39 protein-coding genes and 10 pseudogenes (2 of these 49 only partly in view) are annotated in these 57,671 nt (G+C 54.6%); 26 read left to right on the top strand and 23 right to left on the bottom strand.

From position 1 onward, the window contains the following. On the bottom strand, positions 1 to 3,023 hold the 5' portion of the coding sequence (locus tag QPJ95_RS17910) for a M10 family metallopeptidase C-terminal domain-containing protein (protein ID WP_270920807.1). 58 nt of this gene lie to the left of the window's left edge; only the first 3,023 of its 3,081 coding nucleotides appear in the window; it begins with the start codon at positions 3,021 to 3,023; the stop codon falls past the left edge of the window. A gap of 297 nt (positions 3,024 to 3,320) precedes the next feature. On the opposite strand from QPJ95_RS17910, the gene QPJ95_RS17905 reads away from it, so the two are divergent. The 5 genes and pseudogenes from QPJ95_RS17905 (at position 3,321) to QPJ95_RS17885 (ending at position 8,721) form a co-directional block, all read left to right on the top strand. Beyond that, positions 3,321 to 3,512 carry a hypothetical protein gene (locus QPJ95_RS17905; RefSeq protein ID WP_270920808.1) on the top strand — a complete coding sequence of 64 codons (192 nt, stop codon included), beginning with the start codon at positions 3,321 to 3,323 and terminating at the stop codon, positions 3,510 to 3,512. Between the two features lie 168 nt (positions 3,513 to 3,680). Continuing rightward, positions 3,681 to 3,953: pseudogene (locus QPJ95_RS17900) on the top strand (DDE-type integrase/transposase/recombinase); the annotation flags it as partial. 385 nt (positions 3,954 to 4,338) lie between these two features. After that, complete coding sequence (locus QPJ95_RS17895) at positions 4,339 to 5,952, top strand: GMC family oxidoreductase (protein WP_270920809.1); 1,614 nt, start codon at positions 4,339 to 4,341, stop codon at positions 5,950 to 5,952. Further along, positions 5,949 to 7,121, top strand: a complete 1,173-nt coding sequence (locus QPJ95_RS17890; RefSeq protein WP_270920810.1) for a mandelate racemase/muconate lactonizing enzyme family protein — start codon at positions 5,949 to 5,951, stop codon at positions 7,119 to 7,121. The genes QPJ95_RS17895 and QPJ95_RS17890 overlap by 4 nt, the downstream gene beginning before the upstream one ends. Positions 7,122 to 7,523: 402 nt before the next feature. Next, positions 7,524 to 8,721, top strand: a pseudogene (locus QPJ95_RS17885) (IS30 family transposase). Between the two features lie 86 nt (positions 8,722 to 8,807). On the opposite strand, the pseudogene QPJ95_RS17880 reads toward QPJ95_RS17885, so the two are convergent. After that, a pseudogene (locus QPJ95_RS17880) lies at positions 8,808 to 9,603 on the bottom strand (IS5 family transposase). Positions 9,604 to 10,182: 579 nt separating this feature from the next. Here QPJ95_RS17880 and QPJ95_RS17875 point away from each other — a divergent pair. Next, positions 10,183 to 10,707, top strand: a complete 525-nt coding sequence (locus QPJ95_RS17875) for a DUF1269 domain-containing protein (protein WP_270921229.1) — start codon at positions 10,183 to 10,185, stop codon at positions 10,705 to 10,707. A gap of 203 nt (positions 10,708 to 10,910) precedes the next feature. Here the strand turns inward: QPJ95_RS17875 and QPJ95_RS17870 are convergent, their stop codons facing one another. Further along, positions 10,911 to 11,720: a DUF1254 domain-containing protein gene (locus QPJ95_RS17870; protein WP_270921228.1), complete on the bottom strand. Its 810-nt coding sequence runs from the start codon at positions 11,718 to 11,720 to the stop codon at positions 10,911 to 10,913. Between the two features lie 536 nt (positions 11,721 to 12,256). On the opposite strand from QPJ95_RS17870, the gene QPJ95_RS17865 reads away from it, so the two are divergent. The 3 genes and pseudogenes from QPJ95_RS17865 to QPJ95_RS17860 all read left to right on the top strand — a co-directional run. Continuing rightward, the gene (locus QPJ95_RS17865) at positions 12,257 to 13,078 is read left to right on the top strand and encodes a hypothetical protein (protein ID WP_286018171.1); all 822 of its coding nucleotides are present in this window, start codon (positions 12,257 to 12,259) and stop codon (positions 13,076 to 13,078) included. Between the two features lie 560 nt (positions 13,079 to 13,638). After that, a complete protein-coding gene (locus QPJ95_RS24325; protein ID WP_390922464.1) occupies positions 13,639 to 13,836 on the top strand; it encodes a DUF1254 domain-containing protein in 198 nt (65 codons plus the stop codon). After that, positions 13,803 to 14,273 (top strand): annotated as a pseudogene (locus QPJ95_RS17860) (IS30 family transposase); the annotation flags it as partial. The gene QPJ95_RS24325 and the pseudogene QPJ95_RS17860, both read left to right, overlap by 34 nt. 287 nt (positions 14,274 to 14,560) lie before the next feature. Here the strand turns inward: QPJ95_RS17860 and QPJ95_RS17855 are convergent. From QPJ95_RS17855 to QPJ95_RS17840, 3 genes and pseudogenes are all read right to left on the bottom strand, one after another. Further along, on the bottom strand, positions 14,561 to 17,593 hold the full coding sequence (locus tag QPJ95_RS17855) for an Ig-like domain-containing protein (protein ID WP_286018170.1): 3,033 nt from the start codon (positions 17,591 to 17,593) through the stop codon (positions 14,561 to 14,563). Between the two features lie 24 nt (positions 17,594 to 17,617). Then, positions 17,618 to 18,937, bottom strand: a pseudogene (locus QPJ95_RS24320) (calcium-binding protein); the annotation flags it as partial. A gap of 631 nt (positions 18,938 to 19,568) precedes the next feature. After that, complete coding sequence (locus tag QPJ95_RS17840; RefSeq protein WP_270920589.1) at positions 19,569 to 20,480, bottom strand: AraC family transcriptional regulator; 912 nt, start codon at positions 20,478 to 20,480, stop codon at positions 19,569 to 19,571. Between the two features lie 151 nt (positions 20,481 to 20,631). On the opposite strand from QPJ95_RS17840, the gene QPJ95_RS17835 reads away from it, so the two are divergent. Both QPJ95_RS17835 and QPJ95_RS17830 read left to right on the top strand, forming a co-directional pair. Further along, positions 20,632 to 21,096, top strand: a complete 465-nt coding sequence (locus tag QPJ95_RS17835; protein WP_270920590.1) for a (2Fe-2S)-binding protein — start codon at positions 20,632 to 20,634, stop codon at positions 21,094 to 21,096. A 3-nt stretch (positions 21,097 to 21,099) separates the two neighbouring features. Continuing rightward, complete coding sequence (locus QPJ95_RS17830; RefSeq protein WP_270920591.1) at positions 21,100 to 23,286, top strand: xanthine dehydrogenase family protein molybdopterin-binding subunit; 2,187 nt, start codon at positions 21,100 to 21,102, stop codon at positions 23,284 to 23,286. 359 nt (positions 23,287 to 23,645) lie between these two features. Here the strand turns inward: QPJ95_RS17830 and QPJ95_RS17825 are convergent, their stop codons facing one another. Together QPJ95_RS17825 and QPJ95_RS24315 are read right to left on the bottom strand one after the other, a co-directional pair. Beyond that, positions 23,646 to 23,786: a hypothetical protein gene (locus QPJ95_RS17825; RefSeq protein ID WP_270920592.1), complete on the bottom strand. Its 141-nt coding sequence runs from the start codon at positions 23,784 to 23,786 to the stop codon at positions 23,646 to 23,648. 480 nt (positions 23,787 to 24,266) lie between these two features. Next, positions 24,267 to 24,776, bottom strand: coding sequence for an invasion associated locus B family protein (locus QPJ95_RS24315; protein ID WP_270920593.1), 510 nt, complete (start codon positions 24,774 to 24,776; stop codon positions 24,267 to 24,269). Positions 24,777 to 25,187: 411 nt separating this feature from the next. Between QPJ95_RS24315 and QPJ95_RS17820 the strand changes: the two genes are divergently transcribed. The 5 genes from QPJ95_RS17820 (at position 25,188) to QPJ95_RS17800 (ending at position 33,878) form a co-directional block, all read left to right on the top strand. Continuing rightward, positions 25,188 to 28,352 (top strand): beta strand repeat-containing protein, encoded by a 3,165-nt coding sequence (locus tag QPJ95_RS17820; protein ID WP_270920594.1) that lies wholly within the window; start codon positions 25,188 to 25,190, stop codon positions 28,350 to 28,352. Between the two features lie 53 nt (positions 28,353 to 28,405). Beyond that, the gene (locus QPJ95_RS17815; protein ID WP_270920595.1) at positions 28,406 to 29,026 is read left to right on the top strand and encodes a hypothetical protein; all 621 of its coding nucleotides are present in this window, start codon (positions 28,406 to 28,408) and stop codon (positions 29,024 to 29,026) included. 837 nt (positions 29,027 to 29,863) lie between these two features. Beyond that, positions 29,864 to 31,078, top strand: a complete 1,215-nt coding sequence (locus tag QPJ95_RS17810; RefSeq protein WP_270920596.1) for a tyrosine-type recombinase/integrase — start codon at positions 29,864 to 29,866, stop codon at positions 31,076 to 31,078. Between the two features lie 566 nt (positions 31,079 to 31,644). Beyond that, entirely contained in the window at positions 31,645 to 33,084 is a 1,440-nt protein-coding gene (locus QPJ95_RS17805; protein ID WP_270920597.1) for an NfeD family protein, read from the top strand. A gap of 17 nt (positions 33,085 to 33,101) precedes the next feature. Beyond that, positions 33,102 to 33,878: a slipin family protein gene (locus QPJ95_RS17800; protein ID WP_270920598.1), complete on the top strand. Its 777-nt coding sequence runs from the start codon at positions 33,102 to 33,104 to the stop codon at positions 33,876 to 33,878. A 114-nt stretch (positions 33,879 to 33,992) separates the two neighbouring features. Here the strand turns inward: QPJ95_RS17800 and QPJ95_RS17795 are convergent. Then, a pseudogene (locus QPJ95_RS17795) lies at positions 33,993 to 34,582 on the bottom strand (IS5 family transposase); the annotation flags it as partial. A 275-nt stretch (positions 34,583 to 34,857) separates the two neighbouring features. Further along, positions 34,858 to 35,253 carry a hypothetical protein gene (locus tag QPJ95_RS17790; RefSeq protein ID WP_270920599.1) on the bottom strand — a complete coding sequence of 132 codons (396 nt, stop codon included), beginning with the start codon at positions 35,251 to 35,253 and terminating at the stop codon, positions 34,858 to 34,860. Between the two features lie 104 nt (positions 35,254 to 35,357). Here QPJ95_RS17790 and QPJ95_RS17785 point away from each other — a divergent pair. Next, positions 35,358 to 35,588 (top strand): annotated as a pseudogene (locus QPJ95_RS17785) (TSUP family transporter); the annotation flags it as partial. Positions 35,589 to 35,604: 16 nt separating this feature from the next. On the opposite strand, the gene QPJ95_RS17780 reads toward QPJ95_RS17785, so the two are convergent. Further along, positions 35,605 to 36,540 (bottom strand): aldo/keto reductase, encoded by a 936-nt coding sequence (locus QPJ95_RS17780; protein WP_270920600.1) that lies wholly within the window; start codon positions 36,538 to 36,540, stop codon positions 35,605 to 35,607. Positions 36,541 to 36,591: 51 nt separating this feature from the next. Then, positions 36,592 to 36,732: a hypothetical protein gene (locus QPJ95_RS17775; protein ID WP_270920601.1), complete on the bottom strand. Its 141-nt coding sequence runs from the start codon at positions 36,730 to 36,732 to the stop codon at positions 36,592 to 36,594. Positions 36,733 to 36,958: 226 nt separating this feature from the next. Here QPJ95_RS17775 and QPJ95_RS17770 point away from each other — a divergent pair, with 226 nt between their 5' ends. Further along, positions 36,959 to 37,525 (top strand): hypothetical protein, encoded by a 567-nt coding sequence (locus QPJ95_RS17770; protein WP_270920602.1) that lies wholly within the window; start codon positions 36,959 to 36,961, stop codon positions 37,523 to 37,525. A gap of 123 nt (positions 37,526 to 37,648) precedes the next feature. Here the strand turns inward: QPJ95_RS17770 and QPJ95_RS17765 are convergent, their stop codons facing one another. Beyond that, on the bottom strand, positions 37,649 to 38,710 hold the full coding sequence (locus QPJ95_RS17765) for an NAD(P)H-dependent flavin oxidoreductase (protein WP_270920603.1): 1,062 nt from the start codon (positions 38,708 to 38,710) through the stop codon (positions 37,649 to 37,651). A gap of 471 nt (positions 38,711 to 39,181) precedes the next feature. Continuing rightward, positions 39,182 to 39,856 carry an AfsR/SARP family transcriptional regulator gene (locus tag QPJ95_RS24100; RefSeq protein ID WP_313851685.1) on the bottom strand — a complete coding sequence of 225 codons (675 nt, stop codon included), beginning with the start codon at positions 39,854 to 39,856 and terminating at the stop codon, positions 39,182 to 39,184. A 967-nt stretch (positions 39,857 to 40,823) separates the two neighbouring features. Here QPJ95_RS24100 and QPJ95_RS17755 point away from each other — a divergent pair. From QPJ95_RS17755 to QPJ95_RS17745, 3 genes are all read left to right on the top strand, one after another. Continuing rightward, the gene (locus QPJ95_RS17755) at positions 40,824 to 43,679 is read left to right on the top strand and encodes a PAS domain S-box protein (RefSeq protein ID WP_270920604.1); all 2,856 of its coding nucleotides are present in this window, start codon (positions 40,824 to 40,826) and stop codon (positions 43,677 to 43,679) included. A 248-nt stretch (positions 43,680 to 43,927) separates the two neighbouring features. After that, the gene (locus QPJ95_RS17750) at positions 43,928 to 44,314 is read left to right on the top strand and encodes a hypothetical protein (protein WP_270920605.1); all 387 of its coding nucleotides are present in this window, start codon (positions 43,928 to 43,930) and stop codon (positions 44,312 to 44,314) included. A 15-nt stretch (positions 44,315 to 44,329) separates the two neighbouring features. After that, on the top strand, positions 44,330 to 44,596 hold the full coding sequence (locus QPJ95_RS17745) for a hypothetical protein (RefSeq protein ID WP_270920606.1): 267 nt from the start codon (positions 44,330 to 44,332) through the stop codon (positions 44,594 to 44,596). Positions 44,597 to 44,898: 302 nt separating this feature from the next. On the opposite strand, the gene QPJ95_RS17740 is transcribed toward QPJ95_RS17745, so the two are convergent. The 5 genes and pseudogenes from QPJ95_RS17740 to QPJ95_RS24310 form a co-directional block, all read right to left on the bottom strand. Next, complete coding sequence (locus QPJ95_RS17740; protein ID WP_270920607.1) at positions 44,899 to 45,501, bottom strand: acyl-homoserine-lactone synthase; 603 nt, start codon at positions 45,499 to 45,501, stop codon at positions 44,899 to 44,901. Between the two features lie 198 nt (positions 45,502 to 45,699). Next, positions 45,700 to 47,487, bottom strand: a complete 1,788-nt coding sequence (locus tag QPJ95_RS17735; RefSeq protein ID WP_270920608.1) for an ATP-binding protein — start codon at positions 47,485 to 47,487, stop codon at positions 45,700 to 45,702. Positions 47,488 to 47,914: 427 nt separating this feature from the next. Next, positions 47,915 to 49,002 (bottom strand): IS3 family transposase gene (locus QPJ95_RS17730; RefSeq protein ID WP_286018159.1). Its coding sequence is split into 2 segments (ribosomal slippage): positions 47,915 to 48,741 and positions 48,741 to 49,002, totalling 1,089 coding nucleotides; the frame shifts between segments, so codons are not numbered across the junction. Positions 49,003 to 49,170: 168 nt separating this feature from the next. Next, positions 49,171 to 49,506, bottom strand: a complete 336-nt coding sequence (locus QPJ95_RS17725; protein WP_286018167.1) for a hypothetical protein — start codon at positions 49,504 to 49,506, stop codon at positions 49,171 to 49,173. 15 nt (positions 49,507 to 49,521) lie between these two features. Beyond that, a pseudogene (locus QPJ95_RS24310) lies at positions 49,522 to 49,614 on the bottom strand (hypothetical protein); the annotation flags it as partial. A 127-nt stretch (positions 49,615 to 49,741) separates the two neighbouring features. On the opposite strand from QPJ95_RS24310, the gene QPJ95_RS17720 reads away from it, so the two are divergent. Continuing rightward, a complete protein-coding gene (locus QPJ95_RS17720) occupies positions 49,742 to 50,614 on the top strand; it encodes a tyrosine-type recombinase/integrase (RefSeq protein ID WP_286018166.1) in 873 nt (290 codons plus the stop codon). A 135-nt stretch (positions 50,615 to 50,749) separates the two neighbouring features. Continuing rightward, positions 50,750 to 51,690: pseudogene (locus QPJ95_RS24305) on the top strand (endonuclease/exonuclease/phosphatase family protein). Here QPJ95_RS24305 and QPJ95_RS17710 read toward each other — a convergent pair. Then, a complete protein-coding gene (locus QPJ95_RS17710; protein ID WP_270921219.1) occupies positions 51,625 to 52,548 on the bottom strand; it encodes a Rossmann-fold NAD(P)-binding domain-containing protein in 924 nt (307 codons plus the stop codon). The pseudogene QPJ95_RS24305 and the gene QPJ95_RS17710 overlap by 66 nt on opposite strands. Before the next feature lie 92 nt (positions 52,549 to 52,640). On the opposite strand from QPJ95_RS17710, the gene QPJ95_RS17705 reads away from it, so the two are divergent. Together QPJ95_RS17705 and QPJ95_RS17700 are read left to right on the top strand one after the other, a co-directional pair. Continuing rightward, positions 52,641 to 53,543: a LysR family transcriptional regulator gene (locus tag QPJ95_RS17705; protein WP_270921218.1), complete on the top strand. Its 903-nt coding sequence runs from the start codon at positions 52,641 to 52,643 to the stop codon at positions 53,541 to 53,543. A 285-nt stretch (positions 53,544 to 53,828) separates the two neighbouring features. Then, entirely contained in the window at positions 53,829 to 54,416 is a 588-nt protein-coding gene (locus tag QPJ95_RS17700; protein ID WP_449301420.1) for an IS66 family transposase, read from the top strand. 20 nt (positions 54,417 to 54,436) lie between these two features. On the opposite strand, the gene QPJ95_RS17695 is transcribed toward QPJ95_RS17700, so the two are convergent. After that, positions 54,437 to 54,814, bottom strand: a complete 378-nt coding sequence (locus tag QPJ95_RS17695; protein ID WP_270921217.1) for a hypothetical protein — start codon at positions 54,812 to 54,814, stop codon at positions 54,437 to 54,439. A gap of 184 nt (positions 54,815 to 54,998) precedes the next feature. Next, positions 54,999 to 55,836 (bottom strand): annotated as a pseudogene (locus QPJ95_RS17690) (IS30 family transposase); the annotation flags it as partial. A 194-nt stretch (positions 55,837 to 56,030) separates the two neighbouring features. Here QPJ95_RS17690 and QPJ95_RS17685 point away from each other — a divergent pair. Then, positions 56,031 to 57,160, top strand: a protein-coding gene (locus QPJ95_RS17685; protein ID WP_390922452.1) for an IS3 family transposase whose coding sequence is annotated in 2 segments (ribosomal slippage) — positions 56,031 to 56,274 and positions 56,274 to 57,160 — 1,131 coding nt in all. Because the reading frame shifts where the segments join, the coding sequence is not laid out codon by codon here. A gap of 64 nt (positions 57,161 to 57,224) precedes the next feature. Here QPJ95_RS17685 and QPJ95_RS17680 read toward each other — a convergent pair. Next, a protein-coding gene (locus tag QPJ95_RS17680; protein WP_286018164.1) for an ABC transporter ATP-binding protein crosses the window boundary here: on the bottom strand, positions 57,225 to 57,671 show its 3' portion. It continues 618 nt past the right edge of the window; 447 of the gene's 1,065 nt are visible here — the last part of the coding sequence; its start codon lies off the right edge, out of view; it ends in the stop codon at positions 57,225 to 57,227.

The following is a 57,671-nucleotide window of genomic DNA, read 5'->3' as shown; positions in this document are numbered from 1 at the left end:
CGCAGCGGTTCGCCGCCATCCTTGAAGCCCCTGAAGTCAACAGTATCGCCGTTGTCGATCCAGACGTCCTCTACCAGCCGCGTTGTACTGGCCATGCTGTTGGCGAACGGGCTACCCAGATCTTCGTTCCAGATGAAGCTGTCGACCTCCACCCCATCCACATCGACCGCGAAACTGGCAGCACCGTCGTTCTCATCATAGTAGCCGATAGTGAGATTGTAGATGCCACTTAATCCGTCAAAATCAAAGCTGGCGCGCTGTTCGCCCGCATCGCTCGCTTTCAGAATTTGACCGCCGGAGGAACCGCCAAGCGAATTGACGACGAAGCCCTGATCGCGATCCATGCTCTCGGCTTCCACCCGAGTTACGGGCGCAGAGCCGGCGTTGACTATCGTGATCTGGTCGAAGTTGGTTATCTCACCTTCGCCGCTCTGCACCACGATGGTGTCTCCGAACCCATCGTCAGGTCCGAAGTTTATGCTCACCGACGAATCCCCCTCGACAAAGCTGTTCAGGCTGTGGCCGCCTAAATCGATCACATCAATCCCGGGTTCATAGTCCTCGATAAAGGAAGAGTCGCCAGGGACGCCGTTGACCAAGTTTGAAAAAACGAATGTGTCGCGTCCCGGACCACCAAAAAGAAACCCCGGAGCGAAAAGAAAGTCATCACCTGGACCCCCGAATAGCTCGTTGCGCCAGCCATCTATGCCTAGAACTTCTCCGCTTGTCAGCGTGTCATTGCCAGTTCCGCCCACCAGGGTATCGATTCCGGCTCCGCTATCGATCTCGTCATTTCCTGCGCCACCAAAGATCAGGTCGGCATCATCTCCGCCGAGTATGGTGTCATTGCCCGCAAATCCATGCATCACAACCGGGCCGTTCGGGGCGGCAGGCGCCTGAAGCTGATTGTCTCCAGAGTCACCGATGACAAAAACCTCGCCACCCTGTTTGCGCAGGAATCCGTAATCGATCCCGGAGGCAGAGGAGGCGGCGTTGAGATAGGTGTCGGCGGCAATGTCAGGGTCGTTGGTGGCCGCCGCATCGCCTATGGTCTGCCACATTTCCCCATAGACCTCCTGCCCGAAGTCTTCAATGACCCGGGCGTGGAACGAAACCAGCAGGCCAGAGCCATCCCAGTCGATCATGCCACCAGGGACGCCCGGAGCGTCGTTCACATCAATCGTGGTGCTCCAGTCAAGCGCCGGATCCTGAAGATAATACTGGCTCAGATCGTCGAGAAGTTCGTCCCGCAACGCATCATAAGAATAGCTGTTGTTGTGCCGCGCCGGGTCGAGACCGGCCGCCTCCACCGCGAAATAGCGGTTGGCGACAGCAAAGGTCACCGGCACGTCGATCGGCATGGCGCCGATCTGGTCGGAATAGAACCAGAAGTTTCGCCCCAATTCATAAAACAGGATCTGATGATATTGGTTGTTGTCGCGGACGTTGTCATACATCCATGTGTTGAAGTAGGGCTGTGCCCAGATCTCAATTCCGGTCCAGCCCAGAAAGCCGCAACCGGCGCCGCAGGTCTGTTCGACCACGGCGATTGTGCCAAGGCCATCGATATGACGCCCTGCAAGCAATGCTGGTTCGCGCCCGGTAATCTCGCGGTAGAAACTCCACCCCAGGTCAAGTGCGGCGACAATCTTGTCAAGGACATCGTCATCGTATCTGGCTGCATCAGCCAGTGGTGTCAGCAGAGCGATATCCTGACCGCGCCGGACCTCCATTTGGATATTGGACAACTCACTCAAAAACGGGTTGTAAATTAGCGTCTCGATTCCTGAAGCGCCGGCAAAATCGATAAAGTCAAAGCGCAGCGGTTCGCCGCCGTCCTTAACTCCGACGACTTCAATCACATCGCCTTGATTGATCTCGATGTCCGTGATCATACGGGTCGTGGCTGTATGGTGGTTGGCGAATGCACCACCGCTCCTTGTGCTGGCGCTTGCATCGCCGAAATCCTGATCCCACAACCAGTTGTCAATTTCGACGCCATCGACGAGGACGGCAAAGCTGGAGACGCCATCATTCTCGTCGAAATACCCGATAGTGAGGTCATAGGTGCCGGCCGGACGATTAAAGACGTAAGAGGCACGCTGCTCTCCGCTCCCATCTGCCTGCAAGACTTTGCCGTCCGATGCAGAGACCTGTGACTTGACCTGGAACGCGACGTCGCGCGTGAAGGTTTCTGCCTCGATGCGGAAGGGCGCGAGCGGTGGCTGGTCATCGATGGCGACGGTGAACGAGGCCAGATCGGCGATCGCCTGCGCTGCATTGAACGAAGCGTCGAAAACCTCAAGGGCGTCGAGCGAAACTGAATAGATTCCGTTGTCAGCGGGATCCCAGGTGCCGCCCGGGGCCGCGATCGTGTAGGTGACTGTACGCGGAGATCCATCCGTGGGTGTATCGACCGAGTAACCTGTGACGTCCACGTCAAAGCCGCCAGGTCCGGTCACTCTGATATCTTCCGTGTCGAAAAACCGGACATCCAGCGCGACATTGTCCGAATAGGTCACGCTGATCTCGGCCGATGCGGTCCCGGCCTGCGCAGGCCCGATATCAGGTGCGGTTATGCTATCAACGACAGGCGCGATCGAATCCAGTGTCGAAGGCACGAAATCGACATAGTCAAAGCGCAGCGGCTCGCCGCCGTCCATAAATCCCGACACTTCGATCACAAAACCCGGATCGATCTGGACATTTCGAATTACGTGGGTTGTGGCGGTCATCGAATTGGCCAGATGACTGCCGAGCTCCTGGTCCCAGGACCATTTATCGATTTCCCAATCTTCTACTGGATCATCGAAGCTCACGTAGAGCTTCGAGACACCGTCATTCTCGTCGAAATACCCGAAAATCAGGTCGTAGGTATCGGGCGGGAGGTCGAATTCATAAGTGGCACTTGCCCAGCCCGTCCCGTCGGCCTGCAAGACCTTGTCACCTGATGCAGGGGCCAGGGATTTGACTTTGAACCCCTGCCCTATTGAAAAAGATTCGGCTTCTATTCTAAAGGCCATAGTCAACTCCCCGCAGGGCGGACATTCGCCGTTTTCGCGTGAGCTGGGGTGCTGGAGGCACAATTAGTGGAGTAACATTCGGCACCTAGCAACAGCGATTGCGACGCCGTTCGCAACTGAGGTGCGCATGTTAGTCCTGCAAGCCAATTGATTCAAGTGTAACTTCCAGCGATACTCCAAAAACTCGGCGAACCAAAGTTAAGATGTTATTGAGGCTGCCCTTGATTGCGACGCTGGCGGGCAGACTGAGCTACCCCCGAAATTCGGACACTGACGTAAGCTATCATTTGCTGTCTGTTGATCTTCAATCTGAAGGAGATCTGCGATGTCGAAACGAAAGCAACATCATCCGGAGTGTTTGAGCGCGGGTTTCGGAAGAGTTCTGACGTTGACGAAGAACAGGTTAAAGAGCTGCATGCCAAGATCGGGGAGCTGGCCGTCGCCAACGATTTTTTGGAAAGAAAGCTCAAACCGTGGACCAGCCGGTGAGGCGTAAGATGATTGAGCCAAACCTGGCAGGCCTGCCTGTTGGCAAGCAATGCGCCAGATTAATGAACACTTCCTGAAAACACCGTTCTACGGCGTACGCCAGCCTGCCGGGACATTGCTGCGCAAGACCCTGTCGGCCGGTGGATGACCTGGCATCTTCGCAACGAAGGCCACCTGGTGAACGAGAAGCGCATCCGGCGGCTCATGCGGTTGATGGGTCTGATGCCGATCTATCAAAAGCCCAGTACCAGCAAAGCGGCGAAGGGGCACAAGATTTATCCCTACCTGCTGCGTAACCTTCGGGTGACCCGTCCCAATCAGGTCTGGTGTTCCAATATTACCTATCGACCGAGGCAACGTGGGTTCCGCTACCTGGTCGCGATTATGGATTGGCATACGCGCAAGGTTCTGGCTTGGCGCCTATCGAATATGCTGGAAGCAGGTGCAGAAAGTAGCTTGAGTCACGCCAGATACTGTCCAAGAATCGGGACGTAGCTCAGTCTTGCTCCGCATCGCCGCGTGCGGTTTCGTTTCCAGACCAGTTGCTCGGACCTCGACAAGGAACTATTAGCTTCGAGAAGGATGTCGGCTTAGTAATCGACAGAATGTAAGGGCACATGGTGTGCTGTACACTTAGGGTGTCGTAGCTGACACTTCCACGAAGTGTATTGCCTTCGAAATGTTCCGGAAAGTTGAATTTTTCACGAAATTTCAGAACCTTGCCCGCCTTTGGCCCTTTTTGCCGTAACTGCTTGTTTCACCTTGAATTTGCAGTGCAACTTTGTAGTGATCATGTGACGGGACTGCAGGCAGGCAAACCAGAAGAATGACAGACTATGATTACATCATCATCGGCGCAGGCTCGGCTGGTTGTGTGCTGGCGGAGCGGTTAAGCGCATCGCTGCGCCACAGAGTTCTTGTTCTCGAGGCCGGAGGTCGTGGCAAGTCGCCTTGGATATCGCTACCACTTGGATATGGTAAATCCTTCCACAACCCTGCGGTAAACTGGAGATACCACACCGAGGCGGAAGAAGCGCTGGCAGGCCGAAAGGGATATTGGCCACGCGGCAAGGTCGTTGGCGGGTCTGGCGCCATTAACGCGTTGGTCTATGCCCGCGGACTGCCGCAGGACTTTGATGATTGGGCGGCGGCTGGTGCGACGGGTTGGAACTGGACAGCGGCGCTCGAAACCTATGAGGCGATGGAGACACAAGTTGCTTCCGATGGCAGCCAAAGGGGCACGGGGCCACTGCACGTCCAGGATGTCTCGGACCAGATCCACCCCACCAATCGGCATTTCTTTGCGGCAGCACAAGAGCTTGGGCTGCCCGCTACGGACGATATCAACGGTCCGAAAAATGAAGGCGCGGCCGTCTACCAGATCAACACCAGCGGTGGGCGGCGGATGCATTCGGCTCGTGCCTATTTAGCACCAGCCCTGAAGCGGCCGAACGTCACCCTTTTGACCGGCGCGTTGGTTGAGGGTCTCGGGGTTGAGAGTGGTAGGGCCACATCTGTGCATGTTCGGCACAAGGGACGTCTTATGCAGTTCCGAGCTGGGCGAGAGATCATCCTGTCGGCAGGTACAGTAACGTCGCCGCGGATCCTCCAACTGGCTGGCATCGGCCCTGCGGGAATGTTGAAATCTCACGGGATTGCGCCGATCCTGGATAATCCGAATGTTGGTGGCAACCTGCAGGATCACTTGGGCATAAATTATTACTTCCGCGCAACGGAGCCGACACTGAACAATGTGTTGAGACCCTTCCACGGCAAGCTGCGCGCAGCTTTGCAGTATGCCTTGACGAGGCGCGGGCCGCTGTCGTTGTCGGTGAACCAATGTGGCGGCTATTTCAGGTCGGTATCAGAAATGGAGCAACCCGATCAGCAACTCTATTTCAACCCGGTCACTTACACCACGACGTCAAACGGTAAGCGTACCGTGGTACAGCCCGACCCCTTCCCAGGCTTCATCCTTGGCTTTCAGCCATCGCGCCCCACCAGCCGTGGACGCATCGACATTGGCGACAAAGACCCCGAGACACCGCCGCTGATCCGTCCCAATTCTCTGTCCACCGATGAGGACCATACGCAGGTCGTCGCGGGCGGTATGCTGTGCCAGCAACTGATTGCCACCACCGCGCTGGGTCAGCTGGTCGAAAGCGCCATGGATCCCGACTTGCGCGGTATGGCACCTGAGGAAATTCTCGCTGATTTCCGGGAACGCTGCGGCACTGTTTTCCACCCTGTTGGCACTTGCCGGATGGGCGATGATGCGGCTGTCTCGGTGGTCTGCCCACGGCTGAAAGTGCATGGAGTGGCTGGGCTTAGGGTCGTGGATGCCTCAGTGTTTCCGAACATCACCTCGGGTAATACCAATGCCCCAACCATGATGCTGGCCCATCGGGCGGCTGGCTTGATTCTGGAGGACAAATCATGAGCACCCCCTATTCAGCTTCCGGCGCAGTGCCGGTCAGCTACGTCCGCGGCAAGGAAGACACTGGCCCACGGATCCGTCGGATTGAAACCTTTTGCACCCCGTTGATTGGCTTTGTCCGCGTTACCGCCGAGGACGGTTCTACTGGCTGGGGGCAGGTCTCGACCTATAACAGCGACCTCACCTGCGAGATCCTGCACCGTCAGGTTGCCCCTTGGGCGCTTGGGCGCGGTATGGACGCCTTGGAGGAGGTGATCGCGGAAATCCCTCTGCGCGAACACAAGTTTCCGGGCACCTATCTGCGCCGAGCTATGGCCGGGTTAGACACCGCAGTCTGGGACTGGCGCGGCAAGGCGGCAGGCAAGCCGGTGGCGGAGCTTCTGGGCGGCTCTGCGGGTCCGGTCCGTGCCTATGCGTCCTCAATGCGGCGCGACATTACACCGCAAGATGAGGCGGCGCGCCTGATCGATCTACGTGACAAGTACGGGTTCGATGCCTTCAAGGTGCGGGTCGGTGCAGAATGCGGCCAGGACCGCGACGAATGGCCGGGCCGAACCGAAGCCATCATTCCCACCATCCGAAAGGCTATGGGCCCCAATGCGGCGCTATTGGTCGATGGTAATTCCGGTTTCAGCCCCGTCCGCGCGATCGAGGTGGGCCGGATGCTCGAGGACAATGGTTATGAGCATTTCGAGGAGCCGTGCCCCTATTGGGAACTAGAGCAAACCGCTGAGGTGACGCGTGAACTTGCCATCGATGTCTCCGGCGGTGAGCAAGACTGGGACCTGCAGCAGTGGAAACGGATGATCGCGATGCGAGCCGTGGACATTATCCAGCCCGACATCCTCTATGTGGGTGGCATCGCGCGCAGCATGGAGGTCTCCCACATGGGCCATGAGGCTGGTCTGCCTTGCACCCCGCATTGCGCCAACCTCTCGCTCATTACGCTCTTTACCATGCACATGCTGCGCGCCATTCCCAATGCGGGCCGCTATCTCGAATTTTCGGTCGAGGGAGACGATTACTACCCCTGGCAGCGCGATCTGTTCCTGAATGACCCCTATACAATCACCGATGGCAAGGCTCTTGTCTCGGAGGCACCAGGCTGGGGTGTTGAGATCAATCCCGAATGGCTTGCCAAATCCACCTACAAATGCAGCGAGGACGCCTGATGGATTTTGCTCGATGCCAGTTCTTTGCCTGAAGGCCTGCTTAGTCCTGCACCAGCGCCATCGCCCAACCAAAAATGCGGCGGCAAGCACAAGTGGCTGTTTCGGCGCATCGTACACCTCGAGCGGCATGAGTGGTCGTTCGCTCCAGTTGGATCAACAACAGTGAACCACCACAAAGTCCGCCCCGCCGACGTCCATCCAGTAACTATGCTGCACTATCGAAGAACGGCAGGAAGACGAATGCTGCAGCACGGCATCTCTACTCTTTCTGAGTAACCGGAACGGGCCGTTCCCGTCGGCCTGGCACATCTGTCCCCCTGAGCTTGCAAAGATTGCTATCTGCGGCGGTTTCAACGGGTCGGCGCAACACTTTAGTCTTTATGGAAAGATGGAGTGTAAATCATGGCCTATCGCCGCAGACATTTTTTTATAGATAAACAGAAGTCAGAGATCTGGGATCGTTGGCAACGCGGAGAGTCGATGAGTTCGATTGGACGTGGATTTGATCGTGCATCATCATCGATTTATCCTCTGCTGGCGCGCACCGGTGGTATCCGTCCGCCAGATCGCATGAGGTCCCGTTTGGCTCTGAGTTTGGCTGAACGCGAGGAGATATCACGAGGCCTGACTGCGCAACTATCTGTGCGATCAATTGCGAGATCCTTGAAACGGTCTGCGTCGACCATCAGCCGCGAGATCCGGCGCAACGGTGGCGCCAAACTTTACCGTGCGGCTCAATCAGATGCAGCGGCATGGGCTCGCGCCCATCGCCCAAAGCCCTGCAAACTGGCAGGCAATATCTATCTATGTCCACTGGCCGGCAGTCGATACGAAGTATCGATGAGAGGGGGCGATATCGGCCAAGCTGACCCGCAAATGGTCCCCGCAACAAATCGCAGGATGGCCGATGCGCGAACATCCCGATGATGAGAATAAGCGTGTTTCTCACGAGACGATCTACCGAAGCCTATTTATCCAGACACGCGGCGTACTTAAGAAGGAGTTACTGTCGCATTTACGGGCGAAGCGATCCATTCGCCGCGCACGGAACGCCACTATGAAGCGCAGAGGCCTTGGCCAAATCAAGGATGCTATATCCATCCGTGACAGGCCGGTAGAGGCTGAGGATCGCGCCGTGCCAGGGCACTGGGAGGGCGATCTGATTGCAGGTTCCGGCAACAGTTTTATCGCCACTCTCGTCGAGAGGCATACGCGTTATGTGATGCTGGCCAAGGTCGGAAATAAAGACAGTCACAGCGTTATTCAGGCGCTTATAAAACAAGCTCACAAGCTGCCAAAAGAGCTCTATCGTTCACTGACATGGGACCGTGGAAGTGAAATGGCGGGGCACAAGATGTTCACCTTGGCGACCGATATCGACGTCTACTTTTGTGATCCGAGGTCACTGTGGCAACGCGGCACGAACGAAAACACCAACCGTTTGCTGCGACAGTACTTCCCAAGGGGCACAGATTTGTCGGTACATAGTCAAGCAAAGCTGAGTGCTGTCGCAAGACAGCTCAATGAACGACCTCGAAAAACGCTAGGGTATGAGACACAAGCCGAGCGTTTCAATGCATGTGTTGCGTCGACCCGTTGAAACCGCCGCCCATAACCGACCCTGGTGCCAAGTACGTCTAACAACCGCTCCCAGCCCTTTTACGACATTCGCTTTAGGGTCAGGTCTCATAACCAAAATAAGACGATTGCGGCGGGCGCAATGGCAAAGAGGAAGAGTTCAGGGCATCTGTCATAACGCATGGCGATGCGTCGCCAGTCTTAGCTTGCTGAACATGTTTTCGATTTTGTGGCGGGATTTGTACCGGGACTTGTCATGCAAGATGATCTGTTTGCGCGATTTTCGTGCCGGAATGCAGGGCTCAATCTTCATATCTTTCAACCCATTACGAAACCAATCTGCGTCATATCCACGATCAGCGAGCAACCATTTGGCCCTCGGAAGGGACGCCATCAGGGCACGTGCGCCGATGTAATCACTCACGTTTCCAGCGGTCAGCAACAACCGGATCGGGCGACCGAATGCATCGGTCACGGCGTGCAGTTTTGAGTTCAAACCACCCTTTGTCAGCCCAATCAGGCGGGTTTTGCCCCCTTTTTAAGAGCCAGGCTTGATGCCGTTCAGTGCGCTTTAAGGTGGGTCGCATCAATCATAAGCACGTCGGTCTTGTCACCCTCGCGGGCCAACTCCATGAGAATGCGAGCGAATATCGCCTTGCGGCTCCAGCGGACCCACCTGTTGTAGAGCGTCTTCGCAGGACCGTATTCCGCTGGGGCATCCCGTCACCTTAACCCATTGCGGTTAATAAATATTAGTCCGCTCAGGACACGTCTATCTTCCCTCTCGGGACATTGCTATGCAATGCCCTGCCGGGCAGTGAACGCGAGGCTTCCCATGCGATTTCGGAAAGAACGGCTTAAGGCGGGGCATCTGGGAGTCCGTTAGCCAGAAAAGATCGCTCATATCACTGCTCCTGTTTGGGGACAGTGATTCAGACTTCCATCACAAAATCAATGGGTCCTGACCCTAAAAAATACCTATCTATGCGATCATGCGGGTGTAGCGAAACCCTCCTGTGCTACTGGTATTTTGACCCGGACGAACGTCTAATAGAACTTGGAGTAATCGATGAAGAATAAGGGTCAATACCCCGCCTGGCAGCGCCGTCATGAGGCGGTGCTTGAGCTGCGGTTGAAGCGTACCGTTGCCCATATGTTTCGCTAGAAGGATATCTGAGCAGCAGTGCCAGGTTAACACCAATCGGCAGCTCCAGCGTCATGGGACAGCCTTCATTGTATTAACATATTTTCTTAGCTTTTTGCTTTCCTGCACTTTGATGCAGACGCTGGTTTGCTGGATGCCTGAGACTGAGACTGAGACTGAGACTGAGACTGAGATAGCAAAGACTCAGAGGTGGTCCGAGGCGACAATCCAGACTTCGTTGTTGGGAAATTGTTGCCTTCGAGCATAGTTAGGCTACCGTTTGCCCGCGTTATTGCGCAAATAATTGTAACAATGAGATTAGTATAGGTGGTATCGCGGATGTCTAATACCCAATACGATTTCGTTGCTGTTTTGATGAACAGCACCAAGGAAGCACGTGACGCGAGGAATGTGCTTCAGAAGCTGGCAGAAAATAAGCTGTTGAAGCTTGAAGACGCGGTAATCGCGCACAAACACTATAGTGAAGTTCAGCTCGACAAGATGGTAGACTGGGAAATTCCGGGCGCTATCGGAGGCGCTTGGTTGGGTATTTTGGTCAGTGCAATCATCTCGCTTGCCACGGGTGGAGCGGGTACTGGCATTGTAATCGCGGGGGCAGCTGGTGGCTTTGGAACGGGCCTTGCCGCAGGTCTTCTGGCGGACGTGGGTATTCCAGATGCTAAAATGAAAAGTATAGTCAACGCAGTAAAAGGAGATGGTGCCGTTCTGTTTGTCTTAGCAAAAACAGAAAATATCGGGGAAGTTCTGGATCACATGGCAGGGTTTAGTGGCGAAGTAATTAGCTCAACTCTTTCTGCGGATACAGAGCTGCAAATCAACAATGCACTAAATTCAAGCGGCTGAGGATTTAGGGACGTGCCTCGGTGGATTTGTATTGATCCAACAAACGGGATCGGCGCATTTTTTGATCGGAATGATGGTTGTGGATTTTGCCATTATGCCCTGCGCCTGAGCTGCCAAGTTTCCCGCCACAGAACGAGGAAGACCGCAATCGTACTCAGCAATATCAATCCTCGCCTCAAAGTCGCCGGTGTTGGGCACCCTGGTCATTGGGAGGCAGCCACAGGATTCGAGACCGATGCAGGTAGAACGGCCTCAAACGCACACCCACAAAGGTTGACAGCCATCATCTGGTCGCGTTCGACGACGGTCTCTTCATTCAACAATTCAGCCAGAATATCAAAATAAGTTGCGTCCCGTGGGTCCACATTTTGATAGGGGTGGTCAAAGACATCTATGTGCATGCCTTTCCGGTCTGGGTCATTGTAGGGGTAGACATTAATATTCTGGATCATACCCCGGGCCTCATTCATGTCGTTATCAGAGAATGAGGCGGGAATTACCCGAAAGTTGAAAAAGGAAATATTGCGTTCGGTGTGCACAGGAATATATCCGTTGGGCACAGTACCTTGGTATGACGCGGGAAGGATGATGTACTTGCCTCCAAGGCCTGCATCAGCGCCCTTGGACCCAACATCAGTCAACGGCGTTTGAAAGCTATCCATAATGGTTCCAAAGATGTCCGTTCTTTGCGTTACCGGAGGAAGCTCAACGACGACCGGCGTAAACTGAGACGTCTTGATGACACTTTCGACGTACAGCGAGACCGAATTCGGCGTCAGAATCTGATATTTCCAGTTTGCTTGATCAGATAGATAACCAATGTCGTTGTAGTCGCCGCCCAGTTTTCGGATTGCATCCAGCGACAAGGCCACTCCCATAGCACCTTGTGACCAAAACACGGCTTCCTTTGCACGATGATAGGCTTGCTGAGATTGAACGTCCTCCAGCGGAGTAGCCAGCGAAGCTGTGCCGATAAAGGTCATTGCGATGAGTGTAGAAATCAAGCTTTTCATATCGTTGTCCAAACCGTTTTTGATCTGTCAAATGGCTTGAAATTTGAACCAGCCGCGATTTCGATAAACAGTTGGGTGCCGTCTTGGCCACAAACACAGCCGCTACAAGCCTGAGCCTTACACGGATTCACTGTCTGCAGCAACAAACCGTCTGATCGGGGTCAGCGAAGTAAATAAACATGACGCAATATAAGTGGGCCATTTCAAATCCTTACGCATGGAAAACATGATGGGACACATAGATGCTCACCTCTTTCCCGCTGCCTGTCGCAGTTGGCATAGCTCTACCGTGCATCCTAAATTGGGACTTTGATAAAGGGGTTTCTACGCCTCCATCCGTAATATCGACAGCAACAAAGGCATCAAGGCCTCTGAACCGCTGACCGATACTGGAAAGTCTTGATGGGCGCGCTAATTCTCTGACAAACATGGTTCTCGGAGAGCTTGAGCTGGAATGCCCGCGCGCTGATTATCTCGTTGCCTCGGTAGATGTCCCGAGCCTTCTAAGCCTTATGTGCGAACCAAGGGGTATTAATGTGGCAAATGCAATGTTCCGTGTTGATCTACGAAAACACCTACTCCGTTTCCTAACGACTGTCGCAGTGTTGCTGCCTCTCTCGCTCCATGCACAGTCTGACTCGGCCTCTGACGCCGCACAGGCCAACAACCCTTTGGCCGACATCAAGGCCTTTAACATCCAGAACTACTATATCGGAGAGTTCACGGGGCTCGGGAACGCCACTGGCAACCAGTTTGTGTTGCGCTACGCTCAACCGATTTCCATAGGCGATACGAAATGGCTGATCCGTGCCTCGCTACCTTATAATTCGTTTCCAGTTGGGCCGGGCGGACAAAAGGTCAGCGCGATTGGCGATTTCGATATTTTTGCAGCCTATCAGTTCGAAACTGGCAAACCCGGAGTCAGCTTTGCCATAGGCCCACAAGTGGTTGCACCGACTGCCACGGACGACCGGCTTGGATCGGATCAGTGGCAACTGGGGGTGGCCAACGTCTACTTCAACGCCACCTCACCCATAATCCAATATGGCTATCTGTTGACCTGGCGTGGGGGCGTTGGGGACACACATGGCCGAACCCGTATCAGTCAGGGCGCAATCCAGCCGTTTGTTTTTTATCAGTTGGGCAATGGATACTACACCGGTGGCGCTCCGATCTGGAGTTACAATTTCAAAAATGACAGCTATGCCGTGCCGATTGGCATCCGTCTTGGCAAGGTCACCAAGCGCAACAAAACAGTTTTCAACTTTTTCGTCGAACCGCAATACACCGTCGCACACAAAGGCAACGGGTTGCCCAAATGGCAAATCTATTTGGCACTGAACATGCAGTTCCAATGACGTAAGCGCCCAGAGCCCAACCCTGCGAAAATTCCCGAACCAGAATTCAAATGGAAAAAGCTGTACGCTACTTATGATCAACACTCAGCAGGAGGTTTGAATGACGTTTTTTTACAAAATAATTTCTCTATTTGCACCGGTGCTGTTCATGGCAACATCGGCTTCTGCCCAGGCTACGGGCGACTACATCGACACGTTTGAGTCACGAATTGGCAACCTGGTTTTGATCATGATGTGCCGTCGCGCGCGTCGCAGGAACTGCTCTTTGATGAGATGGACTTTCAGCGTGCAACACAATCGGTGTTCTGGGTTGAGGCGGCTTATAACGGATATCTGTGGGAAAAGGCGATGGACCATGTCGGGGTAGAGAACCTTGGCGCCATGCTCTACGACCAACTCGCGAATGCGGACCAAGAGGTACTCACGCCGAACCAATCGGTGGTGCACCTGTTCGACAACATTCATCTCGAAGAGGTTGGACCAGTGGTTTATGAGATCCCTCCTGGCCCCATCACGCGGGTTTCTACGATGGGTGGTATCGGGCCTTTTATGATTGGGGAATGGTTGGTCCTAACAAGGCGCAAGGCGACAAGATGCTTATCGTGCCGCCAGGCTGGGATGGGCAAGTCCCCGCGGGTCACCAGCTCGTGCAAGCCAACACCAATACGGTCTACTCAATCGTGCGTGTCCCGCTTTCTGACGAGATGTCGAAAGAACAAGCTACCGTGCCGTTACAGGACACTGGGAAGGCGATTTGATCGCCGGTTCTGGCAACAGCTTCATTGCCACGTTGGTCGAGCGACATACGCGTTATGTGATGCTGGCCAAGGTTGGCAGCAAAGACAGTCACAGCGTTGTTCAGGCGCTGATCAAGCAAGCTCACAAACTACCAAAAGAACTCTACCGTTCACTGACATGGGATCGTGGAAGCGAGATGGCGGGGCACAAAAATTTTACCTTGGCGACTGATATCGACGTCTATTTCTGTGATCCACGATCACCGTGGCAACGCGGCACGAACGAAAACACCAACCGTTTGCTGCGACAGTACTTCCCAAGGGGCACAGATTTGTCGATACATAGTCAAGCAAAGCTGAGTGCCGTCGCAAGGCAGCTCAATGAACGACCTCGAAAAACGCTAGGATATGAGACACCAGCCGAGCGTTTCAATGCATGTGTTGCGTCGACCCGTTGAAACCGCCGCCCTAAGCGGACCTGGCACCGAAACCTGTCGCCGCAAGAGCGGACCTTCATGGCGATGTGCAGCACTGGCCAGGCTGTGGCCAGATCCGCCACTCGCTGCATCTGCGAAAATCCGCAATTAGGAGAGTTTACCGGCGTCACGAAGGGCGGATGCCAGCCATTCGCTGCGCGTCGCTCCAACAGCAGCAATGCGTAGGTTGCAAACTTTGCAAGCTGTAGTTTTCAACCCAAAGCAGCCGCTCACATGAACAAGCTGTGCTTTGGGCCAATTCGTTTTCATTACCCCCAAAAGTCATCTGCGGCAGGCAAGGCAAGCTCCTGCGCGAATGCCGAAGACTCGTCTTCGTTCACGCCGCCAACAACTATTGTAACCGTGGCCTGATCGGTGCCGCCGTGGCCATCCGAAATACTGTAGGTGAAAGTGTCTTCAAGTGCTTGACCCGTATTCAGAGCCTGAATTTCCTCTGCCAAAGTGGCATCGTAGGTCAGCGTTCCAGCTACGGCGTCATATGTCACCGTTGCCCCATGCTCGCTGATGCCCGTGTCCAGTGAGAAGATGAAGGCATCACCTTCTGGATCAGTGTCGTTCAACAACAATTCAGCGATGTCGATTGTCGCGGGGCTGTCTTCATCCGTATAAGCGGAACTGGTGATATCACCATTCACATCAAAGATACGTACGGCTATGTCTGCCTCTTTTGTCTCGCTCAAAAATTCACCGGTCCAAGTGATGGCGAACCTTCCGTCACTTAGGGCCGTAATGTCAGGGTTATATGTCCCCCCTGTGCTGGTAACCTCTACTGTGAATGCATTGCTGTTTTCACTTCCGTCGGGATTGAAGACCTGGGCGCGCACGGCCAGCCCAGCGTCTTCGTTCCAAGTAACGACAAACCGGCCATCGTCGAGCCAAGTCGTTGCGATATCGAAATACCCTGTGGTAGGTATGTCAGCCAGTCTGAACTGTTCAACAACCGTGCCCCCAACTTCACTAAATATCTGGGCGAAATACCCTGAACTTTCCGAATCTCCCAATACATTTGTGGACCAGACAACAAGTGTTTGGCCATCTGGGCCAACTGTTACAGATGGAAAATAATTTTTAATACTTTCAAAGGCCTCAAGGTCAACAAAGGCATTGTCGGTTATCGCCTGTGTGGATACCAATGAACCTGTTTCGTCAAAGAAACTTACAGTAATGTTGTATGCGTTCATTTCTCCGCCTGTCATCCGGGTGATGACAAACCCTCCGTCAGGAAGCGCGGCAATGCTGGGGCTATATTCTTTAATTCCTTCAGGGGTCTCTAGCGTGATTTGGTCACCCACTTGATGCCCGGATGCGTCAAATACCGAAACGGCCACATCCATTTCAAATTTTGAATTTACCCATTGCCCCCCCTCCCAAGTAACTGCAAATCCGCCACCTTCCAGCCCAACTACCAGAGGGGAGTAGCGATATTGCACCGTGTCATCATTGATTACGAATTCATCCGTTGCCCATACCCCATCGGACTGTAATACCCTTGCTTTGACGGTCCAAGGGGTCGGGTTTACGCCACTATCTGATATCCAGGTTACGACATAGTTGCCGTTGCTCAACGCCGCAACATCCGGGTCAGTTTGTCTAATATCAGTCACTTGACTGATGTCGAGCTCCTGACCCGTCGGCACACCGCTGGCACTGAAAAAGCGGCCGCGAATAGCACCATTGGTGTCGTCAAAGACATTCGCGTTGGTTTGCCAAACGACAAAATAGCTACCGTCGTCAAATGAGGTGATTGACGAATTGGTCTGTCGCCCAGGCGTATCTTGGTTGACCACAATTTCGTCGCTGGCATCAACCGTGGTCGCAGCCGTTTCCTCATTGACCAAAAGGTCATCAACTGCTGTTGGATCGCTATTTTTACCATCCAATGTCACATTCACTTGTGCCTCGAATGTTTCCCCGTAGGGATCGGTGATCGTGTAGGTGAAACTGTCTTCAAACTCCTCGCCTTCGCCCAGGTATTGCAGCACGTCATCGGCGTTATAGGTGATGGTCTCTCCATCGTAAGTAACGCGGATGCCCAATGAACTGTATTCACTGACTTCAAGCGCAGGCAGCCGGTCCCCGAGGCCTTCGTCATTGTCCAGTAGAATAGACAGGGAAATTATCAGAGGGCCTTCGTCAGATGCTGTCACGTTATCATCAACCAGCGTCGGGTCTCCCTCCCAGGTCAGATCGAGAAGGTAACCATCAGCCTGGAAATAAATCGCCTCGATGCCGCTGAGCTGGTCAGAGCCGGCATCCGGAACATCTGTTCCCACAGATGTGATCTCAATGCGGGATGATGACCGCTCAAGGATGTAATCGCTGAATGAACCGGCGTAATAGGCAATGTCATAGCCATCACCACCGGTGATCTTGTCATTCCCCTGACCACCCCAAATCTTGTCATCGCCATCACCGGTTTGGATGGTGTCGTTGCCATCACCACCATAGACGGTGTTATTGCCGTCGCCGGTTCGAATTTTATCGTTGCCAGCCCCGGCGGAGATCTCGCTATCGCCATCGCCCACACGGATGTCATCCCTGCCATCACCAGTGGAGATCTCATTATATCCATCGCCAGCTGAAATCTTGTTGTTGCCGTTACCCGTCGTTATTTGGTTGTTACTATCTCCGGTCCGGATGCTGTTATTGCCGTCGCCAACATAAATAAAACTGGATCCATCGCCGACCGTGATCTTATTGTTGCCGTCGCCAGAATGAACTTCGTTTTCGCCGTCCCCCAGAGAGATGGTATTGTTGCCATTTCCGGCAAAAACTTCGATTTCGCCATCCCCAGCAGATATTTTCTTGTCGCCATCGCCGGTGGAAATTATGAAGCCCCCATCGCCGGCTCGGATGTCATCCTTGCCATCGCCGGTTTCAATGACAGCCCAGCCGTCGCCGACGGAAATTCGGTTGTTGCCACCTTTATCTTCGACCGTGTTCAACCCATCGCCTAGCTTGATGGTGTCGTTTCCATCCTCAGTCTTGACGTTAGTGTTACCGTCGCCAGCGGTTATTGAATTCCGTCCACCACCGGCATTGATTGTGTTGTCTCGTCCTTTGACATTAATGGTGTCGTCGCCGTCACCGGTGGTGATATAATTCTCACCTTTTCCAGCATAAATCTTATTGCGACCCTCGCCAGCCTCGATGAAATTGAACCCATCGCCAACTTTGATATAGTCATCGCCGTCGTGCGTAACGATGAAATTGCCTCCGTCGCCGCTGGTGATTTTGGTGTTGCCGCCTTCCGACCAGACAGTATTGGTGCCGTCGCCCAAACGGATGTCATCTTTGCCAGATCCGGTGTGAACCTCGTTGTCGCCATCGCCCGCTTGAATTCGGTTCGTGCCGTCACCAGCGGATATGATGTTGTCGCCATCGCCGGCGGTAATTCTGTCGTCGCCACTGCCTGTTTCGATCTCATTGTATCCATCACCTACGGTAATGGAGTTTTTCCCATCCCCAGCATCGATCCGGTTGTCACTTTTGCCTGCGCGAATGGTGTCGGCCCCATCGCCTGTCTCAATGTCGTTGAAACCGTCACCGACCGTAATGCGATTGGAACCGGCTTCGATCTCGATTGTATTGTTGCCATCACCGGCGCGAATATCATCTTTGCCGTCACCGGCAGTGATCATATTGTCGCCACTGCCCGCGGTGACCTTATTCGCTCCATTGCCAACAGAGATTGTGTTGTGCCCGTTGCCAACCTTAATGGTATCCTTGTCGTCCCCGGTCAGGATCACGTTCTGACCCTGGCCAACAGTGATCTTGTTGTCGCCGTCACCGGCGGAAATCCAATTGTTGCCATCGCCAAGACGTATGTCATCGCGGCCACTACCGGTGCTGATGTTATTGTTACCGTCACCAGCCGCAATGCGATTGGTGCCATCTCCGGCATCTATGTTGTTATCTCCGTCACCAACGGTAATTCTATCAGCGTCTTTCCCGGCTGAGATCTGATTGTCCCCACCGCCGGCTTTGATCGTGTTCCGCCCATGCCCGGCGTCAATTTCATTGGCATCGTTGCCAACTGTAATCTTGTCGTCACCATCGCCTGAGGTGATTTCATTCATACCGTCGCCGACAATGATCTGGTTGCTCCCAGCACCGGCCGCGACTTTGTTATTCCCGTTTCCCAGAGTGATTCTATCTGCGCCACTGCCAGTTTCAATGATATTGAGACCATTGCCTGCGGTGACTTTGTTGGCACCATCCCCGGCATCAACCGTGTTGTCACCGTTGCCAAGGCGGATGTCATCCCTGCCTATACCTGTTGAGATTTGAGTGTTTCCATCCGATCCAATAATTCGGTTGTTGCCACCTGCGGACGTAATCACATTAGAACCGCGGCCAACTGAAATCTGATCGTTGCCTTTACCAGATTGAATAACATTGTCGCCGTCGCCAACCGAGACACGATTGCTGCCCTCGCCCACTTGGATCGCGTTATTGCCATCCCCGACGGTTACTTTGTCGCTACCTCGCCCGGCAATGATGTTATTGTCGCCATCCTCTGCCGAAATCTGGTTATTCCCATCACCCGCGTTGATGGTGTAGCTTTCATCATCGACACTAATTCTGTCGGCTGCCTGTGTTCCGGTAATCACTTGACCGCTCATTCCCACACCTATTAATTAATCAATCTAGGAAAAAGACTAAGAGATGCACCCTATGCGTGTCATTTGAAATGAACGTACAAGTTTAAAGTATGGAAATTGAATTAATTGAATTTTAACATCTTCTTCCGGCAGCCCGAGTTGCCCTCACAAAGGCATTTCCTCGTCCCTGAACATGCCAAAGCGACAGGCGTTAGAGCTCTCCAGGCACCTAGCAACGTCCGCTATTCCCACTTCGCGCTGTTCTGCCAAGCGAAGCATTTGCAAGACAGGGATTGAACCAGCCATTCGCCAAGGGGGCCACGAGCGGCCGCATTGGGCCGTTCGCTACATGCTGCGCTAGCGAAGGGTTGTGTCTGGGGCAATGGCCGGTAAGCGCTCAAGGCAACCGGCATGCCGTGTCCTCCGAAAGTCGGCTTTGAAGTTGTGCCCAGAGTTTGCAAATGTCGCCAACTGCGCATAGCTGCCGTTGGTGACAAACACGTCTAACGGCAGCTGTCAGCCCTTCTACGACATTGGTGCGCAGTGCAGCATGGGTGATGTTTGAAGTAGGAAGGGCGGTTTCCGGCCCTTCGCTGCGCATTGCGTGAATGACTGCTGAGTGGGCAAAGGTATCGTGCTGGCAGACGACAATTCAGACAGTTTGCGAAGATTTTTCCTGCCTTGGTGTGACGCCGAATTTACGAGCGTATTCCCTACTGAATTGTGTCGGGCTTTCATAACCAACCTCAAAGGCCACACTTGAAACGGTTTTGCCCCTTGATCTAAGCAATCTCTGTGCCTCTAAAAGACGCAGCTCCTTTTGGTACTGCAGCGGTGTCGAGGAGGTCACCGTTTTAAAATGTTCGTGAAACGTGGACTGACTCATACCGGCAGTTGCCGCCAGCTCCGCAACGGGAATGTGTTGATTATAGTCGGAGCGAATGCGCGCTATTGACTTGGATACACGGCTGGCTGGACTTTCATGCAAAAGCAGCTGGCGCAGCATTCCTCCGTGCTGGGCCCGTAGTAGGCGGAAATGGATTTCTTTTAGCACCAAGGGAGCCAGAGTTCGCGACTCTATTGGATTTTGAGAAATTCGGAACAATCGGGTCATGGCATCCACAAGACCCGCATCCGTTGCTGCGACGCTCATGGATTGCAGGCCACCAGTGCCCATTTCAGTTTCACCAATATCGTCATAAAGGCTGCGCGCCATTGCCATATCCAAACGTAAGGCCAGCGACACATAGGGGTGATCTGCCGAGGCCTGAATGACTCCCGAAACCGCTGGTATCGTATGGCTTACAATCAGCGAGTCACCTGCGCCATATCTTACGCGCCGCTCGCCCAGATGTGCCTCTTTAACCCCTTGCAGGACCAGACACATGATCGGTTCATACAGTGTCGACTCGTAAGGGGTAGTTTTTGGATTGCTCATCGCAAAAAGACTATCAACACCCGTAGTGCAGACCTCGCCAAAGGCATTTTGCTGCTGAACATGGTTGAAAACCTCGGAAATCAGCTCTCTTTGCACCATCGTATCCTTTTTGTCTGCCCTGAGCATATAGGGCTTCTATCAATATCACAGAACAAAAAGCCGGGAGGGCGGAGGATTGGGCAAGTTATTCGGAGGATGAGGCAGGGAGAACTGCCCGCCGGTTGTTATCTAGGCACAACAGTAAAAAACAGACCAAGCCAACGGGAGCCCCTAAGCCATGTCAATATCGCTGAACCTAAACGGCCAAACCCACGAAGTGGACGCCGAGCCGGGAACCCCTCTGTTGTGGGTGATCCGGGATGAATTGAAACTAACCGGAACCAAATTCGGCTGCGGTGTAGCCGCCTGCGGAGCTTGTACCGTGCATCTGGACGGCGAGCCAGTGCGCTCTTGCCAGACCTTCATTGAAGACGTTGAAGGCGCCGAGATCACTACCATTGAGAAGATGGCCGAAGACACGGTTGGCGCAGCTGTGCAACAGGCATGGTTGGAACTGGACGTCGTTCAGTGTGGCTACTGTCAGTCTGGTCAAATCATGAACGCCGTGGGCCTGCTGCGTGAAAACGCCAAACCCAGTGCCGAAGAGGTGGATGACTATATGCACGGCAACGCCTGCCGCTGTGCCACCTACCAGCGCATCCGCGCCGGTGTTCTGCGTGCATCCGAAATTCTGGAGGCTTAAACAATGACTGCTAATCTTTCTCGTCGCGGTTTTCTGAAAAGCGCTGCAGCGGCTGGTGCCGTATTCTACGTCGGTGCCAACACCAAAGGCGCCATGGCTGCATCCAACTCTGCAGATGCCATGCTGAACCACTTCGTAAAAATCACTGCTGATGGGCGTGCGGTTGCGCTTTGTAAGCACGTAGAATTTGGCCAGGGCTCTGCCACCGGCCTGACCACGCTGATCGCCGAAGAACTTGGCGTCACCATGGAGCAAATCGACTACGAATTTGCCCCTTCCAACCCCGCGATCTACAACAACCTGCTGTTCGGTCCCTTCCAGGGCACCGGTGGGTCGACCGCGATTGCCAACTCCTTCACCCAGTACCGCACCGCCGGTGCTGCTGCGCGCGAGATGCTGATCTCTGCCGCAGCCAAAGAATGGGATGTGGACGCAGGCGCGCTGGACATCGTCGAAGGCGTGATCACAGGTGCCGGCAAATCTGCCCCAATGGGTGAGTTCGTCGCCGCTGCTGGCGAGATGGAAGTTCCCGCCGAACCCCGCTTGCGCGACGCGTTCGAGTGGAAGATCATCGGCAATGCACAGACCCGCCGTCTGGACAGCCCCATCAAAGTGAACGGTCAGGCGCAATTTGCCATGGACGTGCATCTGGACAACCAGATGGTCGTCATGGTTCGCCGCACGCCTCAGCGCGGTGGCACGGTTGTGGCTTTTGATGACAGCGCCTCCAAAAAGGTCAAAGGCTTCATTATGGCTCAGGCGCTGCCCACCGGTCACGGTGTTGCGGTGTACGCCGAGAACACTTGGGCGGCGATGCAGGCCCGCAACGCGCTTGAAATCGAATGGGATTTCTCCGCAGCTGAGACCCGCTCTTCTCAGGAGATCAAAGACGAGATCCTGGCCGCGCTCAATGCAGAGCCGACCTACAACGTCAACAAAGCTGATCGCACAGCCGTGAAAACTACGGTTGATGGGGCAGCAACTGTGCTGGAAAAGACCTTCTATTTCCCGCTGCTGGCGCATGCTCCAATGGAGCCCCTAAACTGCACCATCGAGCAGACTGCCGAAGGTGACATCGTGCTGCACGATGGCGCGCAGATGCCGACAGGTCCACACATGGCCTATCAGCAGATCTTTGAACTGCCTGCCGAAAAGATCCAGATCAAAAGCATGCTCGCCGGTGGTTCGTTTGGCCGTCGCGCAACACCTGATGCCGATTATCAGGTCGAAGCCGCTCTGGCCTTCATCATGACCGATCGGTCGCGCCCAGTGAAATTGGTTTGGGATCGCGAAGACGACATCCGTGGCGGCTACTATCGTCCGGCCGCTGGCCACAAGGTCCGCGTAGGTCTGGATGAAACCGGCGCTATCATCGGTTGGGATCACCAAGTCGCGGGTCAATCCATCATGAAAGGCACCCCGTTTGAGGCCTTTGCTGTACATGATGGCGTCGATCACTCCTCAGTTGAAGGCATTGCCGACAGCCCTTACACCATTCCAGGCCAGGCGCTGGGTCTCACCGACACCGAAAAAGCGACTTCTGTTCTTTGGTGGCGTTCCGTGGGCCACACCCACACGGCTTATGTCATGGAAGTGATGATGGATCTGGCCGCGAAGACTTCTGGCAAGGATGCGGTTGACTATCGCCTTGATTACCTGACCGGTGAAGGTGACGCGGCCCGTAAGGCTGGGGTGCTTAAGCTGGCAGCCGAGAAGGCAGGCTGGGGCTCCGCACCAGCGGGTCACGCCAAAGGCATCGCCGTGCACAAATCCTTTGGCTCTTACGTAGCCACTGTTGTGGAAGTCTCAGGCAACGTCGACGATGGTATCGTCATCGAGAAGGTCACCGCAGCTGTGGATTGCGGCATCGCGCTGAACCCAGACACGGTCATAGCGCAGACCGAAGGTGCAATCGGCTATGGTATCGGTCACGCGATGCGCGACCAAATCACGCTGGATGGTGGTGCCGTGGAACAGTCCAACTTCCCGGACTATGAGCCGTTGCGCATCTCTGACATCAAGGCGATCGAGACCCACATCGTGGCCTCCGCAGAAGCACCCACAGGCATGGGTGAACCCGGTACACCGCCATCCGCTCCGGCTCTTGCCAATGCGATTGCGGCCCTGTCCATTGACGCAGAACATGTCGCAGAGCTGCCGATGAGTGCAAATGGGGTTGAATTCGCATAAATCCTTGCCTGCACCGCGTGAAAACGTCTGGTGCAGGCAATCATGATAGCGGCCAAAGTCACCCTTGCTCGCATGTCGGACCGCGTCGGTCCGCAGCAAATTTATGCCTGATGGGAACAGCACGATTGTTCCGGTCAGGTAATTTGCTCTGGTTCTTTTAGTAATAGCCATTCTTGAAAATGTAGCATCCCCTTGGCCCTCACCACTTGCATCGAATGACGGCAAACCATCTATCCTGACAAATTTCCGCAGCAGCGACACTGGTAACAATAGGCTCAAACCCCATCTTGCGCGGGGTGCGACTGACGAAGTGCGTACTCAGGCACGCTTTGATTCAGACAACACAGCGCAGCAGATTCTCAAAAGTCCAATTCAGCGCCATCCGCTTGACCTTTTGGCGCAGTTACCCTGTCCCGATGGACCAAAGTCGACCAAATAAACCTGTCCTTGCCGATATCGATGCCAATCGACATCGGTTCAACAAAAGCAATCTTCTTCATGCTACTTCTCCAACAAACAGTGACTTAGCTCCAGACTATTTTGCTGGGTGAAGCAGTTAGTACCTCCCATTACCAGACTTTCGCCGCACTGGTCACCAATTGCCGCAAAGGGCCGGTCGCGACTCATAGTAGGCTTCGCACCCTGCGACTTTGCAAAGGTCAGTAGCTGCGCATTGCTGCCGTTGGAGTTGACCGCAGCGAAGGTCCGGAACCCGCCCTTTGTGTCGAAGTGTGCATGGTGCAGCAATCAGACCGCCCCCCTTCCATCACGGTCACGCACGACCCTAAGCCGCAGGGACATCACAACCGGTGACGCAACAGCGCCCCCGATATGCTTCCAACAGCTTAATTCTTGTGCGTCGTCAGGGTTTTTGGAAGTAAGAGCAGCTTAAACAAGTGAAGAGTTTGGCTCATCTGGTTGAAGTGATGCCACTTCAGCGGGCAAAGGCAATCCACTGCATTGAATGGGATACCAGAACCCTATTGCTTCATTGACGCCAGTCCGCGTGTCACACCTTTCAGGGACACCGAGAACCTCAATGGTTCCGTCTGTTTGACGGACTGATACCCCATGATCATCTGAGTACCTGCCCTCAGCGCCAAAACTTCATTGGGCTGCAAGACACGGGACGCCAGGCAGGCTTCGGAGGAACAGGTGCGCCACTCCAATGGCAGGGTGTCGGATTGCGATGCCATCTTAAACCCTGGCCTAATTGTCAAAAGCATGTCCGTTGGCGTAGATAGAGTCAGAACCACGGTATTTTCGCCATCAACAACCGCCGACTGCAGGGAAATTTCGGCCAAAAATTCCCCCGTTTCCGTCACCGTAAGAACTTGAAAGATATTACAAATCGATTGCCCAACCGCCGGAGCTCTGCAGGCCAGGCGCCAATCGCCAAAGACATCTCCATTTTGTGCTGTGCTCTGTGCTTGGGACACACCAGTGGTGGCAATACAGGCGAAAATTACAAAAATGTACCGAAACAACATATTTTACCTCTGAATGAATGGCAGGATACAACACCAGCACTGATCACAAAACAATCTGCTGCATTTGCCTCATTTCCAGGCCCGCAAACAAGATGTAATTTTGTGATAATTTGACAACGATTTGGTGTATTGCTAAGGGAACTCACCACGAACTCAGGATTTCTTAACGACTCGTTCACTCGGCGAAGTAGCATCGCCCACAAGCAGAAAGAGTGGCGCCATTATTGATTGGCATGAAGAAATATCGGATCAAAGTTCATAAGATCAGTTTGATAATTCCATTATGGCTTTGAAAACCGGGCCTCCAATCATCCAACGCAGATTTTTTGGACATTACTTTAATTCCGATCGCCTCGGATATATGGCCCAATGACACAGGGGCCCGGCGGTCACATTCTGAGGTCGCACCATATGTTGAAAACACAAGTTACGGTTCAGCAAAACGGAATTCGGCAGAAAAGTCTGCGTCGCTGCTGCCGGTTTGGCCACGCTACGGAACTGGTTTGTGTATTGGCAACGGGGGCGACCTTGCTGTTGCCCGCAACTGCGTCTGCCGCCGACCGCACTTGGTCCAAGCCTGGACCCGGGAACTGGAACGCGACAGAAGACAACTGGAACGGTGGAACCGTTGCGTTTACAAACCCAACCGATGATGCCATTTTCGACCCCGCAGCAGATGGCGCCACGGTAACGATCAACCTAGGAGCAATTACCGCCGCAACTGTCACCTCATCTGCCTCCGGACTAACAATTTACGGATCTGGTACTGATACCCTAGCGGTTACTGGGCTGATTTCGATTACCAGTGGCGAGCTGACACTGGATACAATTACCACCACAACGGGCGCTGTCACCATTGCCTCGGGCGCGACGCTGAATGTGAGTACGAATAAAGTACTTTCAGCGGATTCAATAGATAACTCGGGCGCGCTGACGGTTGCTGACGGCGCCACAGTTGAAGCTGCCGGTGAAATCCACAACGAGTCCACCGGCACTGTCACCTTGTCCGCGGGCGCGGTCCTCAACTCCGATTCTAACAGCAGCGGCAGTGAAATTGTCAGAAACGATGGCGCCATTGTCGTCAACGCAGGAGTGGGCACAGTGGCTGTTGGCTCAAGCGCTTTGACCAACCAGGGCACCGGCACCATTGCTGTCAACACCGGCACGATGAACGGGATTACCACCCTGACCAACAGCTCCACCAGCGCCACTGCGATCGACGTGGCAAGCGGGGCAACTCTTGGTTTCACAACGCTCAACTCTTCGGCTGGTACAATAACCGCAGCGGGGAACCTGGACGGCAATGTGCTGCTGACCGGGACGGCGGGCCTGGACCTGAACGACGGCTCCATCACCGGGGCGCTGGACAACCAGTCCTCCACTGCGATCACGCTGGACGGTACAGTGACAGGGCTGTTTACCCAAAGCACCGAGGCAACGGCATCGACAACGATCGATGGGACTTCGACTTTTACCGCCGGAATAGATATCGACGAAGGCACCCTTACCGTAAATGCGGCCACTTCAGCGGATGTCGATGTGGCCAATGCTGCGACTTATGACCAAAACGCTGCGGTCACCGGCAATGTTACAACTGCCTCGTACGATGCGGATATCGGCGCGAATATCACCGGCACCCTGACCCAGACAGGAGGGCAGATCGATATCGACGGCGACACCACCGTCAGCGGGATAATCTCGGTCAACGGCGGCACTCTCACCGTCCTCTCCCCCAGAACGCTGACATCCACCAGTGGAATTACGACGGGGGCGCTTGGAACGCTGGACGTGGACGGAACCGTGGATCTGGCCACTGCACTTACCAACAACGGTACTCTGGATCTGGACGGTGACATCACCGGCAATCAGACAGTCACCAACACTGGCATCGCGACGCTGGCCGGTGATATCACTGGAACCTATTCCCAGTCCGCAGGATCAACCACGGTTGATGGCGCGTCAACCGTCTCGGGCCTTACCAGCATCACTGGCGGCGCCTTCACAGTCAACACGGGCCAGACCTACACGGCCACTGGTGGGTTCAGCAATTCCGGCGGCACGGTCAACCTGTTGCAGAATGCCACCCTGTCGGGGACAACTTCCCTGCTGAGTGGTTCCTTGGTGGCTCAGGCCAGCGGATTGTCAATCACCGGAAATATCACACTTGGCGCATCTGCCACGATCAATATGGCAGATGGCTCCACTTTCACGGCGCTCACTGTCAGTGGTGCGTTTACTGGTGCGGGCGGCATCGTTAGTCTGGATGTGGATCTGAATGCGGGCACCTCGGACTCGATCGTGGCACTCGGCTCCGGGGCCTCCTCGGGTACAATCCAAATTTCTTTGAACGACCTGACAACAGCAGGCACATACGGGGCAATCTCATCCTCTGGTATTGTTCTGTTAGACCTTGAAACAACCAGCACGTTGACGGCCACCATTTCAGGCGCCCTGCCCCAGGATGACCAAAACGTCTATGTCTATACCCTTGGAACCATCAGCGGAGATATCGTTCTACTGAGCCAGACTAACAACGCGATCGCCGGTCTAAGCGGGGCGATCGCCTCTGCCCAGTCCCTGGTTGCAGCGGCGATCAACAGACCGACCAGCCCCTTTGTCACCAGCCTTTCGGCGGTTGACGAAGACGAGAAATGCCGCCCAGGTGGATGGGTCCGGATGGTTGGTGGTAACGGCAGTGCGACCGGCACAGCAACGACAGCAACGTCCTCGACAACCACCACCACAGATACAAATTTCGCCGGCATCCAAATTGGCGGCGACAGCACCTGCTTTAACAGTCTGATTCAAGAAAATGGCTGGGATCTCTCTTATGGTCTGATTGCTGGCTATAACATCGCAACGTCTGAGCAGGCCATTCCCGGCATCAGCGGTGCAATCGAGAGTATAACCGACCTCGATATGGACCAAGCCTATGGCGGTTTCTACCTAGTTGGTGCCCGTGGTCGCTTTAGCTTTGATGTGCAGGGGTGGATCGATAAAACAGACTTCACAGTAAATTCCAACCCTGTTGGATCGGGCACGGCGTTTCCTGTGAATGACTCAAAATTCGACACGAGTTCCTACACACTGTCAGCTGCCGCAAGTTATGCATTTAGCGTGCCAAATCAGCCCCAGATGTTTTTTGTGCCGACGGTCGGCCTGTCAACGACAAACACGTCTGATGCTACCTTATCTTTCACTGATGGCAGCAGTCTTTTGTTGAATGAAACAACCACAAATATCGCCTTTATCGGCGGCACCTTGACGTATTCGGATTTTAACGAGATCACGGGAGCAAGAACCGCGCTCTTTTCGACATTGACGCACTATGTAAACTTGTCTGACGATTCAACCTCGGTCTTCACCGACACCTCGAGTTCTTCAACAGACATCACTTCATCGGCGCTGCCAGATTACACTGAACTCAGCCTTGGTTATTCCTACAACCGGGAACTGCGCCGTGACCGCACTACCGGATCTCTGCGCAAGCTGTCCGTGTCAATACGCGCAGACGGAAGGTTTGGCCCTGGCTTTGATAGCTATGGCCTGACCGGCCAAGTGCGCCTGCAGTTCTGATTGATACACAACCAAGGAAAGAGGCGCGCCAGCAATGGCGGGCCTCCTACTATTTGGCCACGATATATTTTTTACACAAGACCCGCAGACGTACCAACAGCCAACGCCTGCAAAACAGCTCTCCAGAGCAGCGGTGCCCCTACCTTCAGGAAGTCGAGGAACTCGTGCTCGACGACCGAGATATTCGAGCTGCCATCCTGAATGCTACGGGCGGTATTCCGTTCTTGCTGACCGGGTTGGTTGAAAGTCTCGATGAATGCGCCATCCGGGTCACTCCGGAAAGGATCGAAAAACTTCCACAAACACTCGACATCGACAAGTTCCAGCCCGGGGGAAACCTGAACCAGGTAATCATCGAAATCGGTGAAATGGCGCCCGATGGAGCCAATGACAAGGGAGATCTCGACACCATTTTCGATCTACTCAGCGAGAACGGTTTTGGCGGCCATCAGGATACTACCCCCGACCTGAAGGTGCTTGGCCTCATCCAGTCCTTCGATTTCCGTGAGGGGCGATTGCATCTATCTGCACTGGGGCGGCTGGTTTCTGCACATCTTCAAAAAATCAGGAAAGAGTACGGCAAAGTGATTGAGGGAATCACTCCTGGATTAACCGGGCCTGACCGAACCACTTTTCTACAAGTCGAACGGGAGGGCGATAACTGCCGCTCTTGAAGCCTGAAATTTGGCGAAGGCGCACAATCCAGTTTGCCAAACCGTGTATCGCCTTCGCTATACCTTTCGCCCTTATTGCTAAGTCCCTGCACCAGAGTGAACCACCTGAATTTTCGAAAATTTCCTGCGACTGAATGTTCCATGGTCTCTCTGCCCTGCTTGCAAAACATCGGCAAAAAAGGGTGGTGTGAGTTCGGAGTGACTAATGAGAAGGAGTTTTGAAGTTGGATCGCAAACCGGACACTGGCCGGACCCAAAAAAAAGGCCTCGAGCGGATTAACGCTGTGAGGCCTTGTTTTTATGGTTTCGGGAGTAGGAATTGAACCTACGATCTTCAAGTTATGCGCCTGATGCGCACCGCAAATACCCCCAAACAAAAGTAAACTCGCAAGACCACACCCTAAACGACCGCTTCCAGAAATTCGGCAATATTTTCTGAGCAGTGTTTAACAGGTGCATAGTTGGGGGCCATGGGGGGTCGCAGGGGGGGGGTGGTATGTAGATACGACCCTGAATACGTCAGAAACTTTCGACCTGCGCCGGAGTCCTGTCGTTGAGCCGCGGCCTGGTACCCGCAGCGGTACCCGAACAACAAACTGACGAAGCGAATATCATCTAAGTCATTGATGTTATGGTGCCCCCACATGGACTCGAACCGCGGACCTACTGATTACAAAAGATAGGTTTTCTTGATCTCCAGAGATAACCTAGCATCATACAACATCATTTATCATAGTGCTTTCAGCAACTTAGTTGATTATTACGATCACTCAGCATAATCTCAGATAAAGGCAAATTGCCTGTTAGATGCCTATTAGTGCCCAGGGAGGGGCAGCTGTGAACCGCATAAAACTGACGGCCAAACTGGTGAACGAATTACCGTTCCAATCCGGCAAGCAACGCCTGATCTATGACAAGTCCTTGCACGGCTTCGGGGTTCTGATTGGAGCAACCAAGAAATCCTACTTTGCTGAAAGCCGCGTGAACGGAAAAAGCCGGCGTATCACCATTGGCCCTGCTGATGTATTCACCACTGATCAAGCACGGAAAGAAGCCAAGAAACTTCTGGGCCAAATGGCAGCAGGTATTGATCCAAATGCGGCCAAGGCCGAAGCCCGTATGAGGGGGATTACGCTTTCCGTAGCTCGGGAGACGTTCTTCGCAGGCCGCAAGTTGGAATCCAAGACAGAATACGATTACCGTCGTGTGTTTGCCGTGTATTTCAGCGATTGGGACAAGCGTGCTCTGCGAGATATTTCACCCAGCGCCTTCCTGAACCGGTTCCGCAAGCTGACGACCGAAAATGGGCCTGCCACTGCCAACAAAGCTGCGCGAGTGTTTCAGTCGATGTGGAACTACAACCGTGCCGCCACAGCGGGTTATAACGGTGTGCCAGTGCTTGCAGAATGCCCCGTGAGCCGTGTCGGGGCCGTAAAGGCATGGAACCCTGTCAAGCGCCGCCAAACCTTCCTGAGAGACGATATGTTGCCTAAATGGTTCAATGCATTGAACAATCTCGAAACAATGACTTTCAGGGAAGATGCTGAAAACTTCAGAGATTATGCTGAACTACTTCTGAGAACCGGACTGCGCCGTTCAGAGGGGGCGTCACTACTTTGGGAAGATGTAGACCTGATAGCCAGTATTTTCACCCTGCGAGATACGAAAAATGGCAGCGACCACACCCTGCCCATGAGCCAACAAATTAAGGCCATATTCCGGCGCCGCCACAATTACGGATCCACAGGCTACGTATTCGCTTCAAACAGTAAAAGCGGCAAGTTAGAAGATCCCCGCAAGTTTCTGGTGCAAGTTCGAAAAAGCATTGGACAAGATTGGACGTTCCACGACTTGCGCCGAACTTTTGCGACCATGGCCGAGCGGTGGGACGTTAGCCACTATGCCATAAAACGGCTCTTGAACCATGCCAACTGCGATGTAACGAGCGGTTACCTGATCCACGACCCTGAACGTCTGCGGGAACCCATTCAACGTATCAGCGATGAGATTGACCGTTGCAAGATGTCCAACCCCACCTCTAATTCGTCTTAAACTGTGATCTCTCTCCCGCCCTGAACTCATTCTAACAGACTGTCGGCCAGCCCAAGACACCCACACCGGGCGCCTTGCCGCTGACGCACCGTTGCCCCCTTCCCGTCCCCACGAGAGAAGGCAACACCAAAGAAAAGCCCCGGCGAATGCCAGGGCTTGAGGAGTGTCATTCAGTGAGGGAAAACCCCTGCCATAGAGACCGAAAATTCCATTCAGTTCACGCGACAGGCACTAAAATAACCGCACAACTCGCAAAGATGGCTTAATCGGAACGAAAAACAACCCAACATGCAGGTGATGGCATTTCACTTGGGGAATGGCGGTAGAAAGAACACAACGAAACTCTGTACCAAAAATTGAAAGTTTAGGCTCTGACCAGCCCTTCTCTGCGGAAAGCACTACAAGCGTTGCACTTTGAGCAGACAGGTTCCGAGCAACTGCTCGCCTAATTGTGCGTTGATATGGGTGCGATATTCGGTACGCATATCTCTTTTGTGTCAAATACTTAGCGGGATTTACCTGTCGTTCAGGATAAAGAGGATTATATAATTGTGCAGGAGAAGAAGATGGCAGTTGTCCAATGGCTGGGTCGCTTCGTCTTCACAGCGGTGGTGTTCCTAACAGCTGCAAACTTGGCGATCAGTCAGAATACTAATGGTGAGGTCTTCCAGCCAGTGGCGATACTTGCCGAATTGAAAGGGCCGATAGGTCCGGCATCCACACGTCATATCAAAAAGATCATCGCGATTGCTGGGGGCCAGCAGGCTGAAGTTATCATATTGCGTATCGATACACCTGGAGGTCTGGTGGACGCCATGCGCGACATCATCCAGGACATAATTGCCTCGCCAGTCCCGATTGTCGGCTATGTTGCTCCGCCCGGGGCGCATGCGGCAAGCGCCGGAACCTACATTCTCTACGCCACACATGTGGCGGCTATGGCGCCCGGCACCAATCTCGGCGCGGCGACGCCGGTGCTGATCGGCGGTCTGCCCGGCTTAACCCCGCCACAGGACGAAAAACCCATTGATCCAGCCCCAGAGTCAAATGGTGAAGACAGTGATGCCACTGGCGACGGCAGGTCGCCACGGATGCCCGGTTCAAGCACGACCATGACCGCCAAAGCCACAAATGATGCAGTTGCATTTATTCGCAGTCTTGCCGAGCTGCGCGGCCGCAATGCGGATTGGGCAGAAGCCGCGGTACGAGACGCGGCCAGTCTGTCATCCGCACGCGCGCTTGAAAAGAACGTGATCGATCTTGTCGCCACGGATGCAGAGGAATTGCTGGTCGCATTGGACGGCCGCACTGTCTTGCTCCTAGGCGAAGATAGCGTGCTGTCGACCAGTGATCTCGCCATTGAGCGGATCGAAATGGGGACACTCACCACCATCTTAGCGGTTCTTTCGAACCCGAATGTCGCTTTGATCCTAATGATGATTGGGGTCTACGGAATAATTTTCGAGTTCTGGAACCCCGGTGCGCTGGTGCCAGGGGTGGTCGGCGCTATCAGCCTGACTCTGGGTCTTTACGCGCTCAATCAGCTGCCTTTGAACTATACCGGCCTGGCCCTGGTTGGTCTTGGGATAGCATTTATGGTGGCCGAAGCCTTTACGCCCACTTTTGGCATTCTGGGCTTTGGCGGGCTGAGCGCCTTTGTACTTGGGTCTGCCATGCTGGTCGACACCGACTTTCCCGCCTACCAGATCTCTTGGTGGGTAATTGGCACTATGGCTGGCCTCAGCGCGGCGGTTTTGGTGCTCCTTCTTGGCTACACAATGCGCGCTTACCGACTTGCTCCAGCCATTAGCCGAAACTCCATGCTGGGCAAGGAGGCAGTGGTTATCGAATGGAAGGATGAGGCGGGCTTTGTCTGGGCCGAGGGCGAACGCTGGCGCGCCAGTGGAATGACCGGCCTGTCGCCTGGTGCTGCCGTTTACATCCGCGACATCGCTGGGCTGACACTGCACGTCACCAGCGCAGACGATTCAATGTCCGAACGCTAGATAGGAGAGGTCTCATTATGGAAGCCATCATTTTCAATTCGATCGCCTACCTTCTCGGCTTGGCCCTAGTGCTTTGGTTCCTGTCGGCAGCCATCTACGTTTTTCGGGAATACGAGCGTGGCGTTCTGTTCACACTTGGCCGATTTACCCGGGTTTGCGGGCCAGGGCTGGTGTTCATCATCCCAGTGGTGCAGCAGGTGGTGCGAACCGACCTGCGCATGGTCGTCGAAGACGTGCCCAGCCAGGATGTAATTTCGCGCGACAATGTTTCGGTCAGGGTCAATGCGGTCCTATATTTCCGCATAGTCGACCCGGAACGGGCGATCGTCAATGTTGCGGACTTTGCTTCTGCCGTCAGCCAATTGGCACAGACAACACTACGCTCGGTGCTGGGTAAACACGAGCTTGATGAAATGCTGGCGGAGCGAGAGAGCTTAAACGTGGATATTCAGGCCATTCTCGACCGGCAAACCGATGCCTGGGGCATTAAAGTCGCCAATGTTGAAATCAAACACGTGGACATCAACGAAAGCATGGTGCGCGCCATTGCCAAACAGGCCGAGGCGGAACGATTGCGTCGCGCACGCGTCATTAATGCCCAAGGCGAGCAGCAGGCAGCGGCCAAGTTGGTTGAGGCAGGCAAACTGCTTGCCACGCAACCAAACGCCATGCAGCTGCGCTATTTCAACGCGCTCACTGATATCGCCAACGACCGCACGTCGACGGTGATATTCCCCTTGCCGATTGATCTTTTGCCCAAATCCTTGACGGACCAGGGCGACAAGCCAGAGTAATGGTTATTCGGTGGGTGGAGACATACGAACGGTCAATATTGTGAGCCAGTTGTAGCTTAAACACCCGTAGGCTCAGCAACAGGCGCAGGCGTCTGATGTCGCGTTGAGGCAGGTTCGCCACAGAGCACGGCCCAAATAGTGCGAGGAACGTATCGCTTCGTTTCGCGCGACCGCTCCCGGCGTATCCGGTTTCCAAGGCTTTGCATTCTTGCGCGGCGGGATGATAGCATGGGCATTCCGCGCAGCGATAGCCGCGTGACATTTGCGTGTGTCATAAGCCCCATCCGCCGTGACAGACCCGACCTCCTGATCAGGAGCGATCTGTCCCAACAAGTCAGGCAGCATGGGCGCGACACCGACGTTGCTGCCGGTCACCTCAATGGTACGACCTCCAGTGTTTCTTCGTCGATCCCGATATGTATCTTGCGCCAGAGTCGACGCTTGGGGCCGCCCGCTGCCCTCTCACACATGCTTGCATGTGTGAGAGGGGGCTTACGTGCATTCCACTCGCCTTCGCCCTCAGCTTTGATGCCGGTGCTATCGATAAGAAGGTGCAGAGGGCCAGTGGAGCCGCGAAAAGGAATGCAAACCGACAGGGTCTTTTGACGCCGACACAGCGTGCTGAAGTCTGGCACCACCCAGTCCAGATGGATCAGTTTCAACAGGCTTTCCACAAAACCCGTCGCCTGCCGCAGCGGTAACCCCCGGCAATGTCGCCAGCGTTCAGGCGGCGCGTGGCTGTGCAGTGCCCTGCCCCACGCACCCCAACATTGTAAGCAAGGCTGTACCCCCCCTCCACGAATACGAAAGCGAAAGCGAAGGCCAGCGCAAATGGACGCCGAGATCCTGCATAGTGGCTTTGACGGGCTGAAATGATATGTCGTTTCATCGCGGTCTGCCCGGGCATGAACCACGTCATCACCAAACGTGTCTTTCAACCAGGAAATTGCATAGTCTTCAAAGTGTTCTTCACGAGATGTTAGCCCAGAATTCCATCAAGGTCATCTTCGAACCAATCCTTGCGAACAGTCAAGATGACCTCACGCATCAGGCCATGTTTGGAATTTCGCCAGGGCTCCTTCGGGCCTTCGACCATCCGCCTCCTGATATCCGACTTCCGCTTGCGCCGAGCCAACCCATCAAGCTCATCCGCGAAATTCTCCGCCCGCATCTGCGCGATCTCAGCCTGCGCTTTTTCAGCCCAATCCTCCTCACCAATCAAACGCTTGTTCAGATGGACACAATCCCGATCGATATGCCCCAAATCACCGCCGGTGCGGTTTCTGTGCATCTCGTAACCGGCCAGCTGATGGGGCCACAAGCCTTCAAAGCGAAGCACCACCGGATGCTTCTTGCTTGGTTTATCTGTCGACATGTTTCCGTCTACCGTTGAATTCGGGAGGGACGTGAGTTCGTATGTTCAATTTGGGAAAACTGGTTTGTCTTAGACCAAGAATGTTCATTAGTTTCAGAGCAAAGGTGTTGGTCTTTGGGGTGATGAACACCGCCAAATTCATCCCCTATGCATTTCTGGGGCTGTTCACCCTGGAGACGCTAAAGCAGGACCTGATGCTGGCCCCCTTTGCCCTGCTGGGTGCCTGGCTGGGTGTCAAACTGCACCCCAAGATGCCAGAGAAGCTGTTCTTTGCACTGGCCTATGTGCTGCTGTCCTGCACCGGAGCCAAGCTGATCTGGGACGGGCTGGCCTGAAATCAGCCCGCTTGGCTTAGACTTCTTCCAGCCGGTCTGTTGCCGGGGCCGGAGTCGGTGTGAGGGCTGAAAGCTGCGCCTTGAGATCATCGCCAAGGTCAAATTCAAGCGCCGCCAATGACGGGGCCAACTGGGCAACAGATCTGGCACTGATGATCGGCGAAGTGATCGCCGGGTTCGACGCCACCCAAGCCACAGCTAACGTGGCCGGATCCACATCATTATCCTTGGCCAGAACCGACAGGTCCTTGGCCGCCTGATGCATCCAATCCACGCCATAACGCGCCTTGTACATGCTATCATCGACCAGCCGCCCGCCATCGCCAGAGGCGTATTTTCCGGTTAGCAAACCGCCGCCAAGCGGCGAATATGACGCCACCGCAAAGCCTTCGCTTTGGGCCATGGGCAGCATTTCGACCTCGGCTTGACGTTTGACCAAGCTATACATCGGTTGAAAGATGCTGATGTTTGTCGCGAATGATACCGCAACGGCCTGGGCTTTCATGATCTGCCAGGCAGAATAGTTGGACACCCCAATCGCGCCGATCTTGCCCGCCTGCTGCAGTTCAGCCAGTGTTTCAATGCTCTCCTCCAGCGGGGTCTCATCATCCCAGCGGTGCAGGTACAGGATATCAACATACTCCATATCCAGCCGACTGCGGCAGCCATCAAACCGGGTCAGAATATTGTCGCGGCTGCTGCCGCCCACAGCACCAACCTTGGTGGCGATGACCAACTTATCCCGTTCGGCTTTGGCAAAGCCTCCCAGCAGCGTTTCCGAAGTGCCATCGGTATAGACATCGGCGGTGTCAAAGAAGTTGATGCCCGCAGCGCGGCTGGCATCATACAGGGCCTGACTGGCAGTGGCGTCGGCCTTGCCTCCAAACTGCATGGTGCCAAAGCAAAAGCGTGAAACAGGGTCGCCAGCGGGGGGGGTGAAATCTGTGCTCATGACACAAAAGTTGGCATACTTAGTATCATAGGGGAAGTGGCTTTATCAGACCTAGACACCCGCAAGCAAAGTTTCCCGCGACAGTGTTTCCCTGGCACCTTCCAGAATGATCTCGCCCCGACGCAAGACGATACATTGATCGGCCAGCCCATAGGCAAATTCAAAGAACTGCTCGACCAGAATGATGGCCATATCGCCCTGATCCCTCAACATACGGATACCTGGGCCCTACCGTTTCCACACCCACCGCCGGGCGTCCACGCCCGGCCCCAAAACAAAAGCTGCCCTGCTGGAGGCACATCGAAGGGCGCGAAGCGCCCGCCCCGCCCGCGAAGCGGGCATCGGGAATGGCGGAGCGGCAAGGAGGGGGGTCTTGTATCACCCCCCTCTACGAATACGAAAGCGTAGGAGATCGTAAATGGAAGCAGATATATTACACAGTGGGTTTGATGGGCTCCGCCTTACGGTCCAGACCGAAATCCCATCCGACCTTCGGGCCGAATTGCAGGATACGAAACTCGCCGCGATCGCCAACATCCGTGAGACTGAATTGGAACGTGACGGTATCCCATTTGGTGTCCGAAGAAGCGGAGGTATGGCCTTCTCGGTTCACACTGGCAAATACGGGGCCGAGTGGCTCTTTGCCGACCCAGAGAACCGCGCCCCAAATAATCCTGGGGTCACCGTTGATTTCCGGGCCTTTCTGCTCGCCACAGGCGGGCTCAGAGCTGCCAGGGAGCATTTTGAGGAATGTATGACGGCCTTGGGAATGCCCTACGCCGATACACAGATCCGGGTTTCGCGCACAGACTTCGCGGTGGACATCCTCGCGCCGTGGTTTGAGCCCAACCGGGAGGCTTTGGTCCTACCTCCAGGAACTAAGAATCGGGAGTTCTGTGAGGCGGACACCAGCGAGACCCACGCCGTCAATGCGGACAAAATGAACCTTCGTCGATGCGATTCTGAAGGTTCGATTTCAGTTTGAGCCAAAAAACGGCCCCTTGCGCTTGTGGCACAGGTTTCTGGCCATTTCGTCTAATGGAAAAAGGATACTGGACAGATACCGTGTCGCAGAACGGCCTTTTGCGCCACGGTTCGTGATCCTTGATCAAGTCTGCAAGATTTCTCGTGCCTCGTCCCATAAACCCGCGACTAGGTCCGTCGCAGGCTCGGCACGTGCCAGTCTCGCAGACTGTCCCGCCCATGCCTGCATCCTGTCGATCCCTGTCGCGCTCTCCCGCATCATCTTCGTAATATTCCGCTGGATCGGATAAGGTGCAGGTATCGGTCCCTCTTCCGCAGCCTCTGTGTAAGCAGTGCGAATACTCCGTCCTAACCGCCCGGAGAATGCTCGCGTCGAAACTGTCCCTTCGGGCAATGCGTCCCCAATTGCATCGGCCCAAGAAGGGGCAATCCCAGCTTCAGGCGCACGTAGAAGGCCCGTGCCAATTTGCACCGCCGAAGCCCCCAGAACCAGCGCTGCCGCCACCCCGCGAGCATCCGCAATCCCACCTGTCGCCACCACAGGCACTTGCACCGCATCAACCACAGCAGGAAGCAACGCGAATAGCCCCACCAAGGAACGGGCTGCGTCATCAGCGTCAAACGACCCGCGATGCCCGCCCGCCTCCATGTCTTGCGCGACGATCACATCTGCGCCCGCTGCCTCTGAGGCCAAAGCCTCAGTGACAGTGGTGACGGTCGCAAACCACTTCACCCCACGTTCTTTCATTCGCGCGACGAACGGTGCGGGGTAAACCCCCATGATCGACGAAATGACATGCGGCCCTGCAGCCAGCATTGCATCGCATTGCGCCTCGAAGTCTGGCAGAGGCGCCTCGGCATCTTTGGCTAAGACCTCTGGTCCCCATTGACCAAGAAACGCGCGTACCCTTGCTTCATGGGCCGGATCGCGTAAGGGATCAGGATCGGGAATCCAGACATTGAGCTGAAACGCACCATTCGATCCGGCCCGCATCTCCCGCGCCCAATTCGCTATTCCATCCGGCTGCATCAGTAAGCAGCCGCACGCGCCTATCCCGCCGCCGTTCGCAACAGGAATTGCCAGAGACGCCGGACACGCCCCCGCCATAGGGGCCATAAGGATTGGAACTTGCAGGTCATATGCGTTGCAAAAACCGGTAGCACGGCTGAGGGGAGTGGGATTCATCAGTCGCTCCTATCGCTAGTGGATTTCATATACCCATTTTGAGTTGAACCGCTCATCAGGGTTTTGCCAAGGTCAAATCTGATTTTAGGGACATCCCTCAACCCCATGATTAATTCGCGCATTCCAGTAAAACTAACATTGGTCGCGATGCAGAATACCCTCGATTTCGACTCCTTGCCGCCATTCGCTGCGCCGTCAACGATGGTCGGCTTAGAGCCGTTCGTTACATTTTTGGGTGAGTGAAGTGGCCCAATCGCTGCACCATACACATTTCGACTAGAAGGGCGGACAGCCGACTTTCGCTGCGATCTGGACCAACGGCAGTTGAGCGGACTGTGCCGCCGTTCGCTGCACGCCTCGCAATGTCCACTTTACCCCGCCCACTTAGCACGGCCACACCTTTATTTGGTGGGTATCTCCCAAAGGAGGTTATGATGAAATTGCGCCAGGTCTATCTCTGAGTGATCGGTGTCAGGCCTGTTTTGAGGTTCTTGCAATTGTCGGAGATTTCGGCTGCATATCACGCGCAATTTTGAGAGCCTCATTTTCGCGCTGCAATCCGTCAATGATAGTCATTGCGTGTTCGCGAATATGCAGGAGTTGCTGGACCTCAGATTTGAGGATCCCGATACGCTGCTCGCTTACCAACATTGTTGGTTTTGATTTTTGTTTGGAGGAACCAGAACTCGAATAAATTTGAGTCTCATTGAATCCCAAATCCGTCTGACGTCGCGGGATACGGTAGGTGGTTTCATCCCGTTCCCGCGTCAGCCAATCGCGAAATAACGCCTGGTACGGAAGCTCAAAGCCTTCCATAAAGGCTCCATCTTCATAGCTTCCAATAAAACCGACGCGGTTAAGATCCAATACAACGCGTTCTCGATTGGCCGTTAGCAACTGAGATGCCTCTGATCCCAAATGGCGGCGCAATGTACTGAGTGCGGTCCGCAAACCGGCCTTGGCCTGCTCTGGCTGTGATGAACTCCACAGAATGTTTTCGAGAAAAGCCCGGGTACGTACGCCACTGTCAGCTTTTGACAACAGAGCCATCAAGGCCTGGTGTTTGGCACCGAGAACAATACTTTCCCCGTTGGCAGCAAAAACACCAAATACACCAAAGCCTCTAATTTTTAACAATACACTCATTAAAGTTAACCCTTAAAGCAACGTTAAAAAATTAAGTCCACCTAAGTTAGGCGACCAATATTTCGACAAATCAATCCCTGCATTGCACTATAGCTTGCGTTGCGCCAATAATGGCACAAATCAATCAAATTAGGAGATGGAGTTTTCCTCCACGAAAAGTAGTGATTGCCCGCCATTTCTTGATGATTTTACAGCTATACTTCAGCCTCATTTAGCCGACATTTCACAAAATTGAATACCCCCTCTTGCATCCCTTAGCTGTTTATTGTCGCCTTTAAGGCTCTTGTTGAAATTGTACTATGGCTTGATCATTTGCCGTTTGAATTGTGTGCAGTTTTTGGTCTCAGTGGTGGGGTCGACCCAGCTTTTGGCTTGATCGATACCCGTTTGACAGTTCCGTCGAGCCGCATTCCTTCTAGACCTACCACTGCCTTCTCCATTTCGAAACCGGCGGCAGGTGCAGTCGGCGGATGAGGCCATCGTACCGGTGGACCAAAGGCCAACCATGCACTAACTTTCAACTTGGACCACGCAAGTGGGGCTGCTTAGCTCCAACATGACGGTGTCAACGACAAAACCTGAAGAAAAGCGGCTCGACGGGTCTGTCAAAACCGGTGTCGATCAGACCAAAAGCCGGGTCAAGCCCACCTCTAAGACAAAAAATTGTGCTCAATTCAAGAGACAGGTGCCCGAACCACGGTACAGCTTGCACAAGAGGCTTGATTGGGAACCAAAACAGCCACAACTTGTAGGAAAAGGCATTTCACTTGGGGAATGTCAGTTTAACAATAATACTCTCTATTAAGCGAAGCTGAACTCTCGTGAACTATGCAAGAGGAATATTCTGATACCGAAACTTACGACAGAGAGTTTTCATATGGCCCATAGCCTTCGGTCCAGCGCTTGGCTTGGCCTTACTAAAACGCGAACTTATCTACCTACATTGGTGACTTTTGTTGCTGTTCTTATGGCTTCTGCTTTCGTTGAAAAGCAAAACGCCACAATCTATACCCAAAGACTTCGTGCGGATGTTCAGCACGAGGCAGGATTGATCGCGTCTCAATTGAAGGGGCGGCTCAGCGCTGACATTCAGTTGGTGCAAGGGTTGGTGGCGGTGCTTTCAACTGAGCCGGATATGAGCCAGGTGCGGTTTACCCAATTGGCCGAACAGGTGCTTGGTGACCATGAAGAGATCCGCATTGTGGCCGCGGCCCCGGATCTGGTTGTCTCATTGATTTACCCGATGAAGGGTAACGAGACTGCAATGGGGCTGGACTACAACAAGAACGAGGCACAGCGCGAAGCTGCGTTTCGTGTTCGCGACAGTGGCGAAATGGTGCTAGCGGGCCCGGTCAATCTGGTTCAGGGCGGTCATGGTTTCATCTGTCGCTTTCCCCTCTTTGTAGGAACGGGCCCGGATCGGCAGTTTTTTGGTATATTGTCAGCCGTCATTGATGTTGACGCACTGTATGCGGGCACCGGAGTGACGGACCCAGAGATTGGCATTGAACTGGCACTGATTGGCCGAGACGGGATGGGCCCCGAGGGAGAGCAGTTCTATGGTGCCTCCGGCATTGTCGATGACGACCCTGTGCGGGTTGATATTTCGTTTCCAGTTGGCAATTGGCAATTGGTTGCACGGCCATCTGGGGGCTGGTCCGCTCAACCGGAAAACCTGTGGTCACTGCGATTGGCGCTCCTAGTTGCGGGCGCATTGATCCTGTTCCCGACGTTCTTGGCTGGGCGACTTTCTGCTGCACGTCGATCGGCGATTCTTTCGTTAAAGCGGCGTGAGCGGGACTTGGAAACGCTGTCACGGCGGTTGAAAGTTGCGGTTGAGACTTCACAGATCGGCATTTGGGAGTATGAGCCCGATAGCACGCGCCTGATCTGGGACCAGCGAATGTGCGACCTCTTTGGTTACTCAGGTGACTCCGCCACTCTCAGTGCGGATTTCTGGAAGCAGCGTTTGCACCCCGAGGATCAGAAGGCCACAAGACAGATCCTTGACGATGCCGTGAAGCACGGGGGGGATTTTTCGGCGGAATTTCGCATCGTTTTACCAGACGGAGCAGAGCATCATATTCGCGAACTTGGCGTTTCATTTAAAGATGCTGCCGGGAAAAACCGAGTGATCGGGGTGAACTGGGATGTGTCCAAAGACGTACAGTTGCGAGACGAATTAATGCGCACCAACCAGACCTTGCAACATCGCAATGGCGAGATGCGTGAAGGTCAGTTGGCCCTTGAAAAGGCACATGCTGATCTGCAGAAACAACAGGCCGAATTGCACCGTCTCTCGCTGGTGGCCAAACATGCATCGGACAGTATTATTCTGACCGATGCACAGACCCGAATCGTCTGGGTCAACGATGGGTTTACCCGGGTCACCGGATATTCGCCAGAAGAGGCGATTGGGTTGACTGCAGGCGAATTGTTCAACGGTCCAAAAACGGACCCTTCGGCGATCCGCGAGATTGCCAGCCACCTTGCCCGTGGCGAACGGCACCATACCGAAATCCTGAACTACACAAAATCGGGAGAAGAGATCTGGATCAGCACCAACCTGGTACCAATCTTAAACGCTTATGGTGAGGTTGAACTGGTTGTCGGGATTGAGCGTGACGTTACAGAGTCCAAAACCCGCCAGCGTGAATTGGCGGAAGCCAAAATTGCAGCTGAACTGGCCGACCGGGCTAAGTCCGAGTTTCTGGCAAATATGAGCCATGAAATCCGAACTCCGATGAACGGAATTATCGGAATGGCCGGACTTTTGGCTGAATGTGATTTGGCCACGGACGAAAAACAATATGTGGATACGATCCTGGACTCTTCCAGCGCTTTGTTGAAAATTATCAATGATATTCTGGACTTGTCACGGCTGGAGGCCGGAAAACTTGACGTCACATTGACTAATTACGATTTACGTCACTGTATTGAGAGTTCTGTAGATCTGTTGAGGCCCAAGGCCCATGAAAAGGGAATTTCGATAACGGTCAACTATGCCACTGGTTTGGTTGAGCGGGTGCTTGGCGACGACGGGCGGGTGCGGCAGATCCTAGTGAACCTAATAGGAAATGCGATAAAGTTCACTGCACAGGGCGGGGTGACGATCAATGTTGGGGCTGACAACGCGGATCCATATCGGCTGCTGATCGAGATTGAGGATACCGGGATTGGTATCTCTCCGGACCAGGCGCAGCATATCTTTGATCGGTTTTCGCAAGCGGATTCTGCCATTACACGGGCCTTTGGTGGAACGGGCCTTGGCCTAGCCATTTCCAGCGTTTTGGCAAAACGAATGGGCGGTGGCATCACGTTGCGCTCAGAGCTGGGGGCGGGGTGCTGTTTTTGCCTCTGTGTGCAAATGTCGCCAGCTGACGTATCTGAAAAAGAAGCTAGATCATCAGCCGTTGTCTCCTCTGGCAGGCTTACTGAAAGCCTTGTTCTGTTGGCCGAAGACAACAAGGTAAACCGACTGTTGATCACTAAGTACCTGAATGATCAACCTCTTGAACTGGTTGAGGCTGTGAATGGGCGCGAAGCAGTGACCCTGTGCCAGATACACGCCCCGGATATCGTGTTGATGGATATGTCGATGCCAGAGCTGGATGGCATCGCCGCAACACGAGAGATCCGGGCGCTGGATATCGTGCAACCGACAATAGTGGCGTTGACGGCCAATGCCTTTGAAAGCGACCGCGAGGCCTGCCTGGCAGCCGGGATGGATCATTTCCTGTCCAAACCCATCAACAAGGCGCATCTGATTGACACGCTTGCGGCCCTTCAGGCTAAACGTCGGCTCGGATTAAATTACCAATAAGTATCAACGGCGGGCGGGTGGTGAATGGTTCTATGAAGCTGCCAGAAAGCCAAACAGTAACGTGCAAGTGGGCGCGCCAGAAGCGGCCTATATCACCCATGGCGATGCTGTCTGCCGTGTTCACATTCAGGGCGTCCTACCTGGGCTGAGCCAAATTGCAAAACTGCGGCTTAAGTAAAAACGTATGATGGCTCGTTGAGCAGCCCCATTTGCGTGGTCCAATTTGAAAGTTAGTGCATGGTTGGCCTTTGATCCACCGGTACGATGTTGCCAGCGGCGCGCGCGTGATCGGTCTACGGGCTAGAGCGATCGCTAACCGGCAACTGGCTATCTATGACAAACGCGCCGAAGTGATCCAAAGTAAGGAAATGGGCTGGTTAACGATCTGGAACACCGCTTTCACCGGAAAAGGAAAACCGCCACTTGATCTAAGTGACCGTGATCAAAGTCTAGTATGGCGTTTTGAATTCAAGCTTGGATCTAAACAGCTTCGCAACCGGTTTGAGATGCGCAATTGGCAGAATGCGCGCGACACCATCGGAGACACCCCTACAGGCGCGTTATGCCGCATGCGCCACCAACAAAAACCCACCACAGACCGCAACGGCACCCACTGGCCCGTCCCTGGACTCTGACGGCGACTTGAAGCCGTGATCGGCAGTGATCTTCTGCAAAACTGCGCCGGAGTTTTACTCTGCGACGTGACTGAGGCCAATCGCAATGCGAAAATGCGGGAATTGGATGCACAGCTTGTCGGTTTGTTCATCACCCGCGCGGCGATTTCTGACGTATCAAGCGACGGTTTCGACGACTTCATGGAAACCCATCCGGAAGCGCTCATGCGGCTGGCAAATGAGCATCCGGTTCCGGTCGGGGATCGGATTGGGAAGGCACGGTCTAGGTATCGGCTGACGTGAGATCGGAGAAAAGGCGGTTGCGGGCTTTCGCTGCGGTCAGCACCGATGGCGGCTATGCGCAGAATGCAGGCTTTGCAAACTCAAGGCACAGCTGAATAGCCGACATTCGGTTGATACGGGGCACCACTCGCTATGAGACCTACTCGGTCATTCCTCCCCGCACTGGATACAGCCTGGTCGGTATCATGTGAAGGGTCCTCCCCTTCCTTATGGCATGTGTGACCGCTCCACAATTTCGTGTCTGTATTTTGCTCGAATTCACAACCGCCCATAGGGCTCGCAGACGGCTGAAAGCCATCGCATTATGCGGCGTGGCTGCGCAGGTTCCTCACATCGATCTTGAGGTGATACGCCTGGCAGGTTTCTCCCCCGGCTTCAAAGCGAGGTCCGGCCGGAGAACTTTTCAACCCAGCTCGGCGCATGAGTAGCGCGGCAGAAACCGAGGTAAGGCAAAGGAAGGCGTTGATGTTCCAGTCCTTCGCCAGTCGGGCAAAGGTCAGCCCCAACTCATCCCTAACACGCATACGTTCACGGCTGCTCAGAGTGTCATCGACAAAAACCCTGCTAACCTCCCAGATCCTTGGATCCTGAGGTGCCGGCTCGTCGAGAATACCCAATGGCAGATCAGGCAGCAGGCCGAGCTGCGCATCACGCAACATGTAGCTTGCATTTACGCAGTGCGCAGTCGTGGGCGTCACCCGAAAACCACCATAGACAATCATGCCCTCATGGATCGCGCAATAGATGCTTTCCGGCGTATCATATTGATCGAATTCAAGCCCACGGACGTTTGGAAGATCCCAACCGCGTGCTTCAATGAAGTGGTGATACCGGGCTCGCAAAAGCGCCGTGAAAAGAGTTCCGGTTTCACCAAGATTATCGAAGGTGATTTCTGTCGATCGCATTGGGGTGCCTGACCATATGTTCCAATCCCTTAAGAAAAGAGTTCCAAGAGCTTTCCTAAAAATTGAAACAAATTGAACAGGTCATCGTAAATTTTGAGTTAATTTCTCATTGTGTTGGCGATAAGTTTTTTTGCTTTTCATCGGGATAGATGGCCGGACGAATTAAAGGCGCGAACTGTTGCGCCTTTAATTCGTGGGTCAGCTCCTTATGGACGCCTTCTCGCCTAGATCAGGCTGCTCCAGTAATCTGGGCTGCTGCGACCCTGCGACCCTGCGAATTTCGGACAGCAGCACAGATTTCCTAACGGGCTTCGCAATGTAACCTGCAACGCCCAGAGCGAGATAGCGCTCCCGATCCTCCGGAGCCGCGTTTGCTGTGAGCATAATCACAGGCGTGGCGCCGATCCGGCCGCCGCGCCGCGCCATTTCCGCTAAAGTTTCACGCCCGTCCATCACGGGCATTTTCATGTCCAACAGAATGAGATCTACTGGTTGGCGCTCCAGGCACTCTAGGGCCTCGGCTCCATTAGTGGCCTCAGTAATTTCGACTTCGCTCTTTTTCAGAAAGGCACGAACCACCATTCGGTTTGATGCGGTATCGTCCACCAACAGGATCGATTTTATGCCAGCATCCCTGGCGCTTCCGTCGTCAGGCTGAACCTCAGATTGTGACGGAGAGGAGTAAACTTTCGGCTCCTCCAGAACTCTGACCAGACTGGTGAAGGTGAAACAGCTTCCTCGCGCGGGGCTGGATGACACGGTAATATCGCCCCCCATCATACGCGCAAAACGGCGCGCAATTGCCAGTCCAAGACCGGTGCCCGGAACCGCCGGGGCATCTTTGTTTTCGACCCGGTAGAATTCGGTGAACAATTCGGAAATCTGATTGGCGGTCATGCCGCGGCCGCTGTCAGAAACCGCGACGGTGAGCATCGATTGACTGCCATTCGGCTCGCAGTGCGCCACCACAGACACGTGACCCGCCTCGGTATACTTTACCGCATTTGAGACTAAGTTTCCAATCACCTGGCGCAGCCGCAGTGCATCAAATTCGGCGTAGGTCGGCACGCCTTCGCCAAAATTGATGTCGAGCCGAAGCCCCTTGTCGTCTGCTGACGGCCGAAACATCTCCACCGCGCTTGCGACCTCAATCTCAGGTTCGGCCGCCGCGAGGCTGAGCTCAATATGTCCAGCCTCGACTTTGGCATGGTCGAGAACACCGTCCAGGATACCGGTGAGCGCCTGTGCGGACTTTCGCAACAACAGAGTTCGCTCCCGCAGTGTCTCAGGATCGGCATCTTCCTCATCAATCAGTTCTGACATCCCGCAAATTGCGTTTAAAGGAGTCCGTATCTCGTGGCTCATGGCAGCAAGGAAACGGCTCTTGGCGCGGCTCCCAGCCTCAGCCTCACTTAGGGCTTCACGCAACCGGCTGGTCAGCCGATTGAGCGCCCACATGCCGTATGCCACATAGGCTGTCCCAATGACCATGATTGCAACTGCGATGAAAATTTCCACCGGGTTTGCAAAAGAATAGAGAAAGCTGACGATCATGTATCCGACAGCGCAAATGATCGGCACCGCAGTCAGAATGCCAAAAACCATCCAGTCTGAACGCCCCACTACGCACTGATTGAGCGCGATAAATAGCAGCATCGCCCCCGCAAGTTTTGGAAATGGTTCTGACTGCATGAAGAGCAGCAAAGGGATTGAATTGAAGACCCAAACGCCAACGAATGCAGAGACAGTGAAGAGGAGAATTCCACTCCGCGTGACGCTGTTCTTTAGACTTCTGTATACGAATATACCCAAGATCTCGATCAAAGCGTAGGCAAGGTAGACGATCCCCAGCGTCTGTAGTGGCAGATAGTAGAGCGACAGGATCGCTACGAGTGTAATCGAAGCAAAACGATAGGGAAGGTCTGCGCGAACCAGCACATTCTGTGCAGCCACAGAGCTTGTGAGGTCTGGCGACAAATTAGACATCCACATCGTCCCTGCGGTAACTATCACGTCGTTCCCTATTTATGCGATCGCGCGCAGTAGGTAACCACTCATCACCTTTCAACACAGGTGACTTTCCTTCTCCCTTGAAATTGCGGCCAAAAAATGACCAGCGACCAAGTTCGGCAAGGTGAAATCATGGGGAGTATTGCCAATTTTACTCTTTATTTAGTAATGCTCGTTAGTTTTATGGCAATCATAGCCGCCATTTCGAGATCACCGTCCGGGACGGTTGGTTCGTCACCGGCAAGTAGCGGTGGTAGACAACCCCTTCGTTGTTTTGCCCTAAAAAAGGAAAATCGATCGATCATCTGCACCACATCCTAATGGTTGGGGGATACCGATCAACTTGAAACCTCGCTTCACCTCCGGTAATCCCCCCATTTTTAACAGGGGGCGGTCGTAGAATTTACGCGGCCATTTTCAGTTTCATTGCGGGTGTGATGCCGCCGAGGCCCATATTCGGGCGGTCATTATTGTAAGTCCATAGCCATTGTGTGGCAAAGTCCTGTGCCTCCTCTATGTTTTCGATGATATGTTGGTCCAACCATTCATGCCTGACGGTGCGATTATAGCGCTCGATGTAAGCGTTCTGCTGCGGCTTTCCGGGTTGAATGTACTGGATGATAATACCTTGTTTCTCAGCCCATTCCAGCAGCTTACCACTGATGTACTCCGGCCCATTATCGACCCGAATGGTTCCTGGTTTCCCACGCCATTCAATGATCCGATTAAGGCTGCGAATAACCCGTTCGGCTGGCAAAGAAAAATCGACCTCGATGCCCAAACCCTCGCGGTTAAAATCATCCAGCACGTTCAAGAGCCGAAACGCCCGACCATCCCCGAGGCGATCCGCCATGAAGTCCATCGACCAGGTCATGTTCGGGGCGTCCGGCACTGCCAGCGCATCGGGTTTGTCCCGCTTTAACCGTTTCCGAGGTTTGATCCGCAAGTTCAGTTCCAGTTCGCAGTAAATCCGGTAAACCCTTTTGTGGTTCCACGAATGACCTTGCACGTTACGTAGATGCAGGAAACATAGCCCAAACCCCCAAGTCTTCCGTGCGGCCGTCAGCCCAACCAGCAGATCGGCAATCTCTTCGTTCTCATCGCTCAAGAGCGGGCTGTAACGATAGCACGTCTCACTGACATCAAACGTGCGGCAGGCCAGCGCAATGCTGATACCGTGGCGCGCCACCGCTTTCTCGGCCAGACCCCGTCGTAAGGCTGGCCGGATCACTTTTTTCCCAGGGCTTCCTTCAGTAATTCTGCTTGCATGCTCATCTCGGCATACATCTTTTTCAGCCGCCGGTTCTCGTCTTCAAGCGCCTTCATTTGGCTGATCATCGACGCGTCCATACCACCGTATTTTGATCGCCATTTGTAGAACGACGCGTTGCTCATCCCGTGCTCGCGGCACAGCTCCGTTACAGGCACACCGCCTTCGGCTTGGCGTAGGATCGCAAGAATTTGGGGTTCGCTATATCTCGTCATCTTCATCAAAATCTCCTCATGCATTCTGCCGAGAAAATTCTACTTCCACATCCCCTTAGTTTCGGGGGGGATTACCCTCCTTGTTGACACGGTCCAGTGGCTTCGTGCTGTGCACCTCGGTAAGTGGTTTCTACAAGCCATCAACAAAGCCACACCTCCTGCTCGAATTGAGGTTCAGAATGTGGGCGTCATGCTACGCGATTTGGCGACACCCAAAATCTCATCAAAAGTCTCGGCTTGATCCCAGGGTTTGTCGAATGTCTCTCCGCGAAACTCGCGATATGCACGTTCCACATTGAGATAGATGCGTTCCGGGCAAAGCCAGTCCGCGTATGGCCCCAGGTCAGTCTTGCGTGCTGCTTGGTTTGACGTGTAGCCATTGTCGAAAAAGATGCGAGACTCTTTTTCAACGTACTCCAAGTACGCCTTCATTTCCGTCACTCCTTCCAACCCACACACAGGCCCATGTCCGGGGGCGATAATATCCGGCTTTAGTTCATCGACGATCATGTCGAGCGCCTGATACCATTTGTGGAATGTCCCCACCCATCCCATGGGAGTGCAAAGACGAAATAGTATGTCCCCGGAAAACAGCACACGTTCTTTTGGCAGCCACACGATAGCATCGCCAACCTGATGGCACGGGCCGACATGTATGACGTGAACCTTTGCTCAAGCTAAGGAAATTGCGACGGGACTGCTTTCGGATGTGTTGCGCGGCGGAGATCCCGTTACAGAAGCACAGATGGTCCGCGAAGCACCCATCATGCAGGATCTCTGTCAGCAATACCTGGACGTGCACGCGATCCCCAAAAAGCGCCCAAAGAGCGTCGCCAATGACAAGTCCATGCTCACCCGCCTAATCTTGCCAAAGTTCGGCTCGCAAAAGATCCGTGACGTCCGTCACAAAGAAATTCAGACATTTCACAATTCGCTCAAAGTGACGCCATATCAAGCCAATCGTGCTCTCGCACTTCTGTCAAAGATGTTCGAGTTGTCGATCAAATGGGGAATGCGATCAGATAACCCTGCCAAAGGTATCGAGAGATTTCACGAAGAAAAAAGGCACCGATGGTTGTCTAGCGACGAGTTGACCCGTCTGTGCGTGGCTTTGGACAATCATCCGAACCAGAAAGCTGCGAATGCGATCCGCCTGCAACTGCAAACCGGCGCACGGATCGGGGAAGTTTTGACTTCCAAATGGGAAAATTTCGACTTCGACCGCGGTGTATGGATCAAGCCCTCTCACCATACCAAACAGAAGCGAACAGAGCACTTGCCGCTCTCCAAAGCAGCCGCGGCCCTATTGAGCCGGATCAAGAACGGTGCCGCCGGGTCGGAGTTCGTCTTTCCGGGCAGATCTAAGAACAAGCCGATTGTGGATCTCAAGAAATTCTGGCGATCCGTCCTTTCAAAAGCCGGTATCAGCGACTACCGCATCCACGACAATCGCCACACACACGCATCACAGCTTGTGTCGAGCGGGATGAGTCTCGCAATCGTTGGGCGCCTGCTTGGGCACACAAATCCTATGACGACGCAGCGCTATGCCCATATTGCCGATGACCCACTAAGGGAGGCGGCGGAAGTGATGGCAGAAAAAATGAGCCTAGACTAGCCGTTCTCATAATCTGGATTTCGAAATCATGCTGACTGTCACCATCGAAATCACCCCGGACGAGCAGGTGCTTCCCGATATCCTTGCCGCACGCTTGTGCCCCTGGACGTGGTGTAATTCCGACGGTAGCGCGGGCTGAGTGGAGCCTTGCGCATCGCCACCTATAACACTGAATTATCCCGCGATTGCCCCGGCCTGCTGCTGCGCGACCTTGAGCGCGGCAAAGACCCACAGATCGCGGCCGTGATACAGGTGATCGCGGATGCACATCCGGATGTGCATCCGCTGCAACAGAAACTGCAACAGGCCGGAGCCCGCTATCCGCATATCTTTGCGTTACAGCCCAACGCCGGACTGGCCACCGAATTGGATCTGGACGGCAACAACAGGCTGGGCGAGCCTCGAAACTCGCAGGGCTATGGGGTATTTACCGGCCAAAGCGGCATCGCTGTGCTGTCAAAACTACCGATAGATTACGCTGCGGTGCGGGATTTTAGCCCGATGCTGTGGCGCGACCTGCCCGACGCCTTGCTGCCACAATACCCGATGGCACCCCGTTCCCGTCCAAGCAGGCATTAGCAGTGCAAGGCCTGTCCAGCACCGCCCATTGGGTAGTGCCGCTGATCCTGCCAGACGGCGAACGGCTGAACCTGCTTACGTTTCAGGCCGGACCGCCGCTGTTTGACGGGGCCGAGGGCCGCAACGGACGGCGAAATGCCGACGAAATTCGCCTGTGGCAACTGCTGCTCGACGGCGCTCTGGGCCCGGTGCCCGACACGCCGCTGGTGATCGCAGGTGGTGCCAATCTGGACCCAAATCGCGGCGACGGGCGGCGCAGTGCAATCCAATCGCTGCTGGATGTTCCAAGACTACAAGACCCCCGCCCAACCAGCGCCGAAGCGGGCACCAACACGGTGCAATGGCAGCGCGCCGGGCGCATGCGGGTGGATTACCTGCTGCCCTCTGCCGACCAGAAGATACTGGGTGCGGGCGTGGTCTGGCCCCCATCTTCAGGTCAGGCCGGGGTTGCGGCCAGTCGCCACCACCTGGTTTGGCTGGACATCGCGCTCGATTAGTTCTGACGGTAGCGCCGAAGCTATCGCAACGTCCAGCGGCGTCTGGTGGACGTCAGGCAGTAGGGTCTCAATCAACGTCCCATCCAGACGGTGGGCGGTAGTCCACAGATAACGCATCTCCAGCAGACAACGCCCCATCGCCCAGAACGGTCGCGTCAGCTGCAGCGGCAACCAGTTCATGTGTTTCAGCCGCGTCGGCCGTGCAACCACCCGGTTCACCGCCGCCAGCAACTCCTGCCCGGTCAGTACGTAGCCGGGATATGGCACATCGGCGTAGACTGGCAGACTGTCGCCCAAATCGGCCAATGCCACCGCAGCCCGCGCCAGATCCGGTAGATAGGCCCAGACATGCGCCAGGTCGGGATTGCCGGGATAGGTAAACCGCCCCTTGGCCAAATCCTTGGTCATGATCATGTCAAACCAATTGCCCGAGGCCCGGGTATCCAAAAAGTCCCCCGCCCGTAGCAATATGGTGCGCACGCCTGATCGGCGATAGGCCGCCTCCATCTCGATCCGGATACAACCCAGCGGGTTCCTCGCCTGATGCGTTGTATTTTCCGACCACGGCCCCAGTGTCTGGGCACCAAAGACATAGACATTGCCGGGCACAATCACCGTCGCCCCACTGCTGCGCGCCGCATCAATCACCTGCGCATGCAGATCCGGCACCTGCGCCGCCCAGTCGGGGTAATCCGGGTTCCAACCATTGACGATCACCTGCACGCCCCGCGCGGCTATCATCAGATTGTCAGCACTGCGGTCAAAATGCTGGACCTGCCAACCACCATCACTAAAGGCCTTCGAACAGGCACGGCCAAACCGGCCAGAGGCGCCAAGGATCAAAACACTGCGGGTCATCACTCATTCTCCCAATTGCGAATGAGGTCAATTTAACCATTCATATCACGGTGGATATTGCCAAAATTCGCAGATGATATATTCATTTATGAATGGACACCCCACTGCCCCTCCCCGACTGGTCCCTGATCCAAAGCTTTCTGGCCGTGGCCGAAACCGGTTCACTCTCTGCCGCAGCCCGACGGCTGAACCGCAGCCAACCCACCCTTGGTCGCCACATACAGGCGCTGGAACAGGATCTGGGAAGCCACCTGTTCGAGCGCCACGCCCGTGGCTTGCACCTGTCGCCCAGCGGCACCCGGCTGCTGCCGATGGCGCAAAACATGCACGCGCAGATGAACGCCATCGCGCTTAACGTCGCGGGCCAGTCGCAACAATTGAACGGCACCGTCCGCATCACCGCCAGCGTGTTTGCCTCGCACTATCTGCTGCCACCGATCCTGGCCGACATCCGACGCCAGGAGCCGCTGATCGAGCTGGAACTGGTGCCCTCGGACAGCAGCGAAAACCTGCTGTTCCGCGCCGCCGATATCGCAGTGCGGATGTACCGGCCCAGCCAGCTCGACATTGTCACCCGTCACATCTGCGACCTGCCACTGGGGGCCTTTGCCGCGCACAGCTATCTGGCCCGCAAAGGCACCCCAAAAATCCCCGAAGATCTGCGCCAACACGATCTGGTCGGCTATGATGCAAATGAGCTGATACTGCACACCACCCGCGCCCTTGGCTGGGCACTCGAGCGCGGCGATTTTGCCACCCGCTGCGACAATCAGGCAACCTATTGGCAATTGGTCCGCGCCGGCTGCGGCATTGGTTTTTCACAGTGCAATGTCGGGCAGGCCGATCCCTTGGTGCAAGAACTGGACCTCGGCATCGAGATCCCGCCGCTACCGGTCTGGTTGGCGGCCCATCAAGCCATGCGCCAGACCCCGCGCATCACCCGCGTCTGGTCCCTGCTGGCCAAGGGCCTGCAACAAACAAAACCTCTTCTTTAGGATAGCCCCCGATGCTTGTGCCCCTGGACGCGGTGTCATTCCGACGGTAGCGCGGGCTGAGTGGAGCCTTGCGTAGCTCAGGCGAAGCTCGCGCGAGTTGCTGAGCGGCCATGGACGTTCTCCGGTAGGTTTGGGTTGCAACCTGACTACCGATCAAGGAGATCCCCCATGGACCCGGCGAAAATCGCCGCCCTGTAAACCGGCTCAACACCTGGCTGGAGAACAATTTACACCACGCCATAGGGCACTATCTGCCGCACTGGGCGTGTGACTGAGATGGCTTGTATGGTTCATATCCGCCGTGAGTTCGTAAAAGCCTTTGAAAGCTATCAATTTCCCGCCGCAGGGGAAGCCGTTGAGCGTATTGCCAAGCTATACGAGATCGAGAAACAGGCGCGGTTCAAATCGCCCCAAGAGCGCGTGGCTCTGCGTCAAGAATACGCCAAACCCGTATTCGATGATCTGGAGGTCTGGCTCAGGAAAAAACTTGGCAGGCTATCCGGCAAAACACCCTTGGCCAAGGCGATCCGATATGCGCGGACCCGTCTGCCCAAGGCGAGGCCCTATCTGGAACACGGCGTTCTGGAATTGGATAACAACACAGCCGAACGCGCCGTCCGGCCGGTGACTCTGGGCCGCAAGAATTATCTCTTCATGGGCTCGGAATCTGGCGGTAAATCAGCCGCCAACGCTTATACCCTGATCGAGACCTGCAAACTCGACGGCGTTAATCCTGAAGCGTGGCTTGCCTCGGTCTTGGAACGCATCCAAGACCATCCCGTCAGCCGTATCAACGAGCTGATGTCATGGGAGTATCAGGCTGTAATCGAGACCCAAAAGGCTCAAGCCGAAGCAAAAACGGCACATGATTAGCCGCAGCCTTGGTGCTTACATTAGGAAAGTGCCTCGGCGCTCTTGAGGTAAACGTCGCAGGCTTCCACCTGTTGTAGATTTTCCCCCGCTTTTGCGATGCAGTCTTGATAGTTTTTGACAAATTCAAGACGCTGTTCAGCAACTGCGCCTTGCGCTTTATATGCCTGACTTTGCGATCGCGCCGCATTCCTTACCGACACTCCAGTGCAGGCAGACATGGAGAAAATTGCAAAGACGCAAAGAATGGCCGACAGTCTTTTGTACATGGGGTAGCCTTGTGCTTCGAACTTCCTCCAAAAGGCCTTTTTTTCAAACCGGTTGTCAAGGCTTATCCCCTTTTGTTCCGGCGGAACCAGTTTGAGATGCGCAATGGTTCGGCGGCAAGTGGTCGGCACCATCGGAGGCGCCCCTACAGACGTGTTAAGCCGCATGCGCCACCGGGGGGGCACCCCCACCACGGACCGCAATCGCACCCACTGGCCCGCTCATGGACTCTGGCAGTAATTTGAAGCCGTGATCGGCAATGAACTTCTGCAAAACTGCGCCGGAGTTTTACCCAGCGATGTGATTGAAGCGAACCGGGCGTTGCCACGGTGATCGCGGATCACAGAAATAGACGTCGATATCAGTCGCCAAGGTAAACTTTTTGTGCCCCGCCATCTCGCTTCCACGATCCCATGTCAGTGAACGGTAGAGTTCTTTTGGTAACTTGTGAGCTTGCTTGATCAGCGCCTGAACAACGCTGTGACTGTCTTTGCTGCCAACCTTGGCCAGCATCACATAACGCGTATGTCGCTCGACCAACGTGGCAATGAAGCTGTTGCCAGAACCGGCGATCAAATCGCCTTCCCAGTGTCCTGGAACGGCACGGTCTTCCACATCCGCCGGTCTTTGTCGGGTCGATATAGTGTCCTTGATTTGGCCAAGGCCGCTGCGCTTCATGGTGGCGTGGCGAGAGCGACGAATGGATCGCGTCGCCCGCAAGTGCGACAGTAACTCTTTCTTAAGTACATTGCGTGCCTGGATAAATAGGCTTCGGTAGATCGTCTCGTGAGAGACCCGTTTGTCTTCCTCATCGGGATGTGCGCGCATCAGCCAACCTGCGATTTGTTGCGGGGACCATTTGCGGGTCAGCTTGGCCGATATCGCCCCCTCTCATCGATACTTCGTATCGACTGCCGGGCAGTGGACATAGATAGATATTGCCTGCCAGTTTGCAGGGCTTTGGCCGATGGGCACGAGCCCATGCCGCTGCATCTGATTGAGCCGCACGGTAAAGTTTGGCACCACCGTTGCGCCGGATCTCGCGGCTGATGGTCGACGCAGACCGTTTCAAGGATCTCGCAATTGATCGCACAGATAGTTGCGCAGTCAGGCCTCGTGATATCTCCTCGCGTTCAGCCAGACTCAGAGCCAAACGACCCCACAGTGCTCTGGGCTACCGCCCACCAGCGCCTGAGGCCATCGTACCGGTGGACCAAAGACCAACCATGCACTAACTTTCAACTTGGACCACGCAAATGGGGCTGCTCATGGCGATGAAGCTAGGAGTGGACCTGTCACGGTATTGTTCCGCCCCTTTGAGAGCATATTCTGCCCCAAAGGAGATACACCATGGCACCACGACCATCCGAAGAATTCAAACGCGACGCAGTGCGGATCGCACTGACCAGCGGGCTGACCCGCCGACAGGCGTCCTCCGATCTTGGGGTTGGTATGTCCACCCTGTGCAAGTGGATCAGAACCTATCGTGACGCGGACGTTGTTTCGAAAGAGGATCAGGAACTGGCCAATGAGAACGAGCGCCTTCGCCGGGAAAACCGCCTTCTACGTGAGGAGAGGGAGCTGCTAAAAAAAGCAACAATCTTCTTTGCGGACCAAAGCAAATGAGGTTTTCATTTGTTGAAAAGCACCGCAATAGCATTCCCACAGAGCGACTTTGCCGGATTGTGGATGTCACCCCACGTGGCTACCGAGCCTGGCGCAAACGCCCTGCCTGCCAGCGTCAACGTGGGGATATGGTTCTGCTGGCCCACATCCGGGAGCAGCACCGCCTGAGTTTGCAGAGCTACGGCCGACCGAGAATGGTCGAAGAACTGAAAGAGCTTGGTCTGGATATTGGTCACCGCCGTGTCGGCCGATTGATGCGCCAGAACGGCATATCTGTTGTCAGAACCCGTAAGTACAAGGCCACAACGGACAGCAATCACAAGTTCAACATCACGCCAAACCTGCTGAACCGGAACTTCTCAGCAGATCGACCCAATCAAAAATGGGTTGTCGATATCAGCTACATCTGGGCCCGCGAGGGCTGGCTCTATCTGGCCGTGGTTCTGGACCTGTACTCCAGGCGCGTGGTCGGTTGGGCTGTCAGCAACCGGATGAAGCGTGATCTGGCCATACGGGCGCTGAACATGGCCATAGCCCTGCGCAGGCCGCCCAAAGGATGCATCCATCATTCTGATAGGGGCAGCCAATATTGCTCGCAGGATTACCAGAAAATCCTGCGCCAGTATGGCTTCAAGGTATCCATGAGCGGCAAGGGTAATTGCTATGATAACGCCGCAATGGAAACCTTCTTCAAAACCATCAAGGCGGAATTGATCTGGCGGCACTCTTGGCAAACCCGCAGGGCTGCTGAGATCGCCATCTTCGAGTACATTAATGGGTTCTATAATCCCCGCCGGAGACACTCGGCATTAGGTTGGAAAAGTCCCTTGGCTTTTGAAAAGATCGCCGCCTAAATGAGCACAAAGGGCGGAACTAAACCGCGACAAGACCACTTTGACACTGACCCTCTTTTGTTCATCAGTCAGGCAGGAGCACAGGGCCCTTATCCGCAAATTGCATAGTTACCTGTTGACCCACTTCGATCGCGTCATAGACGTCATCCAAGGTCGCGAACAATTGCCCAACCGGCGTCGAAAGGGTGTATTCCATCCGTGACCCGACATAGGTCGCCTTGGTCACCGTCACTGCAAGCCCGTCATCCGACGCTGTCCGGTTCAGAACAATTCGACTTGGACGCACCGCCATGGTTTCCGACCCAACACCAAGTCCGCGTGAAGCCAGGCGGTAGCTGTAACCGGCGACATCGACTTCGGCCATTCCTCCATCGACGCTCTTGATGATACAATCGACCAGATTTGCCTCGCCAATGAAGTCAGCCACAAAACGATCGGCGGGGGCATCATACAACTCGCGCGGGGTTCCGATTTGGGCAATCGCTGCGTTACGCATCACTACAATGGTATC

Source organism: Parasedimentitalea psychrophila, assembly GCF_030285785.1.
In the GTDB taxonomy this organism is placed as follows: Bacteria; Pseudomonadota; Alphaproteobacteria; order Rhodobacterales; family Rhodobacteraceae; genus Parasedimentitalea; species Parasedimentitalea psychrophila.
This window is presented reverse-complemented; position numbering and strand designations above follow the sequence as displayed.

What these genes read in the sequence shown, in the direction of transcription:
- QPJ95_RS17800 (WP_270920598.1), top strand. Translation starts at nt 33,102, where the DNA reads ATGGAAGCCATCATTTTCAATTCGATCGCCTACCTTCTCGGCTTGGCC.
- QPJ95_RS17835 (WP_270920590.1), top strand. Translation starts at nt 20,632, where the DNA reads ATGTCAATATCGCTGAACCTAAACGGCCAAACCCACGAAGTGGACGCC.
- QPJ95_RS17735 (WP_270920608.1), bottom strand. Translation starts at nt 47,487, where the DNA reads ATGTCTAATTTGTCGCCAGACCTCACAAGCTCTGTGGCTGCACAGAAT.
- QPJ95_RS17805 (WP_270920597.1), top strand. Translation starts at nt 31,645, where the DNA reads ATGGCAGTTGTCCAATGGCTGGGTCGCTTCGTCTTCACAGCGGTGGTG.
- QPJ95_RS17775 (WP_270920601.1), bottom strand. Translation starts at nt 36,732, where the DNA reads ATGGCCATCATTCTGGTCGAGCAGTTCTTTGAATTTGCCTATGGGCTG.
- QPJ95_RS17780 (WP_270920600.1), bottom strand. Translation starts at nt 36,540, where the DNA reads ATGAGCACAGATTTCACCCCCCCCGCTGGCGACCCTGTTTCACGCTTT.
- QPJ95_RS17710 (WP_270921219.1), bottom strand. Translation starts at nt 52,548, where the DNA reads ATGACCCGCAGTGTTTTGATCCTTGGCGCCTCTGGCCGGTTTGGCCGT.
- QPJ95_RS17725 (WP_286018167.1), bottom strand. Translation starts at nt 49,506, where the DNA reads ATGATCGTCGATGAACTAAAGCCGGATATTATCGCCCCCGGACATGGG.
- QPJ95_RS24100 (WP_313851685.1), bottom strand. Translation starts at nt 39,856, where the DNA reads ATGAGTGTATTGTTAAAAATTAGAGGCTTTGGTGTATTTGGTGTTTTT.
- QPJ95_RS24325 (WP_390922464.1), top strand. Translation starts at nt 13,639, where the DNA reads ATGGTTGGTCCTAACAAGGCGCAAGGCGACAAGATGCTTATCGTGCCG.
- QPJ95_RS17825 (WP_270920592.1), bottom strand. Translation starts at nt 23,786, where the DNA reads ATGAAGAAGATTGCTTTTGTTGAACCGATGTCGATTGGCATCGATATC.
- QPJ95_RS17755 (WP_270920604.1), top strand. Translation starts at nt 40,824, where the DNA reads ATGGCTTCTGCTTTCGTTGAAAAGCAAAACGCCACAATCTATACCCAA.
- QPJ95_RS17790 (WP_270920599.1), bottom strand. Translation starts at nt 35,253, where the DNA reads ATGTCGACAGATAAACCAAGCAAGAAGCATCCGGTGGTGCTTCGCTTT.
- QPJ95_RS17770 (WP_270920602.1), top strand. Translation starts at nt 36,959, where the DNA reads ATGGAAGCAGATATATTACACAGTGGGTTTGATGGGCTCCGCCTTACG.
- QPJ95_RS17895 (WP_270920809.1), top strand. Translation starts at nt 4,339, where the DNA reads ATGACAGACTATGATTACATCATCATCGGCGCAGGCTCGGCTGGTTGT.
- QPJ95_RS24315 (WP_270920593.1), bottom strand. Translation starts at nt 24,776, where the DNA reads ATGTTGTTTCGGTACATTTTTGTAATTTTCGCCTGTATTGCCACCACT.
- QPJ95_RS17890 (WP_270920810.1), top strand. Translation starts at nt 5,949, where the DNA reads ATGAGCACCCCCTATTCAGCTTCCGGCGCAGTGCCGGTCAGCTACGTC.
- QPJ95_RS17870 (WP_270921228.1), bottom strand. Translation starts at nt 11,720, where the DNA reads ATGAAAAGCTTGATTTCTACACTCATCGCAATGACCTTTATCGGCACA.
- QPJ95_RS17840 (WP_270920589.1), bottom strand. Translation starts at nt 20,480, where the DNA reads ATGCTCAGGGCAGACAAAAAGGATACGATGGTGCAAAGAGAGCTGATT.
- QPJ95_RS17820 (WP_270920594.1), top strand. Translation starts at nt 25,188, where the DNA reads ATGTTGAAAACACAAGTTACGGTTCAGCAAAACGGAATTCGGCAGAAA.
- QPJ95_RS17695 (WP_270921217.1), bottom strand. Translation starts at nt 54,814, where the DNA reads ATGGTGCCGACCACTTGCCGCCGAACCATTGCGCATCTCAAACTGGTT.
- QPJ95_RS17830 (WP_270920591.1), top strand. Translation starts at nt 21,100, where the DNA reads ATGACTGCTAATCTTTCTCGTCGCGGTTTTCTGAAAAGCGCTGCAGCG.
- QPJ95_RS17705 (WP_270921218.1), top strand. Translation starts at nt 52,641, where the DNA reads ATGGACACCCCACTGCCCCTCCCCGACTGGTCCCTGATCCAAAGCTTT.
- QPJ95_RS17700 (WP_449301420.1), top strand. Translation starts at nt 53,829, where the DNA reads ATGGTTCATATCCGCCGTGAGTTCGTAAAAGCCTTTGAAAGCTATCAA.
- QPJ95_RS17765 (WP_270920603.1), bottom strand. Translation starts at nt 38,710, where the DNA reads ATGAATCCCACTCCCCTCAGCCGTGCTACCGGTTTTTGCAACGCATAT.
- QPJ95_RS17720 (WP_286018166.1), top strand. Translation starts at nt 49,742, where the DNA reads ATGGTCCGCGAAGCACCCATCATGCAGGATCTCTGTCAGCAATACCTG.
- QPJ95_RS17740 (WP_270920607.1), bottom strand. Translation starts at nt 45,501, where the DNA reads ATGCGATCGACAGAAATCACCTTCGATAATCTTGGTGAAACCGGAACT.
- QPJ95_RS17875 (WP_270921229.1), top strand. Translation starts at nt 10,183, where the DNA reads ATGTCTAATACCCAATACGATTTCGTTGCTGTTTTGATGAACAGCACC.